The following is a 55,014-nucleotide window of genomic DNA, read 5'->3' as shown; positions in this document are numbered from 1 at the left end:
TCGAAGGAGATCCTGCGGCGCATGTCGGATTCGTACCGGCGCATCCGCAACACCGCGCGCTTCCTGCTCGCCAACCTCAACGGCTTCGACCCGGCCACCGACGCGCTGGCGCCCGCGGCGCTGCTGCCGCTCGACCGCTGGGCGGTCGACCGCGCCGCGCGCCTCGACCGCGACGTCCGCGAGGCCTACGACAAGTACCTGTTCCACGTGATCTACCAGAAGGTGCACAACTTCTGTTCGGTGGATCTCGGCAGCTTCTACCTCGACGTGATCAAGGACCGCCAGTACACCTGCGCGCGCGACAGCCGTGCCCGGCGCTCGGCGCAAACCGCGCTGTACCACGTGCTCGAGGCCCTGGTGCGCTGGATCGCGCCGATCTGCTCGTTCACCGCCGAGGAGATCTGGGGCCACATGCCGGGGACTCGCGCCGACAGCGTGTTCCTCGCCACCTGGTACGACGGGCTGTTCGAGCTCGCCGACGACGACGTCCTCGGGGCGCCGTACTGGGAGCGCCTGCTCGACGTGCGCGAAGTGGTCAGCAAGGAGCTCGAAAAGCTGCGCGTCGCCGGCGGCATCGGGGCGTCGCTCGACGCCGAGGTCGATCTGTACGCGAGCGGCGAACTCCAGGCCGATCTGGCCCGGCTCGACGACGAACTGCGCTTCGTGCTGATCACCTCCGACGCGCACGTCCACCCGCTCGCCGAGCGCCCGCCGCATGCGGTCGAGACCCTGGACGGCGCGCTCGCGATCGCCGTCGCACCCTCGGCATTCACCAAGTGCGTGCGCTGCTGGCACCACCGTGAGGATGTCGGCCGCCATGCGCTGCACCCCGGGCTGTGCGGGCGCTGCGTCGAGAACATCGATGGCGGCGGCGAGCAGCGCCGCTACGCATGAGTGCGTCCCGCATGCTGCGCTGGCTGTGGCTGAGCGCGCTGGTGATCGGCCTCGACCAGGCGAGCAAGCTGGGCATGCAGGACTGGCTGCTCGCGCAGCCGGCGGGGCGCGTGCCGGTGTTGCCCGGGCTGTTCGAGTGGGTGCTCGCCTACAACCGCGGCGCCGCGTTCAGCTTTCTCGGCGACGCCGATGGCTGGCAGCGCTGGCTGTTCCTCGCGCTCGCGGGCGTGGTCAGCGTCGTGCTCACACTCTGGCTCGCCCGCCTCGAGGCGCACGAACGCCGCTTGGCGGCGGCGCTCGCGCTGGTCATCGGTGGGGCGGTCGGCAACCTGATCGACCGCGTCTTCCACGGTCACGTGATCGACTTCATCCAGGTCTACATCGGTACCTGGCCGTTCCCGGTGTTCAATCTGGCCGATTCCGCGATCTCGCTCGGCGCGGCACTGCTGGTGCTCGACAGCCTGCTCGCCGGCAGCTCCCGACATTCCGCAACACCCGAGCGCTAGCGGCCCCGACGGCCGCGAGGGGCATTCCATGAAAATCCGACTCGCCAATCCGCGCGGCTTCTGCGCCGGCGTCGACCGTGCCATCGAGATCGTCGAGCGCGCCCTGCAACTGTTCGGCGCGCCGATCTACGTGCGCCACGAGATCGTCCACAACCGCTACATCTGCGACAAGCTGCGCGGCGAAGGGGCGATCTTCATCGAGGATCTCGCCGACGTCCCTGATGGCGCCACGCTGATCTTCAGCGCCCACGGCGTGTCGCGCGCCATCCACGACGAGGCCGCGCGGCGCGGCCTGACGGTGTTCGACGCCACCTGCCCGCTGGTGACCAAGGTCCACATGGAGGTGGTGCGCCACGCCAAGCAGGGGGTCGACGTGGTGCTGATCGGCCATGCCGGTCACCCCGAGGTCGAAGGCACCATGGGCCACTACGATACGGCGAACGGCGGCACGATCCACCTGGTGGAAACGCCCGAATGCGTCGAGCGGCTGCAGGTGCGCGATCCGGAGCGGCTCGCCTTCGTGACGCAGACGACGCTGTCCGTGGACGACACCCAGAACGTGATCGATGCACTGTGCCGGCGTTTCCCGGCGATTCGCGGACCGCGCAAGGACGACATCTGCTACGCCACCCAGAACCGCCAGGATGCCGTCAAGCAACTCGCCGCCGAGTGTGACGTGGTGCTGGTGGTGGGCTCGCCGAACAGTTCCAACTCGAACCGCCTGCGCGAGATATCGGAAAAGCTCGACGTGCCCGCCTACCTGATCGACGCCGCCGAGGACATCGACCGCGCCTGGATCGAGGGCAAGGCGTGCATCGGCGTCACCGCCGGCGCTTCCGCCCCCGACATCCTGGTCCAACAGGTGCTTGCACGCCTGCGGGAGTGGGGCGCCGAGGTGCTGCCCGAGAGCGGCGGGATCAAGGAGAGCGTGGTGTTCGCGTTACCGCGTGAGCTGCGGGCGGCGCCGTAGCGCTTCGGTTGCCGGAGTAGCGGCGCCGATGGCCTGCAGGAAGCTGTCGACGACCGCATCGGGTTGAAAGCACGGGCGCCGGGAATGCGTCAGTGCCGCGTCCGCAAGCCGCTCCAGCCGCGTGGCGTCACCCCAAACCTGGGCGAAGGTTTCTTTCCAGGCATCGACGTTCGTGTAGTCGTCGATCAGGATCCCGCCATCGCCGACCGCCTCGGACAAGCCGCCGACCCGGCTGGCCAGTGCGGGAATGCCGCTGCATTGCGCTTCGGAGACGACACGGCCCCAGGTCTCCTCGCACTGGGATGGGGCCAGTAGCAAGCGGGCAGTGCCGAGCACGTGCCGGATGCTGGGGCTCACCTTGTGCCAGCGTACGTTCGGCAGGGCACGGGCACGGGCACGGATATCGGCCGGGGTGTAGTGAGGGTCGTAGGAATCGACCAGATCGAACGTCACCTCGCGTCGTGAGGCCGCGAGCTCCAGAACGATGTTCACGCCCTTGGAGGCGCGGGGGCAAATGAAGAGGACATGGCGCCGGGTCGATTGCACCTGATAGGCAGACGGCTGTATCAGCGGCGGGATCACGTCAGCGTGGATGCCGTGATGCCGCCCGATCCAGGCGGCCGTGAAATGCGAATTGGCCAGGAACGGCAGGCCGTCGGGACACGGGGCGCAGGCATCCGCCGGCGTGGCGGAATGCAGATAGCAGTACACGTCGACCCGGTGCTGTCTTGCTCTCTGCGCCAAGGCGAACCTGTCGTCGCGCTGAGTGATGACGACATCGGGCCGAAAATCTTCCAGGACCTCGCTCAAGCCGATGACCGTATCCCAGCCCCGATAAACGCGGTAGCCACCGAAGCGATCGGCGACCACGGCGCGCTGCATGGCCTTGCGTGCCAGTGCGTTGAGCAGGTAACGCAGACCATAGGGCCTGATTCCGGTGATGACCGCCACTTCGATGGAGCGGCATCGCAGGGCCTTGGCGAGAGCATCGGTGTTGACCTCGATGCCGCCCGTGCCTTGAGGCAGGTAGCGTTGGCCTACCGTGAAAAGGATGCGCATTCGGACTCGGTAATCTTGTGCGAGGTGACGCGAATGATGGGTCGGCGCCGCGGACGAGCGCTTGTTCACCGTATCGGCAGTCAAGGTCGTTGCTGTTTTTATGTGTGAATCAGGCCTCGTTTCCCTGCCCGTGTCCCGCGTCAGGCTTTATCGCTAGCGTTGCCAGCAATTGGTGGCGCTCCACCCGGACGCCGCCCCGGTAACGCCGCGGACGCCTTGGCTGTTGAGCGTGAGCGTACCGCAGGGGTCGCTGGCCTGGACACCGGCCCGCGCAGCGTTCAACGTGAACGCGGTGGCCGGAACCGTCGCGCTGCGCCCGGACGACGGGGTCAGGGTTACGGTGAAGGTGTAATAGGTACTCACCGATTGGCTGCTGGGCGTCGGCAAGGTGGGATCTCCACCGTTGGTTTCGTCGTAGCGGAAATTGGTCGAATAGCGACGCTCCATCCAGCCGGCCAGTTCCATCAGCGCTGCTTGCGCATCCGCCCGCCGCGCGCGCTGCACGTAGCCGGTATAGGCCGGATAGGCGATGGCAGCGAGAATGGCAGCGATCGCGACGGTGACCATCAGTTCGACCAGCGTGAAACCGCGCTGGTCTGCCTTGCCGCCTGGGCCGCCACCCTCATCATGCTGCCTTCGACGGTGCGGTTGCCGTGAGGATAACGGTTTCGTGATCGGGGTCACTGGAGTTGTCTCCACGTCAGTCGCCCTTTCTTGCCGCCGCTCAATTCGATCTCTCCTTTGCCCACCGCCTCGGTACCGCCGGGAATCTTGATTTCGCACGCACCACCTTCGCAGCGTGTATCGCCGCTGGACGAGCCCTTGCCCAGGATCGTGATGCCGGTGGGCATGCCGATATCGTCCAGGCGTTTGGCGCTCGGTGCCCGATTCTCGTTGATGCCTGAGACCGTGCCTGCCGTCACGATGTCGGAGGCGTTGATCGTATTGTCGCCGCTGTAGTCAAGGGCACTGTAGGTGAGTGCCTGTCCGCTGAGTGCATTCAACTCCATGAGCCAGCCGTATCCGGATTTCTGGCATGAGCTTTGGGTCGGGATCGACGTGAGCACCACCAGTCGTTCGTAGATGCGCGCCGGTGTTACGACGACACGCTCACCCTGGAAGATGCTGCCACCGCTCAACAGGTCCATGTACCAGCCACGCTTTTGCGTCCAGTCGATGGCGGTGTTGCTGGTGATGCGGATGGCATTGCTGAAACCGCTCGGTGTTCCTTCATAGGTGATGCTTTGTGCCAATAGCGCGCTGCGGCCGGCAATGACCGAACTACCCGTGTCGCGCAGTCCGTAGAGGGAGTTCACAGGATTGAAATCGGTGCCGCCGGTACCGTCGGTCGGGTTCGGATTGAGTACCGGATCGGTATGGTCGCTGGCGGTGAGGTAGCGACCCGTGCCGAAATACACCATGATGCCGCTGTCCGGGTGCTTTTCGACGAGTGGTTGCACCGTGATCGCCTGAGCGCGGCCAGCGCTATCCTTGGCGGAGAACAGCGGCGTGTTCGAGAAGGCGACATTCCAGGAACTCTCATTGCTCGAACTCAGATCGAACTTCCAGAGGTTGCCGAGCAGATCGCCCGCGTAGACGTAGTCCACCTTGCCGTCGTCATTGGCATCGAAAGCCGTCGGTGGTGAAAGGCCGTTGTCGCCAGCGACGGGAGGGGTGGTGACGAGTTCCTTGACGAGGGCCCCCGTCCACAGATCGATCACCAGCAACGTCGGTACGTTCACGCTCGCATTGTTGCCGCTGCCGACGACCGTGTTGTACGCATTGCCGACGATGGCGACCCACGGGTGAGCGGTGCTGTTGGTGCGCGCGATCAAGGGTTGGCGTGCCCCTTCGCCGAGGCGGGCGTTAGTGAATTCCCATAACGCCTGGCTGGAGGTGAACGCCGTGGGGGCGCTGACATCCAGCGCGAACAGGGATTTGCCGCCATTGCCCAGGGTGCCCAGCAGGATCGTCTTCCAGCCGTTGTTGTAGGCATCGCCCACCACGGGTGTTGCGTCGACATAATACTGGTGCGCGTAGTTTGCTTGGGCCAGTTTGTTCAGATTGGCGAAGACGCCGTAAGGGACATAGGCCAGTTTCTCACTGCCGTCCGCCGCTGCGATGCCATGCAGCATGCCGTCATTGGCACCGAAATAGAGCATTGAGGGACGAGAAGCCTTGCTCTGGACGAAACTCTGGTAACTGCTGCCTTCGCTGCCCGGCAGTATCGAGCGGCCTTCATCGCTGGCTGCGACATAGGTGGCTGCCGAGCCGATGACGTCGCCCAGCACGTACTTGCGGGTGCGATAGCCGTTCGTGACCTGGCTGGCCTCCTGCGATTGATTGCCGCGCAGGTAGTCGAGAACGGCTTGGCCATCCTTGGAGTTTTTCGTGCTCTCCAAGAGCTTTTGTTGTGCGTTGGAGATCGATGTCCACGTAAAAGCCACGCCCTTTCCGGTCTGATTCGGATCGGTCACGGTGTAGATGTTGCGTTGGGTGGGGGCAGGAATATGCTCGCGTGCCTGCCAGAGGGGTTGATCGACGAGGACGTTGCCGGATGAATCGAGTGGGTAGGCGATCACGTCTCCCGACCAGTCCGAAGCGTCGTAAGTCGTGCGGTAGACGACGGCGCTGGTCTGGAGTGTGCTCGAATTCGCCGTGAGCGCCGCCCCCGAGCGGGTCGTCGCGATCAGGTCGAAGATTTTGCCGAGCGATGCCGCGAGTTCGTTGGGATTGGCGACCGAGAAGTAGCTTTTGTCTTTCCACTCATCCGGCTGCGGCACGCCGTCCTTGTTGGTATCGATGAAGCCTCCCCATTTCGCGGCGAGTTCCAGCGGCTTCGGCAGGTTGCGCGCACTGGAGGTACCGAGCGGATAGGTTCGGGCCGAAACGTTCAAGGCAGGATTCGAATTCAAGGTGCAACCGCTCTCACAGTCCGGCGTGCCCGTTGGATCTTTGAAGGTATAGCCGTTGAGGCCCGAATGGGCGTGGAATCCATCCTGCGTGGTGCCGGCGATCACATAGCCGAATCCTAGCCTAAAGGTCGCCGAGGAGGCATTGAGCGTGGTGCTCACCTTGGCCGTATTGGCGAGCCAATTGATCTCGTAGTCGATGAAGCCGTCGACGTCGAGTTCGTAGTCGCTGCCCTGCTCGCTGTCGTCCCACGAGACGTAAAGCCGACCGGTCGCCGTCGTCGTCGTTGATTGCTGTGAATCGATGCGGAAATTCAGCAGGCCGCAACTGCCGACGAACGTGCTGCCATTGTAGGACTGGCAGGCTGGAATCAGCGTGACGCGACGCCCGCCGGTGCCCGCTTCGGCTATCGTGACACTGGGGCTGGCAGGCGCCAGCGAAATACCATAGGTATTGATCTTGTGATCACGGCGCGCGATGAGCGCCAGACCCGCCATTTCATAACCGCCCTTGAGGCGCGGTGCTTCCGGGCAGATGCCGTCGACCTGCGACAGGTCGGTTACCGTCTTGGCGGTACAGATTTGGTCGTATTGCCCCGCCGTCAGGCTGCGGCCGACGAAGAATGACCCCGTCAGCCCTTCGGCTGTGCCGATGTTCTTGGTTTCGGTACGCACGGCGCTGACGCCGCCCGATATCACCCCGGTGGACGTGTCGAGATCGGTGGTGATCCCGTCGACGGCATTACCGATGTCGGCGAGATTGGAGTCGAACGAGTTGGCGCTGGAACTGAAGAACACGACGTTCTTGGCCACGCATTGCTTGTCGGTCGAACTGAACGCGGCCTGGGGGTCGGTCCAGGTGACGTTGCCGGGCATGTGCGGAATCTTGTTTGCGTCGCTGGTTCCTGCGGTCGGCAGAAAAGCCGCGGTTGGCCCGGACGACAGCGCCGTGTAGTAACGCACGGCTTCCAGGTAGATCTCGGCTTCGGGGTTGCCGAAGCTGTTGCAGATATCATTGGCAAAATTCGACATGCCGGGTGTACCGCAACCGTCACCCGAGTAGTTGCTGCCGTTGTAGCCCGTCACCTGGAGCAGGTCGAGGGTCCGGATCATGCCGCCGAAGCTTGGGGCCGGATCCCCCCAGAAGCCGCGCGGACCGCTCGACAGCGAATTCTCGGAAGACGGTGGTGAGTTGAAACCGATGAATCGTCCGTCGGTGCTCACGCTGATCTCGTTCGAGTCGACGCCGATATTCTTGCGCAGCACACCGCCGGAGATATTGCGCCGATAACTGCCGGTGAGCAGGCCGAAGCGAATGACGTTGTCGTCGCCGTACTGCTGGATGATGCCGGTGGGCTTCTTGACCTTGCCGGTCGGGTAGGTCTTGCAGTTGTCCTCCTCGTGATTGTTCTGGCAGACCTCGGCGCGGACGATGAATTCGCCGGCCTTGTAACCATTGGCGATCTTGTCGCTGGCCGTCGGCAGGTTGCCGCTGGTGCCGTAGACAGGATCAACAGGGTAGTTTTCGCGCCACTCGCACTGGTAATAGCCATTCGAAGCCCAGCGTGGCCAACTGCCCCTTGCCACGCGCATCAGGGGTACGTACCGGCCGTCGCTTGTATCGGTGTAGCTGACATTGCACAGGCTGATGGTGGCGTCACTCAGCGGTGTCAGCCGGTTCATGTCGCTGCCGGAGTAGACCTTCACCCAGGCATGGCCATCACGCGGTACTGCGGCGCGCTCCAGCACGGTGTAAGCGTCGTCGTCGACGATGCGCATGCCGCCGTAGAGGACGCGGCGAATGATGTCCATGCGCGTCATCGTCGCCCAGTTCAGGAAGTTGCCGCTCCACAGGTTGCCGCCGGTCGGGCAGTAGTAATCGGCATCCGCGTCCTTGCCGATCGACGGGCTGAAGCGCTGGAGACCGGAGATGTATTCGTAACAACGGCCGCTATCGAAATAGCCGAAATAACGCACACCCTTGTTGTAAGTGAGCTCGGGAATGCCATCACCGTCCAGATCGCTGTAATCGTTGAAAGCCTTGTAGAACAGCGTGTGGTCCTTGCCCATCGCGAGCATGGCCAGTACCGGCGCCTGGTAATAGGTGATTGGTGTTTGCGGAAGTGTCAACGCATGGGCGGCCGACATGAAGCACGCGAGCACCAGCGCCACGATCAGCCACGGGCCGCGTGCCGTCTGTGCTCCCCGATGGCGCCGCAGCGTCGCGAGGCTCCAGGATGCGGATGACGCAGAACGGGGTGGGTACATGCGATCGCCTCCGGACTCAGTTGCAGGCGTACGTCGATTCGAGCACAACGACGGTGCTTCCACCGTAGCCGCTGAACTCCATATATTTAAACTTCCGCCGTACTGTTTGTTGTGGCGATTAAGAAGGCGTCCCTCCTCGCCGGAAGGGCAGGCTGAAGGGGGCGACCCAATGACATGTTGGTGAAAAAGGAGGTCAATAAAATTTCTGATCGCCTTTTTCATTAATGGTATCCATATTTTGCTACATGCATGCATATGTCGATTGGAGCATCACTACTGTCTTGCCTCCATCGCCAACGGTTCGTACCGTGATTCGATAGTGGATGGTGTTAGGTTTTGGATAATCGTTTTTGTACAGCCATTCGACGATATATCTGACTTCGCTAACGCCAGTAGGCTTCTTCCAGCCAAAAAGTCTGTTTGGGTTTTCTTTAACGTCCGGTTCTGGGTTGGCCTGCATATCCCACGCAATTGATGAAAGATCCGAATTCGCTGGTGAGTAGTAGCCCTTGTCTAGGCCGAAGGGAAAGGCGGCGCAAGAGTCGGCCTCGTTGAGCCAGTTGGGATCAATCCGCATTTCGATGCTACGCAAAGCAAGTTCAGCGGTCTGAAAGACAATGTTCTGATTGTTGGCGTTCCCGGCCATCCGCTCTTCAAGGATAGTGCCGTTATAGGTGCTGAACGTGACGAGCGCCATCAGCGCCAGTAATAACAATGCGACGATCAATACCACGCCCCTCTGGTTGCGGGCAGGTTGGCCGACACTGCAAGTGCACATCGTAACTGCTCTCAGGGTAGTCGGTTGCGAAGCAGCACTACTGTGCTGAAGGCTTGGTGCAGGCGCTTGTCGCTGGCGGTAAGCTTTTTCAGCTTACCGTCAGAGTCAAACCAGTAGTACGACTGCGGATCGGACACGAGTTTATCATTGCGCGAAAGCACGAGAAGATTTATGCGCACGCTGATCACCCGTGGCCATTCAGATAGGCTCGGTGTTGGCAAGTATTTGATGCGTGTCGTGGCCACCGCTGGAAGCGTTTCGGCCACACCATAAACAACTTCGAGTCGCTCAATATTGTCTAATATTGGTTGCGTCGAGCCAGAACAATTCATGTAGAGCGTCGTTCCGTTCAACCAAAAGCGTGTAACCACAGTTCCGGTTGTAGCGCCACCGTTACAATCCATCATTGTACTGTCGTTGAGATAAGCCGTTCCCACCCCGTCGGCTTTAACAGCAACGCCATTGCTGTCAGTGCCGTTTGATAGGCCATTTACACCGAATATCGAACAAACCGCCGGTACGGTCCAATTGGCGACGGCAGGGCAGTCCTTGACAACTGTCTCATCCGTGTTGCTTGGTCGGTAGCCTGCCAACCGCACTTCACGAGCGATAATTTCAAGTGCAGTTCGTCCGTCTTCTTGCATCCAGGCAATATTACGCTGAAGACGAGCGTTCGTGCTTGCCTGGGCAAAAATTTCTACGAGGAAAAGCATGATCAGTGTGCCGATGGTCAGCGCGACCATCAATTCGACCAAGGTCATGCCTCGCTGTGCGGTATTGGAATAATAGCCGTTCATGGCCGCACACTTACTCGCAGACATGCGAAGAGAGGATGCTCGGGATGAGGGGCGGGGCAATTTGCTTCCGGTTTGTTAGGATCTATACGTTCGTCCCAGTACACGGTAATTGTCCATGTGCGAATTGCCGCTGTAGTGCATTCCGTGGAGTCACCAGTCGCTGGGGCCACACAAGAGGAGATGACAATTTTGCCTTGGCCACTAGGTAGGCGCGAACGCACCGCTTCACGCCACTGCCAGAGGTCGGCTGTCTCTAATTGGTCAGCTGTGCAATATGCGCTTAGACAAAGCAGTGTCGGCTGCGCTAGTGCACTGAACTGCTCAAGTTCGAGTATGTAAGGAAGTGGCGTGGTATTGCCAGACGGAGGAGTGGCACGCACGTAGGGCAGATTGGCACGAATGCGGTCGGCTATGTCTTGGGTAAGGACTGTGGCTTCGCTGCGTAGGTATGCACTGGTGGTGTCACGCATCGCTCGCACGTGTAATGCACCCAATCCGAGCAAGCCTAAAGCGACGATAACGATGGTGATCAGCACTTCCAGCAGCGTGAAGCCGGTATATGATGGGCCGTACGCATAGCCATGCATGTTTGACGGGTGATGCTTCATGGGCATGTGGGCGGCGTCTCCCCAGGGTCGTCATGCGATTCGAGCCGTATCCGTCCAAGTTTTGACACAGCGATCTCGCGACGCAATTCTGTGCCCAGGCAAAGTGAGTATGTTCCGATCGGATTCGCCCGCCCGTTCGCGCGAAAAGTGATGCGGTTCACGATGTTGGTGTTACCTTTTAATATTACGTTGGATAGCGCCGCATGGATGCGGAGCACAGGTTCGGATTCACTGGCGCCATCGCCATCACAATCTGAAGTGTCACGCGTACCGTTTGTGTTGCAATCTCTGAAGACAATCCAACCCATCTCATAACCTCCTGTCCCGGTGCTGCAGTCGTTGCCGTTGGTGCTCTTACAGAGCGTTACGCTTATTTCTTCTGTCGTTATCTTACTCGTGGTACTGCCCTTGATCGCCTCCGAGCGCGCGAAATTGAGATCGCTCAGCAGGTCGAAGGAGGCGCTGCGCACGCGGGTGGTACGGATGAAGTCGGTGAAGCTCGGCACGCCGATGGCCAGCAGGATGCTGACGATCGTGACCGTGACCAGCAGTTCGACCAAGGTGAAGCCGGCCCCGCTGTGGCGGCGCGTGGTGGCGACCGCGGAGGCGGGTATGGTGCGGTACGGTTGGCTTGCCACCCTGGGGTCGACTCCCTATACTGCGCGCCCTGTTGCGCCGGAATAGCTCAGTTGGTAGAGCAACTGATTCGTAATCAGTAGGTCGGTGGTTCGAGTCCACTTTCCGGCACCAGATTCAAAGGCTTGGCTCGTTCGCGCGCCGAGCCTTTTTAGTTTGGGCCGGGGCGGGCGGAGCGGTGACCTGCGAGGATTCTGGCCCCGCCCCTGGGTGGAGTCCAGCGCACCACCGGCGCGCAGACGGGACCTTGAGGCGCTGCGGTACCCCGCTTGACGCTTGTTGACACTTGCCGGGGGGGCGGCGTCAGGTCTTGCGGCGGTTGAGGAAGATCAGGCGTTCGAACAGGTGCACGTCCTGCTCGTTCTTCAGCAGCGCGCCGTGCAGCGGGGGGATAATCTTGCGCTCGTTGCCGCCGCGCAGCATCTCGGGCGGCACGTCCTCGGCCAGGAGCAGCTTGAGCCAGTCGAGCAGTTCGGAGGTCGACGGGCGCTTCTTCAGCCCCGGAATCTCGCGTACCTCGAAGAACACGTTGAGCGCTTCGGCGAGCAGATCCTTCTTCAGGTCCGGGTAATGCACGTGCACGATCTCGCTCATCGTGTCGCGGTCGGGGAAGCGGATGTAGTGGAAGAAGCAGCGGCGCAGGAAGGCATCCGGCAGCTCCTTCTCATTGTTGCTGGTGATGATGATCACCGGTCGCTGCTGCGCCACGATCCGCTGGCGCGTCTCGTAGACGTAGAACTCCATGCGGTCGAGTTCGAGCAGCAGGTCGTTGGGGAATTCGATGTCGGCCTTGTCGATCTCGTCGATCAGCAGCACCGGCCGGGCGTCGCTTTCGAAGGCTTCCCACAGCTTGCCCTTGACGATGTAGTGCGCGATGTCCTGCACGCGCGGATCGCCGAGTTGCGAGTCGCGCAGGCGGGCGACGGCGTCGTACTCGTAGAGCCCCTGGCGCGCCTTGGTGGTGGACTTGATGTGCCACTGGATCAGCGGCGCGCCCAGCGCGCGCGCGACCTCCTCGGCGAGCAGCGTCTTGCCGGTGCCGGGCTCACCCTTGACGAGCAGCGGCCGTCCGAGCGTGACCGCGGCGTTGACGGCCATGGTCAGGTCGGGCGTGGCGACGTAGGTATCGGTGCCGGAGAAGCGGGACGTGCTCATGCGACGAGCCTCGGGGCGGACGCGGGGCGACGAGTGTAGCGTGATGCCGGCCGTCGGTGGCCGGCCGGTGAGGAGGCGGGATGCGAGCGGTGGACGACGCGACCGGGCTGCCGGCGGCGGACGGGCTGCGCGTGGAGTGCGACGGCGACTGGCTCGGGGTGGCGTTCGCCGCGCCCCGGCGCTGCCTGAGCTGGGCGGTGCATCGACCCGGCCTGGTGCAGGCCGGGCGCGTCGCCTGGCTGCAGGTGCGCGATGCCGACCTCGGCCCCGAGGTCGATCCGGCCGCACTGCTCGCGCGGCGCCTGCAGGCGCGCGGCTGGGGCGACGCGGTGGGGCTGCTCACCGCCTGCGACGTCGCCGGCCATCGGCGTGCGCGCGTGACCCACGCCGGCGTCAGCGCCGACTGCGTGCTGACGCTCGGCCTCGGCAACGGCGTGCGCGTCGGCGAACTGCCCGCCGCCGCCCGCGCCTGGCGGCCGGGCACCATCAACCTCGTCTGCCAGGTGTCGGTGCCGCTGGCGCTGCCGGCGCTGCTCGAAGCGCTGTCGATCGCCACCGCGGCGCGCACCGCCGGCGTGCTCGCGCTCGGCTGGTCCGACGATCCGGCGGGCGCGCCGGTCAGTGGCACCGGCACCGACTGCTGCGTGATCGCCTGCCCCGACACCGCGCCCGGTGCCACCTACGCCGGTCTGCACACCGCGGTCGGGCAGGCGCTCGGTGCCGCGGTGCTGCAGGCCACGCGCGCCGCCGGCCACGCCTGGCTCGCGCGCACGCTGTGCCCGCTCACGCCCAGTAATCGCTGAAGGCGAGCGTGTAGCCGGCGGCGTCGAGCGCGAGCTCTGCCGGCGCACCCTGCGGCAGCGTCGCGCGCCGCGCACCGTGGCCGATCGGCAGCCCGGTGAGCACCGGGCAGGGCAGGCGCGCACGCAGTTCGGCGACGACCTCGGCCAGCGAGTAATCGGGTTCGTGCGCCGGGCCGTCGCCGTGGGTGAAGTCGCCGAGCAGCACTGCGCGCGCGCCGGCGAAGGCGCCGGCCTGCAGCAGCTGCAGCAGCAGGCGTTCGATCCGGTAGGGCGGCTCGTTGACGTCCTCGAGGAACACGATCCCGGCGTCCGGCCGCGGCAGCCACGGCGTGCCTGCGAGCGAGGCGACGCAGGCGAGGTTGCCGCCCCACAGCGTGCCGCTCAGCCCCTGGGCGGGGTAGGGGTGGGGGCAGGCGATGGCATCGAGCACGTGGGCGTCGCTCGCCAGCACCTGCGCGAAGCGTTCGCAGGTCCAGGTATCGGGCGCCGCGGCGCCGAAGTCGGCGGCGGCCATCGGCCCGTGCAGGCTGCCGTAGTCCGCCTGCGCGAGCAGCGCGAGCTGCAGCAGTGTGAGGTCGCTGAAGCCGACGATGGGCTTGCCCGCCGCGGCGATGCGGGCGTAGTCGAGTCCGTCGAGCAGGCGCGTGAGGCCGTAGCCGCCGCGCAGAGCGAGCAGCAGGTCGACGCGTGGATCGTCGAGCAGGCGGTACAGGCCGGCGACGCGCTCGGCGTCGGGTGCCGCGAAGCGCCGCCACTGGCCGCGCGCGGTGGCATCGACCACCACGCCCCAGCCGAGCGCTTCGAGCCGGGCGACGGCGCGGTCGAGGCGGGCGGGGTCGCTCAGGTGGCCGCTGGGGGCGAAGAGGCCGACGGTGGGCGTAGCGGGCGGGCGACGGGGCTTGCGACGGGGCATCGGGACGGGCCGGGGTGGCGGAGGCGCCGGCATCCTAGCCGAAACGCCGGGCGGGCTCAGGCGCGTGACGCGAGCGCGGCGCGGAGGGCGGCGCCGAAGGCCGCCGGTTCGCTGCGCGCGAGGTGCACCGTGGGCGTGCCGTGCCAGGCGGCACAGGCGGCGAGGGCGCGGGCGAGCGCGGCGGCGAGCGCCTCGCTGCCGCGCACCCCGGCTTCGAGGTAGAGCGCCTTGACTTCGAACACGCCGGCGCGGCGGTGCGCCTTGGCATCGAGGCGCCCGACCAGCGCGTCGCGGTGCAGGATCGGCAGCACGAAGTAGCCGAAGCGGCGCCGGGCCGCCGGCGTGTAGCACTCGATACGGTAGTCGAAGTCCCACAGCCGGCTCGCGCGCTCGCGGTCCCACACCAGCGGGTCGAACGGCGACAGCAGCGTCGTTTGCGTCGCGCGCAGGCCGCCGCCGGCGGCCTCGGCGAGCAGCCCGGCGTGATCGGGGTGCGCGTACCAGGGCTCGCGCCAGCCTTCGACCGTCACCGGCAGCAGCTCGCCGCGCTCCGCGAGCGCCGCCGGGTCGGGCTGCGGGCGCTTGCCGTGGCTGCGGAAGTAGTCGCCGATCCAGCGCGCCGGCGTCACCCCCAGCGCGCGCACCGCCTTCAGCAGCAGCGCGTGCTCGACCGCGGCGCGCGGCGGCAGGCGGGCATCGTCCCAGTCCGGCACGATGCGCTCGGCGAGGTCGTAATGGCGCTGGAAGCCGCGGCGGCAGGCGATCATCAGCCGGCCCGCCGAGAACAGCATCTCCAGCGCGCGCTTCTCGAAGCTCCAGCTCCACCAGCCGCCGCCGGCCTGGTCGCCGGCGCGCGCGAAATCGGCCGAGCACACCGGACCGTGTGCGCGCACGTGGTCGAGCAGGGCCTCGACGCCGGCGCGGTTCGCCGCCATCCAGTCGTGCGAATACTTCCAGCCGAGCTGCCCCGGCTCGACCATGCGGTGGCGGTACAGCGGGTAGTCGGCCAGCGGCAGGAAACACGCCTCGTGCGCCCAGTACTCGAACACCTGCCGCGTGGCCAGCAGCTCGTCGAGCCAGGCCGGGTCGTAGGCGCCGAGGCGGCTCCACAGCACCAGGTAGGGGCTGCGCGCGACCACGTGGATGGTGTCGATCTGCAGCGCGCCCATGCGTTCGATCGCCGCCAGCAGGTCGGCGCCGCGCGCCGCGCGGCGGGGCGCGCGCAGCAGGCCCTGCGCGGCGAGCTGCACGCGGCGGGCGCCGCGCGGGTCGAGCGCGAACGCCGTGCTCACGCGGCCTGCGGCGTCACGGGGTGACCGCGGTCGCCGGATTGCGCAGCACGCGGATGCCGCGCTCGAGGCCGTCGAGCGTCAGCGGGAACATGCGCCCGCCGAGCACGCCGCGCACCATGCGCACCGAGGTGTAGTACTCCCAGCTCTCCTCGGGCTGCGGATTGAGCCAGATCGCGCGCGGCCACGCCTCGGTGAGGCGGCGCAGCCAGACCACGCCCGACTCCTCGTTGACGTGCTCGACGCTGCCGCCGTGCTGGGTGAGCTCGTAGGGGCTCATCGTGGCGTCGCCGACGAAGATCAGCCGGTAGTCGCGCCCGTAGGTGCGGATCAGTTCGAGCGTGGGCACGCGCTGCTGGTGGCGGCGGCGGTTGTCGCGCCACACGCTCTCGTACACGCAGTTGTGGAAGTAGACGTGCTCCAGGTGCTTGAACTCGCTGCGGCAGGCGCTGAAGAGCTCCTCGCAGATGCGCACGTGGTCGTCCATCGAGCCGCCGACGTCGAGGAACAGCAGCACCTTGACCGCGTTGTGGCGCTCCGGCACCAGCTTGAGGTCGAGCCAGCCGGCGTTGCGGGCGGTGGCGCCGATGGTGTCGTCGAGGTCGAGTTCATCGGGGGCGCCGGTGCGCGCGAACTCGCGCAGCTTGCGCAGCGCGACCTTGATGTTGCGGGTGCCGAGCTCGATGCCGTCGTCGAAATTGCGGTACTCGCGCGCCTCCCACACCTTGACCGCGCTGCGCGTGCGCGAGCGGCCGCCGATGCGCACGCCCTCCGGGTGTTCGCCGGCGTTGCCGAACGGCGAGGTGCCGCCGGTGCCGATCCACTTGTTGCCGCCCGCGTGGCGCCCCTTCTGCTCGGCGAGCCGCTCGCGCAGCGTCTCCATCAGCTTGTCCCAGCCGAGCCTTTCGAGCTGCGCGCGCTCCTCGTCGCTCAGCACCCGCGTGGCGAGCGCGCGCAGCCAGTCCTCCGGCAACTGCTCGTGCCAGTCCGGGAACAGTGCCTCGATGCCCTTGAAGAACTCGCCGAAGGCGCGATCGAAGCGGTCGTAGTGGCGTTCGTCCTTGACCAGCGCGAGCCGTGCGAACCAGTAGAAGTCGTCCACCGAGTAGCCGGCGACGCGCTGCCGCAGCCCTTCGAGCAGGGTCAGGAACTCGGTGATGCCGACCGGGACGCCGGCGTGGCGCAGCGTGAAGAAGAACTCGACGAGCACGCGTCACCCCCGCCGCTTGAGCCAGCCGAGCAGGAACAGGAAAGCCACCGCGCCGAGCGTGGCGGTGATCAGCGAGGCCAGCGTGCCGACCGCGCGAAAGCCCAGCAGTTCGATCAGGAAGCCGCCGAGCAGTGCCCCCATCACGCCGATCACCAGATTGCCCAGCGCCCCGAAGCCGCTGCCCTTGGTGAACTGCCCGGCGAGCCAGCCGGCGATCAGGCCGATCAGCAGGAATCCGATCACGCCCATGGCGAGGCCTCCTCAGGCGATGCGGGTGATGGTGAGTTCGAGCTCGCCGCGGTTGTTCCAGTACATCCACGGCAGGTCGTTGGCGAAGCAGAAGAAGCGCCCGCTCGCCGGCGCCACGTAGGCCGGCAGCTCCCGGCCGATGCGGAAGTAGGTCAGCGGCGACAGGCCGATCGCTCCCATCAGCGCGAACCAGGGCTCCACCGGCGCGCGGCGCAACGCCTGGGTGCTGCGATGCAGCAGGTCGTCGTCGCGGTAGCCGTCGGCGTCGCACTCGATGAACCAGTCGCTCCAGGTGCCGACGGCGTACATCGAATACGTCAGGCCGGCGATCAGGTTCACCGTGGTGTCGTTCCAGTAGCGGTCGGCGTGGATCGTGACCGTGCGGGTGGCCCCGACTTCGAGCATCGCGCTTCTCCCCTTGGGCGGTTTACCGGGGATTATGGGCGATCGCGCCGGCGGGCGTGGTGCCGATGCGCTCAGGGGCGGCGGCGCAGCACCACCAGGCGGTCGTCGACGCGGCCGGTGACCAGCACGCCGCCGTCGGGCAGCACGGCGAGGTCGCGCGCACCGCCGTTGCGCGTACCGGGCCTGAGGCGCACCACGCCCTGTTCGCCGAAGGCCGGGTCGGGCCGCCCGTCGGGCAGGAAGCGCACGATCACGAAGTCGCGCCCGGCCCCCGCGCGCACTTCGCCGGCGGCGACGAGGCGCCCGTCGGGCGCGACCGCGAGCGCGGTGAAGGCGGCGTCGCCGAAGCCTGCGGCGTCCGGGTAGCGCACGCTGCCGCGGTCGCCGAAGCGCGGGTCGGGGCGGGCGTCGCGATCGAAGCGGGCGAGGAAGGGGCGGTCGTCACTGCTGCCGGCGATCAGCACGCTGCCGTCGGCCTGCACCCGCACCGCCTTCGCCTCGCGCCCGGCGTAGTCGCCCGGCGTGCTGCCGAGCGGCCCGAAGCCGATCGGCAGGCCGTCGGTGCCGAAGGCCGCGAGCAGGAAGTCCCATACCCGGTCGCTGCCCTCGATGGCGCCGGCCGCGAACACCTGGCCGGCGGCGTTCAGCGCGAGCGCGTTGCTCCAGCCCTTCCAGCGCGCGATCTCCACGCTGCCGCGCTCGCCGAAGCCGCTGCGCGGCCGGCCCTGCGGATCGAGGGCGAGCACGCCGAAGTGGCCGTCGCGCCCGCCGCCGAGCGTGAGCACCGGCCCGCGCACCGGGTCGAGGGCGAGGCGCGGGCGGCCCAGCGTGCTGGCGAAGGCGCCGCGCAGCACGCGCAGGCCGCCGTCGCCGAAGCTGCGGTCGAGTGTGCCGGCAGCGGTCAGCCGCACCAGCACCAGGCTCGGCGGGTCCGGCGCGTAGCGCACGCCGAGCGCGAGCCAGCGGCCCTCGCCGTCGCGGGCGAGGTCGGTGAACACGTCCGGCCAGTCGCGCCGGCCCTCGGCGCGCACCACGCCGCCGGCGCCGAAGGCCGGATCGGGGCGGCCGTCGGGCAACAGCCGCAGCAGCCCGCCGACGTTGCCGATCAGGCCGGCGACGACGATGCGCCCGTCGGGCTCCAGGCCGAGCGCCTCGCCGCCGCTCGGCCCGGTGGCGTAGCTGGCGATGCCGGCGTCGCCGAACGCCGGCTCGGCCTCGCCGCCGCCGCGCGCGAGCAGCGGTGCCAGCGCGAGCAGCGCAGCGATCAGCAGCCGTCGCAGCGCGGCGTTCATTCGAGGCGCGAGCACTGCAGGATGCGTTCGAGCCTGGCGGCGTAGTCGGCGATCTCGGTCGCCTTGTCATGGCCGCCGTTGATGATGTTGCGCGCGTTGTAGTAGTCGCAGCGCTCGCCGGCGATGTAGTCGGCGAGCCGGTGGCCGCCGACGAAGCCCGCGCCCTGCACGTGTTTGCGCCCCGAGCCGCGGAACGAGCCCATGCGCATGCCGTACGACATGATCCGGTAGGCGATGCCCGGGTCGTCGGCGTCGGCCGCGAGGTCGGGGTTCAGGTGCAGCGCGCCGCGCAGGCCGAGCGCCTCGTCCATCGCGCGGTAGTTGTCCTGCCAGGTGAGCTGCACGTAGCCGCGGCCGTAGAACACCTGCGGGGCCGCCTTCGCCGAGGCCGGCGGCGGCTGGCGTTTGCCCTGCTTGTCGAGCGGCCCCTGCGCCACCTTGTAGTCGGGGCCGAGCGGCCGGCCGGCCCAGTCGGTGATCTCGACCGGCTTGCCGTAGGGCTGGTTGGCGTAGCCCGATTCGTGCTCGGGCTGCCAGCGCAGCTTCCATTTCGGTGCCTTGCGCGACTCGTGCATCAGCGTGGCGAGCAGGTAGGCGACGTGGCGCACGTCGAGCAGCTCGGCGTCGGTTTCGATGAAGTCGAGGACCTGGTTGAGCCCGCCGCGCTGCTCCTCGTCGAGGGTGCCGAACGGCCGCGGCTGCTCGGCCTCGAACTGGCGGATGAACGCCGCACGGTCCAGGCGGATGGGCCGCAGCAGGTACGGCGAGGCGTAGCACTGCTTGGCCGTGCGCAGCGGCGGCACCGGGCTGAAGCCGCCGAGCGGCCCGGGCGCGGGGGCGAGGGTGCGGCACAGCGTGCCGGCATCGGACAGCGGCGTCAGGTAGCTGCCGAGCGGCCCGGGAAAGCGGAAACCGGCCATGGGGCCTCCGTTGCGGCGACCTCGTGCGGTCGTGTCTGCAAGCCTAGACTTGCCGTAGCGCGGCTGGTACCGGCGCGGGGGTGAACGGCGCCCTGCGGTACCGAGCGGTGATCGATTAGCACCGGATCGGGGAGGGCGCACCATGCTGTTGCACCAGAAAGGTGCAGGAAATGGCGGGGCGATCGCCTGGCTCGCCCTGTGGCTCGTCCTGCTCGCGGCGGCGGGATTGGCGCGGGCCGAGGGGCCGGCGACGGCGGTACTCCCGGAGCGCTGCACGGCCGCCTGCGTCGAGCCGTTCGGCGTGCCGCTCGGCACGGCGTCCGGCGGGGTGGCGGCCTACTCGAACTGCAGCGCACGCTGCTTCGTGCCGGTGCCGAACCGCGTCGACGGCACCTACACGGGGATCCGCTGGCAGTGCGTCGAGTACGCGCGCCGCTGGCTGCTGGAGCGCCGTGGCGTGGTGTTCGGCGACGTCGACGTCGCCGCCGACCTGTGGCTCAAGGTCGACAGCGTGACCCGCGTCGGCGACGGGCGGGTGCTGCCGCTGGCGGCCCAGCTGAACGGGGCGCCCGAGCCGCCGCGCGTCGGCGACCTGCTGATCTACGGCCGCGAGTACCTGAACACCGGGCACGTCGCCGTGGTCGTGGCGGTCGACGCCGCAGCCGGCACGGTCGCCGTCGCCGAGCAGAACTACCGGAATGCCCGCTGGGCGGATGGCTATGCGCGGCAGATCGCATGGGTGCGGCACGGCGCGGAGTACTGGCTGCTCGACCCCCATCTGATCGGCTGGAAGCGCGTCGTCGACGACTGAGGCGCGCGTCGCGTGGCGCAGAGTTTGCTCCGCGTCGCCCGGTACGGGCGGCGCGCTGCGGCCGCCGGCCGCACGTTCCATCGCCGCGTGCGCATGCGCACGCGGCGTCCTCGGTACACCGTTTCACCAGGAGACCGCCATGCACCTGCGCCTGATCCGCTCCATCGTCGAGCAGCAGAAGATCGTCACCGCGTCGCCGCAGATCACGGTGAGCGAGGCCGCCCGCCTGATGAAACAGAACCGCGTCGGCGCGGTGATGATCACCGAGGCGGGGTGCCTGATCGGCATCTTCACCGAGCGTGACGCGCTGTTCCGCGTGCTCGCCGAGGGGCGCGACGGACAGGCCACGGTGCTCGCCGAGGTGATGACGCCGAACCCGCACACCATCGGCCCCGACAAGCCGCTCGGCCATGCGCTGCACATGATGTACGAGAGCGGCTTCCGCCACGTGCCGGTGGTCGAGGACGGCAGGCCCCTCGGCATGGTGTCCGCCCGCGATGCGCTCGGCCCCGAACTGCAGCAGTTCGAGGTCGAGCTGCAGCAGCGCGAACACCTGGGCGAGATCCTCTAGCACAACCGCCGCAGCGCCCGCCCCACGCCGGCCTCGGCCGAGGTCGGCGCCCCCTTCCGCAGACCTCACTGTCTTTCCTCTCTCCCCCGGCCTCTCTGCGGGCGCGGGCGACGCCGCCGTCGGCGTCCGCCCGGGCGTCGGCACGTCGTTGCGTCGCGCCGGGGTTCCGGGATCTGCGGCGACTGTCCCGTAGCGGCGTCGGCGGCGCGCCATCAAGCAGAATCCTTGCCAGCTTGACGGCGCCAATTGTCACATCTAAACAATTCAGTGCACGGTGCGCATGATGTGCCGGCAGTTTCGGGGGCGGACGCAAAGCACGTCCGCGGGAGGAGGAACAACCCTCGCAGGGGCCGTTCGTGCGCGCAGCCGGTGACTGCGCGGACCGGAGATGCATCATGGAATTATGGAATGCGTTGCTGGTGCTGCTGTGCCTGTCCTGCGGCGCGAGCCTGGGGTTCACGGGGCTCGCGATGCTGCGTGCCGGCGTCCAGCCGACGACGCCGCCGTCATTCATGTCCATCGGCGGGCTGGTGCTGGCAGGGGGAATCGCGCTCCTGGTCTTCGCGCTGCGGTTCTGGTGACGGTCGCCGGCCTCGTTCATGGCTGTGGCAGGCCGCTGTCGAGCAGCCGGGCGCGTCCGCCGGTGCGACCGTGGACGAGCGCAAGCTGCCCGTGGCGGCGCGCCAGCGCCCGCGCTTCGGCGAGCGGCAGGCCGGCGACCAGCACGCTCGGTTCCGCCGCCCAGTCGGGGCCGTCGGGCACGCCGAAGCCGTCGAGCACGTTGCCGTCGGGCAGGCGCTCGCGCAGTTCCGCCAGCAGCGCAGCGTGCCGGCGCACGTTGAGCGGTGGCGCGAGCGAGCGTGCGCCGGGGTTGCAGGCGCTGACGTAGGCCCAGGCCGCCTGCCCCCGCGCGGCGAGCCAGGCATCGAGCGCCGGGTGGCGCCGCCCGATGCGCAGCGCGAAGCGCTCGCCGGTGGCGGCCGTCGCGGTGTAGGTGGTGGCGTGGAAGGCGCGCAGCAGGCCTCGCGCGAGCGACATGGCGGCTTTGTCTCGGGGCGGTCGGGTCGCTAGTGTAGGGTCACCATCCGAGCGAGGAGCGTCCCATGAGCAGCCACATCGAATGCGAGCGCGAGGGCAGCGTCGCGCTCGTCTTCATCCGCCGTCCGGAGCGCAAGAACGCGCTCACCGCCGCGATGTACGCCGCGCTCGCCACGCTGATCGCGCGCCTCGACGACGACCCCGAGGTGCGCGTGCTGCTGATTGCCGGCACCGACGACTGCTTCACCGCCGGCAACGACCTCACCGACTTCGTCACCCACCCCCCCACCGGCCCCGACAGCCCGGTGTTCCGCTTCCTGGCGACGCTCGCCGCCTGCCGCAAGCCGGTGGTCGCCGCCGTCAACGGCGTCGCCGTCGGCGTCGGCACCACGCTGCTGCTGCACTGCGAACTGATCTACGCCGCCGAGGACGCCCGCTTCCAGATGCCGTTCGTCAACCTCGGCCTGTGCCCCGAAGCGGCGTCGAGCCTGCTGCTGCCACGCCTGGTCGGCTACCCGCGCGCCGCCGAGTGGCTGCTGCTCGGCGAGCCTTTCGACGCCGAGCAGGCGTTCGAGGCCGGGCTGATCAACGCCGTGCTGCCGCGCGAGAGGGTGCTGATCACCGCGCTGGAGCGGGCGCAGACGCTGGCCGAGCGGCCGGCGGCCGCGGTGCGCCTGACCAAGGCGCTGCTGAAGCAGCGCGATGCCGCGGCCGTGCAGGCGGCGCTGGTCGAGGAGGGGCGCGAATTCGTCGCCCGCCTGGGTTCGCCCGAGGCGCGGGAGGCCTTCGCCGCCTTCGCCGAGAAGCGCAAGCCCGACTTCTCGCGCTTCGCCTGAGCGCGCAGCCTGCTCAGACCGCGGCCCGGCGCCGCCAGACCAGCACCAGGTTGTCGCGCGGCATCGGCTCGACGGTGTCGAGGTCGAGCCCGGCCGCCGCGGCGACGCGGGCGAGGTCGACGGTGTCGCGCACGCCCATCGCCGGGTCCTGGCGGCGCAGCGCGGCGTCGAAGCGCGCGTTGCTCGGTGCGGTGTGGCGGCCGTCGCGGGCGAACGGACCGTAGAGGCAGAAGGTGCCGCCGTCGGCCAGCACCCGGCCGAGGCCGTCGAAGAGCGCCGCGAGCTGCGGCCAGCCGAGGATGTGGGCGGTGTTCGCCGAGAACGCGTAGTCGGCCCGCGCGAGCGGCCAGGTGGCCTGGGTGACGTCGAGCGCGAGCGGCGCCGGCAGGGTGGGTGGCGGGGCGTCGGCGAGCCATTGCGCGATGCCGGGCAGGCGCGCCGCGACGTCGGTCGCCTGCCAGCGCAGGTGGCGCAGGCGCGTGGCGAAGTACAGCGCGTGCTGCCCGGTGCCGGCGCCGATTTCCAGCACCGTGCCGGGGGCGCTCCAGTGGCGCGCCAGCACGGCGAGGATCGCGTCGCGGTTCTCGTCGCAGGCCGGGGCGTAGGGGCGATCGGCGGGGATGGGCATGGGCTGGCCTCGCGGGTGGTCGGCATGGCGGTGCATCCGGGCGGCGCTCGCGGCCGTAGCGTCGGCAGCGCCGCCGCCGTGCCGGCGCGGGAGAGGCCGATGTCGCGTTGCGCCCTGCTGTTCGCCGCCCTGCTCGGTGCCGGTCTCGCCGCGCCGGCGCTGGCCGAAACCTACGTGAGCCCGGTCGCCCGCGCCGCGCTGCTCGAACTCTACACCTCGGAAGGCTGCAGCAGCTGTCCGCCGGCCGACCGCTGGCTGTCGTCGCTGCTCGACGACCCGCGCCTGTGGCAGCAACTGGTGCCGGTGGCCTTCCACGTCGACTACTGGGATTCGCTCGGCTGGCCCGACCGCTTCGCCGCCACCGGCTACGCCGCGCGCCAGCACGCGCACGTCGCCGCCGGCGTGCTGCCGCTCGCCTACACGCCGGGGGTGGTGCTCGACGGGCGCGAATGGCGCGGCTGGCGTGCTGCGCGCGTGCCGCTGCCCGATGCCGCATCCGCGGCCGGCGTGCTGCGCCTGGAGCGGCGCGGCGAGCGGGTCGACGCGCGCTTCGTGCCGGCGGTTGCGGCGCCGGCGCTCGAACTCAACCTGGTGCGCCTGGGGTTCGGGCTGGAGAGCGCGGTGGGCGCCGGCGAGAACGCCGGGCGGCGCCTGCGCCACGATTTCGTCGTGCTGGGCTGGACCCGCGTGGCGCTGCAGGCCGACGGCGAGGACTGGCGCGCCACGCTCGCCCTGCCCGGCACGGCACAGGCCGCGGCGCGACAGGCGCTGGCGGCCTGGGTCGCGGCGCCCGGCGACCCGCGTCCGCGCCAGGCGGTCGGTGGCTGGCTCGTGCCCTGACGAGGCGCGGCAGCGCGGCCGCGTGCGGCGGCAATGTTAAAGTACGGCCCCTCGCAGCCACCGACGGGGTCGCGATGAGCCTACACAACAGAGTGCATGCGCCGGGCCGCCGGGCGGCCACGGCGTCGGTTGACGGAAGGGTGTGATGCGTCTGGTCGCGGACATCGGTGCCACCTTCGCGCGCTTCGCCTGCGTCGGCGAAGGCGGCGGGCTGGCACGGACGCTGGCGCTGCGCTGCAGCGAGTTCGGCGACCCGCTGGCGGCGGTCGCCGCCTACCGGGCGCGGCTCGGTGCGGTGGCGGCGTTCTCCGAAGCGGTGTTCGCGGTGGCGAGCCCCGTCCTCGGCACGCAGGTGCGGCTCACCAATCATCCGTGGAGCCTGAGCGGCGACAGCCTGCGCGAGGTGCTCGGGGTGACGCGGTTCGCCTTCCTCAACGACGCGCAGGCGATGGCGCTGGCGCTGCCGCGCCTCGGCCCCGACGAACTGCGCGCGGTCGGCGACGGCGCGCAGGCGGGCGAGGCGCCGCGCGCGGTGATCGCCATCGGCACCGGGCTCGGCATGGCCGGGCTCGTCGCGCACGCCGGCGGCTGGGTGGCGCTCGGCGGGGAGGGCGGGCATGCGACCTTCGCCCCGGTCGATCGGCGCGAACTCGAGATCGCCCGCCTGCTGCGCGACCGCTTCGGCCACGTGTCGCTGGAGCGGGTGCTGTCGGGACCGGGGCTGGTCAGCCTCTACCAGGCGCTGTGCCGCCTGGAGCGCAGCGAGTCCGAGGCGCTGTTCCCGGCCGACGTCAGCGCGCGGGCGCTCGACGGCAGTTGCCGGCGCTGCGCCGAGGCGCTGCGCATCTTCGCCGCGGCGCTCGGCGCTGCCGCCGGCAACCTCGCGCTCACCCTCGGCGCCCGCGGTGGCGTGTACCTGGGGGGCGGCATCGCCGCCCGCATCGCCGGCTACCTCGGTACGAGCGCGTTTCGCACGCGCTTCGAGGCCAAGGGGCGCTTCGCCGACTACCTGGCCGCGATCCCGACCCGGGTGATCCTGCACCCGCAGCCGGCGCTGCTCGGCGCGCTCGCCTACCGCTTCGAGGACGGCGTTTGAGCGGCGGGCGCGGCAGCGGCAGGAGCGCCGCGGCGCTGCGATACTGGCTGCTGTGCGCGCTCGTCCTGCTGTTCGCGTTGCCCGCCGCGGCGGCCGAGCGCGGCGCGTCGGGCCGGCAGGTGCTGCAGGGCGACGTGCTCGCCTACCTCGCCGACGGTTCGCCGCCGTACGACATCACCGAGGCGAGTTCCCCGGCGCTCGCCGGGCGCTACGTGTCGCTCGCCGCCGCGGCGACGCGCATCGCCGGGCCGTTCTGGCTGCGCATCACGCTGCCGGCGGCCGACGGCCCGCGCCTGCTGGAAGTGGCCAACCCGTTCATCGACCGCCTGCGCCTGTACCTGCCGCAGCCCGGCGGGGGCTTCGAAGTGCGCCGCGCGGGCTACCTGTACCCCTTCGAGCAGCGCGAGCTGGCGCTGCGCCACGTGCTGTTCCGGCTCGACGCCCACGCCGGTGCGCCGCGCACGGTGTACCTGTACGTGGAGGGCGTCGACCTCGTCGAGGTGCCGCTGGTGCTGTGGCAGCCCGATGCGCTGCTCGAGGCCACGCAGCTCGACGCGCTGCTGATCGGCGTGTTCTACGGCGTGCTGCTCGCCACGCTGCTGTACAACTTCGCGATCTACCTGTTCCTCGGCGAGGGCGGCTACCTGTCGTTCGTGCTCTACCTGCTGCTGTGGGGCACGCTGCAGCTGTCGCTCGACGGGCTCGCCTTCCAGTACCTGTGGCCGGATTCGCCGTGGCTCGCGCGCCACGCGCCCCTGCTGCTCACCGGCGCCTGCGTCGCCGCGGCGGCGCAGTTCTCGCGCCAGTTCCTGAACCTGCGCGAACTGCTGCCGCTGCTCGACCGGCTGTGGGTGCTGGTCGTCGCCGCCGGCCTGGCGCTCGCGCTGTGGGGGGGCTACGACGATGATTCCGTGGCGCGGCAGGCGGCGACCGTGCTCGGCTTCGTGGTGCTCGGGCTCAACCTGCCGCTCGGCTGGTGGCGCTGGCGGCGTGGTGACGGCCCGGCGCTCTACTTCGTGCTCGGCTGGGCGACCTTCTTCGCCAGCGCCGGCCTGAGCACGCTGGCCTACGGTGGCCGCCCGCTGCCCGGCAGCTTCGGCGAGCACCTGGTGCAGGGCGGCGCCTGCCTGGAGGTGCTGCTGCTGTCGCTCGGGCTGGCGCAACGCATCACCCGGCTCAAGCGCGAGAAGCGCCTGGCCGAGGAGCGTGCCAGCCGCTTCCTCGAGGATCAGGCGCGCTCGCTCGCGCAGCAGGTCGACGAACGCACCCAGGCGCTGCGCGAGGCGGTCGAGCGTGCCGAGGCCGCCACCCGCGAGCTCGAGGCGAAGAACGTGCAGCTCACGCGCCTCGCCGCCTACGACGGCCTCACCGACCTGCTCAACCACCGCAGCTTCATCTCGCGCCTGCAGGTGCTGTTCGCCGACGCCCGCCGCTACCGCTTCCCGCTGTGCGTGGTGATGGTCGACCTCGACTACTTCAAGGCGGTCAACGACGTCCACGGCCACCCGATCGGCGACCTGGCGCTGAAGCGGGTGGCGCAGGCCCTGGCCAGCGGGCTGCGCACCGGCGACCTCGCGGCGCGTTACGGCGGCGAGGAGTTCGCGCTGGTGCTGCCGCACTGCGAGGGTGCCGATGCGCAGGCGATCGCCGAGCGCCTGCGCGAGGCGGTCGCCGCGCAACGCTTCGTCGAGTGCCCGACGCTGCGCCTCACCGCGAGCTTCGGCATCGCCTGCCTGCTGCCGGGCAGCGTCGATGCCGATCCCGACCGCCTGCTCGGCCGCGCCGACGCCGCGCTCTACCAGGCCAAGCGCGACGGCCGTGACCGCGTGGTCCTCGCGCCGGTGCCCGGCGCCGGCGCGCGCACCGCCTGAGGCGCGGCTCAGGCGGACGGCATGCCGCGCCAGCCGTGGAACAGCGTGCTGGTGAGCCGCTCGGCTTCGGCGGCGAGGTCGTAGCGGGCGGGGTTGAACAGCCAGTCGCTGATGATGCCGAGCATGAAGCCGTGCAGCACCCGCGCGAGGGTGTCGGGGGCGAGGCCGATGGCGAGCTGGCCGCGCGCGGCGGCGTGTTCGAGCACCCGGGTGAGCTGCTGCATCAGGCGCTCGCAGTGGCTGTCGACGCGGGTGCACAGCCCGCCGATGTCGTCGACGTACTCGCACTTGTGCAGCATCACGTCGAGCACGCGGCGCTTCTGGTCGTTGCCGGCGAGTTCGACCAGGTCCTGCACGCAGCGCTGGCGCAGGCCTTCGAGCGGGTCGTCGGCCTCGGCGAGGCGCGCGAACTCCTCCTCCAGCGGCAGCAGCACGCGTGCCTGCAGGGCTTCGAGCAGGTCGACCTTGTTGTCGAAGTGCCAGTAGATCGCGCCGCGGGTGAGGCCGGCGGCCTGGGCGATGTCGGCGAGCGTGGTGCGCGACACACCCTTGGCGGCGAACACGCGCTCGGCGGTGTCGAGGATCAGGCTGCGGGTCTGTTCGGCTTCGGCCTTGGTACGCCTGGCCATGCGGTCTCCGGGAGTTCGTTGCGCGGCGCCGACGAGTCTAGCAGCGGGTTTACTTACATTCATGTATGTATGTAAATTGCCGTGTCCCGAGGCCGGCGCAGCGCATGCCGGCCCTTCCGCCGGCCTGCCGCCGCTCACGCAAGGAATCCCGCCATGCCGCCTGCCTCCCGCCCGCCGTTGCCCGCCCGCCCGCTCGCCGCCGCCGCCCTGGTGATCGCGGCGGCGTGGCTGTCCACCGCCTGCGATCGCCCGGCCCAGTCGGCGATGGGCGCGATGCCGCCGCCCGAGGTCGCGCGCCTGGTGGTCGAGGCGCGCGACGTCGAACTGCCGCTCGAATACGTCGCGCAGGTCGCCGGTTCGCGCCACATCGACGTGCGCGCGCGGGTCGAGGGCATCCTGCAGAAGCGCACCTACGTCGAGGGCCACGTGGTCAAGGCCGGCGACACGCTGTTCCTGATCGATCCGGCGCCGTTCCAGGCCGAGCTCGAACGTGCCCGCGGCGAGCTCGCCGAGCAGGAGGCGCGTTTCGCGCAGGCGGAGAAGGAGTTCAAGCGCCTGCAGCCGCTGTTCGTCGAGAAGGCGGTGAGCCAGCGCGACCGTGACGATGCGCTGGCCGAGCGCGACAAGGCGCAGGCGGCGGTGAAGGCCGCCAGGGCGGCGCTGCGCTCGGCCGAGATCAACCTCGGCTACACCCGCGTGACCGCGCCGATCGGCGGCATCACCAGCCAGGAGGCACGCTCCGAGGGCAGCCTGCTGCGCCCCGGCGACGTCTCGGGCCTGCTCACGCGCATCACCCAGGTCGACCCGGTGTACGTCAACTTCGCCTACGCCGACAACGAGGCGCTGGCGCTGCGCAAGGCGGTCGCCGCCGGCAAGGTGGTGCTGCCGCCGGGGCAGGGTCTGCCGGCCGAGGTGGTGCTCGGCGACGGCAGCCTCTACCCGCGCCAGGGGCTGGTGAGCTTCACCGACGCCACCATCGACACCGCGACCGGCACGGTGCGCGCGCGCGCCGAGTTCCCCAACCCCGACGCGGTGCTGATGCCGGGGCAGTTCGTGCGCCTGCGCCTCAAGGGCGTGGTGCGCAAGGCCGCGCTGCTGGTGCCGCAGCGCGCGGTGATGCAGGCGCCGAGCGGCAAGTTCGTGTGGCTGATCGGTGCCGAGGGCAAGGTCGAGATCCGCCCGATCGAGGTCGGCGCGGCGATCGGCAGGGACTGGGTGGTCGAGAGCGGCCTCAGCGGCGGCGAGCAGGTGGTGCTCGACAACCTGCTGAAGCTCGCCCCGGGAGTACCGGTGCGCGTGGTCGAACCCCAGGCGCCGGGTGCGCCCGCCGCGCCGGCGCAGGGCTGAGGGACCGACGATGATCTCGCGCTTCTTCATCCACCGGCCGATCTTCGCCAGCGTCATCAGCATCGTGGTCGTGATCGCGGGGCTCGCGGCGATGCGCGCGCTGCCGGTCGCGCAGTACCCCGACATCGTCCCGCCGAGCGTGCAGATCACCGCGTACTACCCCGGCGCCAGCGCCGAGGTGATCTCGCAGACGGTCGCCGCGCCGCTCGAACAGGCGGTCAACGGTGTCGACAACATGCTCTACATCGGCTCCAGCGCCTCGGCGGGCTCGCTGTCGATCGCCGTCACCTTCGCCATCGGCACCGACCCCGACCAGGCGACGATCAACGTCAACAACCGGGTGCAGTCGGCGCTGCCGCAACTGCCCGAGGAGGTGCGCCGCTGGGGCGTCAACGTCGTCAAGAACAGCGCGAACTTCCTGCAGATCGTCATGCTCGACTCGGCCGACGCGCGCTATGACACGGTGTTCATCAGCAACTACGCGCTGGTCAACGTGCTCGACGAACTGCGCCGCATCCCCGGCGTCGGCAACGCGCAGATCTTCGGTGCGCGCGACTACTCGATGCGCGTCTGGCTGCGCCCCGACCGCCTGGCGCAGTTCGGCCTCACCCCGGCCGACGTCGCCGCGGCGATCCGCGAGCAGAACTCGCAGTTCGCCGCCGGCAAGTTCGGCCAGGCACCGATGCACGAGGCGCAGGAGTTCACCTACACGGTGACCACGCAGGGGCGCCTGGTCGAACCCGAGGAGTTCGCCGCGATCATCCTGCGCGCCGATGCCGACGGCTCGGTGCTGCGCCTCGGCGACGTCGCGCGGGTGGAACTCGGCGCCGCCGACTACGGTATCGTCTCCAAGCGCAACGGCCACGAGACCGTCGCCATCGGCATCTTTCTCGCCCCCGGCGCCAACGCGCTGGCCACCGCCACCGCGGTCAGCGAGCGCATGGCGGCGCTCGCCAAGCGCTTCCCGGCCGGGCTGCAGTACACGCTGCCCTACGACACCACCAAGTTCGTCGAGGTGTCGATCCGCGAGGTGGCGAAGACGCTGGCCGAGGCGATGGGGCTGGTGTTCCTGGTGGTGTACCTGTTCCTGCAGAGCGCGCGCGCGACCATCATCCCCTTCCTCGCGGTGCCGGTGAGCCTGATCGGCACCTTCGCCGGCATGTACCTGCTCGGCTTCTCGGTCAACACGCTGACGCTGTTCGGCATGGTGCTGGCGATCGGCATCGTCGTCGACGACGCCATCGTCGTGCTCGAGAACGTCGAACGCATCATGCGCACCGAGGGCCTGGGCCCGCGCGCGGCCACGCTGAAGGCGATGGAGGAGGTCAGCGGGCCGGTGATCGCGATCGTGCTGGTGCTGTGCGCGGTGTTCGTGCCGGTGGGCTTCGCCGGCGGCCTCGCCGGGCAGATGTACAAGCAGTTCGCGATCACCATCGCGGTGTCGGTGGTGCTGTCGGGGCTGGTCGCGCTCACCCTGACGCCGGCGCTGTGCGCGACGCTGCTGAAGCCCGGCCACCACGAGCCGAACGCCTTCTTCCGCGGCTTCAACCGCTTCTTCGAGCACTGCACCGCCGGCTACGCCGCCGGCGTGCGCTTCTTCCTCAGGCGCGCGCTGCTCGGCGTGGGGCTGTTCGTGGCGATGCTCGTCGCCTGCTGGGGGCTGTTCAGCCGCGTGCCCGGCAGCCTGGTGCCCGACGAGGACCAGGGCTACATCATGACGATGGCGATCCTGCCGCCGGCGGCCTCGGTCGAGCGCACCGTCGCGGTCAGCGACCGCATCGACGCCATCGCGCTGGCCAACCCGGCGATCGAGAACATCATCAGCCTGTCGGGGCTCGACCTGCTGTCGTTCTCCAACAGCTCGTTCTACGCCGCCGCCTTCCTGACGCTGAAGCCCTGGGAGGAGCGCCGCGCGCCGGGGCAGGACGCGCAGTCGCTGGTCGGGCAGATGTTCATGCAGACCGCGGCGATCCGCGACGCGCTGGTGCTGGCGTTCAACCCGCCGCCGATCTCGGGCATGTCCACCACCGGCGGCTTCGAGGCCTACGTGCAGAGCCGCGGCGGCGCCGGCAGCCAGGCGCTCGCCGGCGAGGTCGGCAAGCTGGTCGCCGCGGCGCACCAGCGCCCCGAGCTCGCCGGCGTGCAGACCGTGTTCAACGCCTCGGTGCCGCAGATCAACGTGCGCCTCGACCGCGAGAAGGCACGCACCCTCGGCGTGCCGGTCAGCCAGGTGTTCGACACCATGCAGGCCACCTTCGGCTCGCTCTACGTCAACGACTTCAACAAGCTCGGCCGCACCTTCAAGGTGCAGCTGCAGTCCGAGGCCGAGTTCCGCGCCCGGCCCGACGACCTGCGCAACGTGTTCGTGCGCTCCGCGCGCGGCGAGATGATCCCGCTGACCGCGCTGGTGACGATCGAGCAGACCGTGGGCGCCGAGGTGGTCGAGCGCTACAACGTGTTCCCGTCGGCCAAGGTGGTGGGCGGCCCGGCGCCCGGCTACAGCTCGGGGCAGGCGATCGCCGCGATGGAGGAGATCGCCGCGCAGGTGCTGGGCGAGGACTACGCGCTCGCCTGGACCGCCTCGGCCTACCAGGAGCGCGTGTCGGGCGGCACCTCCTACGCGGTGTTCGGCTTCGGCCTGGTGATGGTGTTCCTGATCCTCGCCGCGCTCTACGAGCGCTGGACGCTGCCGTTCGCCGTCGTGCTCGCGGTGCCGTTCGCGCTGTTCGGCGCGCTGCTGGCGGTGTGGGCGCGCGGGCTCGCCAACGACGTGTACTTCCAGATCGGCCTGGTCACGCTGATCGGCCTGGCGGCGAAGAACGCGATCCTGATCGTCGAGTTCGCGGTGCTCAAGGTGCAGGAGGGCAAGCCGCTGATGGAGGCGGCGATCGAGGCCGCGCGCCTGCGCTTTCGCCCGATCATCATGACCTCGCTCGCCTTCGTGCTCGGCGTGGTGCCGCTCGCCTTCTCGACCGGCGCCGGTGCGGCCAGCCGGCACTCGATCGGCACCGGCGTGATCGGCGGCATGCTCGCCGCGACCTTCATCGCGACCTTCTTCATCCCGCTGTTCTTCCGCCTGATCGTGCGCCACCTGTCGAAGGACGAGGCCGCGCACATGACACGCGTCGAACTCGACCACGTCTGAGGCGGTCGTCGGCGCTCCCGCCGCCGGGGGGCGCCGACGGCTGCGCCGTCGATGGGGTCCACGGCCCCATCGATGCGCTCCGCAAGGGCATCGGCTGCGCGTCGCGCCGCCGGCCGCGGCTGGCGGCGCGGCGGCGTCAGTCGTGCTGCAGGCGCATCGACAGATCGATCGCGCGCACGTCCTTGGTCAGTGCGCCGACCGAGATGAAGTCAACGCCGGTCGCCGCCACTGCGCCGATGCGCTGCAGGTCGACGTTGCCCGAGGCTTCGAGCCTGACGCGACCGGCGGTGCGCTCGACGGCGACGCGCATCGTGGCGAGGTCGAAGTTGTCGAGCATGACGACGTCGGGGCGCGCCGCCAGGGCCTCGTCGAGCTCGGCGAGCGTCTCCACCTCGACCTCGATCATCACCCCCGGGTGCAGCATGCGGGCGCGGTCGATCGCGGCGGTGATCGAGCCGGCGGCCATGATGTGGTTTTCCTTGATCAGGATGGCGTCGTACAGGCCCTTGCGGTGGTTGCGCCCGCCGCCGCAGGTGACCGCGTACTTCTGCGCCAGGCGCAGGCCGGGCAGGGTCTTGCGGGTGTCGAGCACGGCGGCGCGGGTACCGGCGATGGCACGGACGTAGCGGCGCACCTCGGTGGCGGTGGCCGACAGCGTCTGCAGGAAGTTGAGCGCGGTGCGCTCGCCGCTCAGCAGCGCGCGGGTGCGCCCGGCGACCGTGCAGAGCACCTGCCCGGGCGCGACCTCGTCGCCGTCGGCGGCGCTCCAGTCGATGCGCACCGCGGGGTCGAGCGGGCGGAACGCCGCCTCGAACCACGCCGTGCCGCACAGCACCGCCGGCTCGCGGCTGATGACGGTGGCGCGGGCGCGGGCGTCGGCGGGGATCAGGTCCGCGGTGAGGTCGCCGCTGCCGATGTCTTCGGCGAGCGCGGCACGGACCTGGGCGTCGATGTCGGGGGGCAGCATGCGGGGCTCCTCAGTGGGACGGATCAGCGGTCCAGCCGCAGGGCGAGCTCATCGAGCGAGGCGACGCAGAGATCGGCGTGTTCGGGCCAGGCCCAGCTGCCGCTGCGATCGACGTGGACGGTGGCCGCTCCCGCGGCACGGCCGCTCAGCAGATCGTACAGGTAGTCACCGACGACGAGCACCTCGTCGCCGCCGGCGTTCCAGCGGCGCATCAGCTGCTGGACGCCGTCGGGGTGCGGCTTGGGGATGGCCTCGCCGCGCCCGAGCACGTGCTCGGCGTCGAAGTACGCGGCGACGCCGATGCGCCGCAGCACCGCGTGGGCGACGGCGCGGGTGTTGCGGGTGACGATGCCGAGCCGCACGCCGCGGCGCGCGAGCGCCGCGAGCAGGGCGTGGCAGCCGGGCGCGGCGGTGGCCTGCCCGGCGTACGCGTGCTCGATGGCGTCGAGCTGCGCGTGCAGGGCGCGCGCGCGCGCCGGCGGCTGGTGGTCCAGGTAGGCGAGGATGTCGATGCCGGCGGGGATGCCGAGGCGGCGGCGGATCGCGGCGAAGTCGTGTACCGCCTCGGTCAGGGTGCCGTCGAGATCGAAGATCCAGTGGGCGCGGTCGAGCGGGGTGGCGCGCGGCATCGGGCGGGCGTCAGCGGCGGCCGGCGGGCTGCGTCGGCTGGCGGGCAGCGGGCTGCGTCGGCTGCAGCCAGGCGTTCACCGCGGCCAGCTCTTCCTCGGTGAGCTGGCCGCCGGCCTGCTTGAGCTGCAGCCGGCTGAGCACGTAGTCGTAGCGCGCGCGGGCGTAGTCGCGCTCGGCGCGGTACAGCTCGCGCTCGGCATCGAGCACGTCGACGATGGTGCGGGTGCCGACCTCGAGGCCGGCGCGGGTGGCTTCGAGCGAGCTGCGGTTCGACACCAGCGCCTGCTTGAGCGCCTTGACGCGGCTGATCGCCGCCTCCTGGCCGCGGTAGGCGTTGCGCACCTGGCGCACGATGTCGCGCTGCGAGCCTTCGAGCTGCTGCTTGGTTGCCTCGTGCTCGTAGGCGGCCTGGCGCGTGCGCGAGGTCACCGCGCCGCCCTGGTAGAGCGGGATGGTCAGCTGCAGGCTGACCCGGTTGCCGCTGAGGTCGCCGCCGCGCGGCCCCGAGTCGTTGTCGTAGTAGCCGCCGACGAGGTCGAGCGTGGGGTAGTGGCCGGAGCGCTGCAGGTTGACGTTCTCCCGCGCGATCTCCACCGCCTGCGCGCCGCTCTGCAGTTGCGGGTTGTGTTCGAGCGCCTGCTCGATCCAGGTGTCGACGCGCGCCGGCTGCGGCCCGATCAGCGGCATGCGCTCGCTGAGCGGCACCAGATCGTCGTAGGTCTGGCCGGTGATGACGCGCAGCGACTCGCTGGCGTCGGAGAGCAGGTTGTCGGCGGCGATCTCGTCGGCGACCGTGAGGTCGTAGCGCGCCTGCGCCTCCTGGACGTCGACGATCGTCACCAGGCCGACCTCGAAGCGGCGCTTGGCCTGTTCCAGCTCGCGGCCGACAGCGTCCTTCTCGGCGCGTGCGAAGCGCAGGTTGTCGCTCGCGGCGAGCGTGGTGAAGTAGCGTGTGGCGACGGCGATGATCAGGTCCTGCTCGGCCGCACGGTAGTCGGCGTCGGCCTGGCTGACCCGCGAATCGGCCTGGCGCAGTTGCACCAGGTTGGCTTCGTTGTAGATCGGCTGGGTCAGCGTCACGCCGTACTGGTGGCTGTTGTATTCGGAGACGCCGGGGATGCCGTTGACGCCGAAGTCGCGTGCCTGATCGGCCGTCGCCTGGAGGTTCGGCAGCATGTTGGCGAGCGCCTGCGGCTGGCTTTCCTGCGCCGCGAGGCGTGCGGCGCCGGCCGCCTTGAACAGCGGGTTGCCATCGGCAGCGTCACGGTAGGCGCGGAGCAGGTCGGCACCGTGGGCATTCGGGAGGCAGAAACCGAGACCGAGGCAGAGCACGGTCAGCAGTCGGGTGGGGAAGCGCATGTCGGACTACTCTGGTGGCGCAAACGGGCGACCCGCTCTGCCGAGCGCACGGAAGGCGCGCCCATGCCGGTCCGCAGGAGGTCAGTACAGCGGTACCTCCGGGTCGATCTGGCGCGCCCAGGCATCGATACCGCCCTCCAGGTTGGAGACCTCGGCAAAGCCGATTTGCTCCAGGTAGTGGGCGGCGTGCGCGCTGCGGACGCCGTGGTGGCAGATCACCACCACCGGCGCGGCGCGGGTCAGGCGGGGGGCGGCCTCGGGCAGGCGGCCGAGCGGGACGTTGACGGAGCCGTCGATGCGGCAATACGCGAACTCCCAGTCCTCGCGCACGTCGAGCAGCAGCGGCGCCGGGTCGACCGCGGCGAGGAGGGCGTGGAGTTCGACCGGCGTCAGGCGTTGCATGGCGAGGCCGCAGGGGTGCTCAGAACACGAACGCGGGCGGGCGCGCGGCGTTGACCAGGCGCGGGAAGTCAGTCTCGAACAGGCTCTCCTGGGTCCATTCGCGCTCGTCGATCCGGCGCACGACGATCGCCTCCATGATCGGGGCATCGCCGACGATCGCGAACAGCCGCCCGCCGATCGCCAGGCGTTCCTGCCACGCCGTCGCCAGCTCCGGCAGCGAGCCGGTGATTGCGATCGCGTCGTAGCGCTGCGTGCCCCAGCCGTGCGCCGCGTCGCCGGTCTGGAACTGCACGTTCTGGATGCCCTGGCTGCGCAGCTTGCCCTGCGCGGCCTCGGTGAAGTCCGCGTGGATGTCGACGCTGAGGACGCTGCCGCCGAGGCTCGCCAGGCACGCGGTGACGAAGCCCGAACCGGTGCCGATTTCGAGGATGCGGTCCTGCGGGCCGATTTCGAGCGCCTGCAGCAGGCGGCCCTCGAGGTTCGGATTCATCATGAACTCGCCGTGACCGATCGGCAGGCGCACGTCGCTGAAGGCCAGGTTCCGGTAGCGCTCCGGCACGAAGGCTTCGCGGGGCACGCGGCGCAGCACGTCGAGCACCCGCTGGTCGAGCACCTCCCACGTCCGTATCTGCTGTTCGACCATGTTGAAGCGGGCCTGCTCGACATTCATCTCGCTCATCTTGGGCGCTCCTCGGGAATGGGCATGTACGTACGTGCGTGAGCGACGCCGTGGCGGCGCCGGACCCCGGAATTCAGGGCGCGATGGTAACACCCGCACCCGCGGCGACGACAGGCGGCGCGCCGGGTCGCGCGGGAGCGGTGCGGCGTGCACATGCTGGTCGTCGCACCGGATATCGACCGAGGTGCATAAAGTTATCGCCAGTAATTCCTTTTTGTTAGCTCGCGATCGGTTTATGGTTTGCAGCCCTTGGGGTAGCGGTTCACGAGACCGCCCGCCTCGCCGATCCGGGAGATTAGCGATGTCCGCGCAGGCCCATTCCGTGCTCGTCCCGTTCGAGACGCCGCCAACGCTGGCCGAGATCAACCACCGCCTGGAGTCCGCCAGCGCCGAGGAGCGCGTGGCGTGGGCGGTGGAGCGTTTCGACGAGCGGCTGGTGCTGTCGTCCAGCTTCGGCGCGCAGGCGGCGGTGTGTCTGCATCTGGTGACGCGGCAGCGGCCCGACATCCCGGTGATCCTGATCGATACCGGCTATCTGTTCCACGAGACCTACCGCTTCATCGACGCGCTCACCGAGCGGCTCGACCTCAACCTGCACGTCTACCGTTCCGCACAGAGCCCGGCCTGGCAGGAGGCGCGTTATGGCCGGCTCTGGGAGCAGGGGCTCGAAGGGATCGAGCGCTACAACCAGATCAACAAGGTCGAGCCGATGCAGCGGGCGCTGAAGGAACTCGGCGCCGAGGCCTGGATCGCCGGCCTGCGCCGCCAGCAGGCGCGCAGCCGCGCGCACCTCGACGTGGTCGCGCAGCGCAACGGGCGCTACAAGGTCCATCCGATCATCGACTGGACCGATCGTGACGTGTACCGCTACCTGAGCGCCCACGACCTGCCCTACCACCCGCTGTGGGAGCAGGGCTACGTGTCGATCGGCGACGTCCACACCACGCGCCGGCTCGCCGACGGCATGAGCGAAGAGGAAACCCGTTTCTTCGGCCTGAAGCGCGAATGCGGGCTGCACGAGCACGTCTGAGCCGTACCGGCGCGAGCGCGCCGCGGCGCCGGCCCGGTTAGGCCGGCGTCGGCCTCGTGCATGGGCCTGCATCCCGCCACCTTCACCCGCCTGCGCCCGCTGCGCGCGCTCGCGGCGGCCTGCCTGCGCCTGAGCGGCTGGCGGATCGAGGGGCAGTTGCCCGAGCTACCCAGGTACGTCGTGATCGGCGCGCCGCACACGTCGAACTGGGACTTCGCCCTGATGCTGGCGATGGCGCTGCATTTCCGCGTCGAGTTCGTCTGGATGGGCAAGGACTCGCTGTTCGCCAGTCCCCTCGGCGGCCTGTTCCGCTGGCTCGGCGGCGTGCCGGTCGATCGCAGCCGTCCGCACGGGCTCGTCGATGCCGCGGTCGCGGCCTTCGACGCGCGGGAGCGGCTGGTGCTGGTGATCGCCCCCGAGGGCACGCGCAAGCAGGTGCAGCGCTGGCGCACCGGCTTCTACCACATCGCCGCCCAGGCCGGCGTGCCGATCCTGCTCGCCTACGTCGATGCGCGCCGGCGCGTCGGCGGGCTCGGCCCGCTGTTCCATCCGACGGGCGATGCGCAGGCCGACATGGCGGCGATCAGGGCCTTCTACGCTCCTTACGACGCCTGATCGGGGCGTCCGTCGGCCGGTGCCGGGACGGCCACCGGCCCGGCGTCCGCTGCCGACAGCAGAGCCAGGGCTGCCTGCCCGGCGACACGGGCGCGCCAGCCGCGCAGCAGCGGCACGTCGCGCGCGCCGTCGACGAGGCGTTCGAGGTCGCGCCGCGAGGCGAGCAGCGAAGGCGCGATGCCGAGTTCGCCCGCCTGCGCCTGCACCACGCGCTGCAGGGCATCGAGTTGCGCCGCCTGGGCGCCGCCGGGGAGGCGCCGCGGCGTCACGCTGGGCCAGAGCGTGCGCGGTTCGGCGCGCGCGGTGGCGATCAGGTCGAGCAGGTGTTCGCCGTGGCGCTGCAGGAGCCCCGCCTCGACGCCGCCGATGCGCGCCAGCGCGTCGAGGTCCGCGGGGCTGCGCCGCGCGAGTTCGAGCAGGGTGTCATCGGCGACGATCCAGCGGCGCGGCCGATTGGCGGTGTTGGCGCGTTGCTCGCGCCAGGCCGCCAGGGCGCGCAGAACGGCGAGTTGCACGCCGCGCAGGTTCTGGTGGCCCTTGACGCGGTGCCAGGCCTGCTCCGGCTCCTCGGTGTAGCGCGCCGGGTCGACCAGTGCGGCGCAGTCCTCGGTGAGCCAGTCGCTGCGTCCGCGCCGTGCCAGTTCGGCCTGCTGGCGTGCGAAGACCTCGCGCAGGTAGCGGACGTCGTCGGCGGCATAGGCGATCTGCGCGGGATGCAGCGGGCGGCGTGCCCAGTCGGTGCGGCTCTGTGACTTGTCGAGCGTCACGCCGAGCAGATCCTGCACCAGCGCCGCGTAGCCGATCTGTTCGCCGGCACCGAGCAGCGCGGCTGCGACCTGGGTATCGAACACCGGTGCCGGCAGGCGTCCGCAGGCGTGGTGGATGACCTCCAGATCCTGATGCGCCGCGTGCAGCACCTTGACGATGTGCGGATCGAGCAACACCTCGAACAGCGGCTCGAGGCTGTCGAGCCGCAGCGGGTCGATGCAGGCCACGTAGTCCGGGCCGGCCACCTGCAGCAGGCACAGCTGCGGGAAGAACGTCCGCTCGCGCATGAACTCGGTGTCGAGCGCCACCCAGGGCGCGGCCCGCATCCGCGGCAGCAGCGCCAGCAGCTCGGCGGGTGAGTCGATGTAGAGGCTGGTCAAGGCGGCGGCTCGCGGCGCCAGTGCCCGGAGCGCCCGCCCGATTTCTCCAGCAGACCCACGCCGTCGATGCACATGCCGCGGTCGAGCGCCTTGCACATGTCGTAGATCGTCAGCAGCGCGATCTGCACGCCGGTCAGCGCTTCCATCTCCACGCCGGTCGGGCCGACCGTTTCCGTGGTGACCCGGCAGCGCACGGCGCCGTCCGCGACGTCGAGATCGAAGCTGACCTCCACGTGGGTCAGGGCGATAGGGTGACACAGCGGGATCAGGTCCGCGGTGCGCTTGGTCGCCATGATCGCGGCGATCCGCGCGATGCCGAGCACGTCGCCCTTGCGGTGCGTACCCGCGCGGATGCGTTCGAGCGTGTCGGCGTGCATGCGGATGCGGCCTTCGGCCACCGCGACACGGCGGGTGTCGGGCTTGTGCCCGACGTCCACCATGTGCGCCTCGCCCGCGGCGTTGAAATGGGTGAGTTCACTCATGGCGGGAGAGCGCGTGGCCGCTGCGCGCCGGAGCGGGGGCGCAGCGGCCGGGGGGCTTACTTCGAGGCTTCGTAGCGGGTGACGCTGGTGGCGATCTCCGCCTTGGCCTCTTCGAGCGAGGCCCAGCCGTCGACCTTGACCCACTTGCCCTTGTCGAGATCCTTGTAGTGCTCGAAGAAGTGCGAGATCTGCGCGCGCAGCATTTCGGGCAGGTCCTCGATCGACTCGACCTTCTCGTACATCGCGCACTGCTTCTTGATCGGCACCGCGACCAGCTTCGAGTCGCCGCCGGCCTCGTCCGACATCTTCAGCAGGCCCAGCGGCCGGCAGCGCACCACGCAGCCCGACACCAGCGGGAACGGCGTCACGACGAGCACGTCGAGCGGGTCGCCGTCCTCGCACAGCGTGTCGGGGATATAGCCGTAATTGCAGGGGTAGTGCATCGCGGTGTTCATGAAGCGGTCGACAAACAGCGCGCCGGTGTCCTTGTCGACCTCGTACTTCACCGGATCCGCGTTGGCGGGAATCTCGATGATCACGTTGAAGTCATTGGGAAGGTCGCGGCCGGCGTTCACTCGATCCAGGATCATCTGCTACCCCTCGTTAACAGTGTGGGAAACCGCCGCGCAGTGTAGCACCCGCCACCCGCGCTGGGCAGTCAGGCAAGCACGCGAGAGCCGTGGCCGGGTGGGAAAACTGCTCACCGCAGGCCTGTACGACGGGATTGCCGTTTCGAATGGGAAAAAACCACTGGCCGGTCATTTCACCGGTGTCGATGGGTAATTGCAGTGGATTGATTTATAAAGGGCGATGGCGATAAAGGGGGCTTCGGAAGAATTGCCGCTTCGATCGACCAAAGTGGCCCGTCGAGACGCTCGGGCGAATTGACAGCGTCGCGAAAACAAGTGAAGCTTTCAAATAACAAAAAAGATCTCTCCTGTCGCAATTGACGGGAATTTCCAGCGCTGGCGGAGTCCGCTCCCGCCGTCTTGAACCTTCAGTAAGGGAACGTCGATATGAGAACTGTGCTGCTCGGTGCGCCGGGGTCCGGCAAGGGGACCCAGGCCGAAAACATCGTGGCCCGTTACGGGATCACCCACATTTCGACCGGCGACCTGCTGCGGGCAGAAGTCGCGGCTGGCAGCGAACTCGGCAAGAAGGCCCAGGCGATCATGTCGGCGGGCGGACTGGTGTCGGACGACATCGTCCTCGGCATGATCGAGGAACGCCTGGTCAAGGGGATGGCGGCCGGTTTCCTGTTCGATGGATTCCCGCGCACGCTGGCGCAGGCCGAGGCGCTCGACGTGCTGCTCGGGCGTCTCGGGCAGCCGCTCGACGTGGTGGTGTTCTTCGATGTCGACTTCGATGAGATCACCCGCCGCCTGCTGTCGCGCGGGCGCGCCGATGACAACGAGGCGACCATCCGCAAGCGGCTCGCCGTCTACGAGGAGCAGACCGCACCGTTGATCGAGTACTACTCGCGCCAGGGCCGGCTCGACACCGTCAAGGGCGTCGGTGGCATCGACGAGATCAGCGCCCGCATCTTCGCAGTGCTCGACCGCTTCCGATAAGCGCTGCACGACCGGCCGGTCGGCCGTTTTCTGCAAAACCCCCGGGCGTTGGCCACGGGGGTTTTTCATTGGGCGCCGGGAGCCTTGGCGGCGCCGCGCCGAACGGCCGCAGCATCGGGGCAAAAGAAAAGGGCGCCCGGCGGGCGCCCTTTTCTCGATGGCGATACGTTACCGCGCGGACGCTTATCCGCGTTCGCCGAGGCCGGGAACCGTGCGCTTCGCCGCGCCGATGTAGAGCTGGCGCGGCCGGCCGATCTTCTTCGCCGGATCCGAGATCATCTCGACCCAGTGGCTGATCCAGCCCACCGTGCGCGCGATCGCGAACATCGGCGTGAACATCTCCACCGGGATGCCCAGCGCCTTGTAGATGATGCCCGAGTAGAAATCGACGTTCGGGTAGAGCTTGCGCTCGACGAAGTACTCGTCCCGCAGCGCGATCTCCTCGAGCCGCATCGCCAGTTCCATTCGGGGGTCATTGCCGTACTTGGCCAGCACCTGATGGCAGATGCCCTTGATGATCTTGGCACGCGGGTCGAAGTTCTTGTAGACGCGGTGGCCGAAGCCCATCAGCTTGAACGAGTCGTTCTTGTCCTTGGCCTTGGCGATGTACTTCTCGATGTTCGAGACGTCGCCGATCTGGTCCAGCATGCGCAGCACGGCTTCGTTGGCGCCGCCGTGGGCAGGGCCCCACAGGCAGGCGATGCCGGCGGCGATCGCGGCGTAAGGGTTGGCGTCCGACGAGCCGGCGAGCCGCACGGTCGAGGTCGAGGCGTTCTGCTCGTGGTCGGCGTGCAGGATGAACAGCACGTCCATCGCCTTCTCGGCGATCGGGTCGATTTCGTACTCCTCGCACGGCGTCGCGAACATCATGTGCAGCAGGTTCCCGCAGTACGAGAGGTCGTTGCGCGGGTACATGAACGGCTGCTGGATGTTGTGCTTGTAGCAGGCGGCGGCGATGGTCGGCATCTTCGCGATCAGCCGATGTGCGGTGATCTTGCGATGCTCGGGATCGAGGATGTTCAGGTTGTCGTGGTAGAAGCCGGCGAGCGAACCGACGACGCCGGTCATCATCGCCATCGGGTGGGCGTCGTAATTGAAGCCGTCGAAGAACTTGAGCAGCGCGTCCTTGATCAGCGTGTGATGCGAGATGATGTGCTCGAAATCGGTGAGCTGCTGGGCGGTCGGCAGTTCGCCGTTGAGCAGCAGGTAACTGACTTCCAGATGCGAGCACTGTTCGGCGAGTTGCTCGATCGGGTAGCCCCGGTACAGCAGTTCACCCTTGTCGCCGTCGAGGTAGGTGATCGCGCTCTTACAGCTCGAGGTGGAGACGAAGCCCGGGTCATAGGTGAAGTAGCCGAACTCCTTGTGGAGCGAGCCGATATCGACGACGGACTCACCGTGCGTCGGCGTGAGGATCGGCATGTCGACTGTCTTGCCGGACGTGTTGTCCTTGAGGGTGACGGTCGAATTGGACATTCGGCTACCTCCTGAAACGCGATGAAGAAGCAGGTGCGCACGCCGAATCCGCCCGCGCGGGTACGGAATTCCGCTGATGCAACTGTCGGCCTCGAGTGGTACCTGGACGCGCGTACATCGAAACGGCACGACGTCGTCCATGGACTCCGTCCGCAGCGCTCGTGTCGAGCAGCACGCGGCCCCCCCGGAGTAATCGAGTCGGCGCGGATCATAGCCTACGGCCGGAGGCTTTGTCGTGTCCTTTCCATCCCTTGATGCGAAATCCCGATCTTTCGGCTCAAGCCCATGAAATAAATGATAAATTCCGCTTGTTGTAAGGGGCGTTCGCGGGCCGCCTCGGGAACAAAAAAGGCACCCCGAAGGGTGCCTTTCGCGTGCTGCCGGCCGGCCGGGCTCAGGACAGGCCGTACTTGCGGCGGAAGCGGTCGACGCGCCCGGCGGTGTCGACGATCTTCTGCTTGCCGGTGTAGAAGGGGTGGGAGGCGCTCGATACCTCGACCTTCACCAGCGGGTATTCCTTGCCGTCGGTCCAGGTGGTCCGTTCCCTGGTCTTGATCGTCGAACGGGTCAGAAATGCGAAATCCGTCGAAACGTCCTGGAATACCACTGCGCGGTACTCGGGGTGGATGCCTTTCTTCATGGTCGCCAAGCTCTGCGTGCGTGGATCGTGGCGGGGGCGCGGCGGGCGCCACCCGTGAATGCGTGCGCCCCAGGGCGCGGTAAAGGGCGCGTAATGTAAGCAAATCACCCAGCGGGCGCAAGCCGAGCCTGCCTTCGGGGCTTGCGCGGCAGGGGCGGCTCGGGTATAAGCCGCGCCTCCGCGGCGCTGGCGAACCGATCGCTAACCGCTTTATCCGGTAGGAAAAAATGGCCAAGTCCGAACCTACGGTCGGCTTCGTCAGCCTCGGCTGTCCGAAGGCCCTGGTCGACTCCGAGCAGATCCTGACGCGGCTGCGCGCCGAAGGTTACGGGATCGCACCCACCTACGAGAATGCCGATCTCGTGGTCGTCAACACCTGCGGCTTCATCGATGCCGCGGTGGCCGAATCGCTCGACGCCATCGGCGAGGCCCTGGCCGAGAACGGCAAGGTCATCGTCACCGGCTGCCTGGGGGCACGCCCGGAGCGCATCACCGACGTGCACCCGAAGGTGCTCGCCGTCACCGGCCCGCACGCGCTCGAAGACGTGATGGGGGCGGTGCACACCCATCTGCCGCGCCCGCACGACCCCTTCATCGACCTCGTGCCGCCCGCCGGCATCAAGCTCACGCCGCGCCACTATGCGTACCTGAAGATTTCCGAGGGCTGCAACCACCGCTGCAGCTTCTGCATCATCCCGCAGATGCGCGGCGACCTGGTCAGCCGCCCGGTCGGCGAGGTGCTGCGCGAGGCCGAGAACCTGGTCGCGTCGGGGGTGCAGGAACTGCTGGTGATCTCGCAGGACACCAGCGCCTACGGCGTCGACACCCGCTACCGCACCGGCTTCTGGAACGGGCGCCCGCTCAGGACCCGCATGACCGAACTGGTCGAGGCGCTCGGCACGCTCGGCGTGTGGGTGCGCCTGCACTACGTCTACCCGTACCCGCACGTGGACGAGGTCGTGCCGCTGATGGCCGCGGGCAAGGTGCTGCCCTACCTCGACGTGCCGCTGCAGCACGCGAGCCCGCGCATCCTCAAGCTGATGAAGCGCCCCGGCGACATCGACGGCACGCTCGCCCGCATCCGCCGCTGGCGCGGGATCTGCCCCGACATCACCCTGCGCAGCACCTTCATCGTCGGCTTCCCGGGCGAGACCGAGGCGGAGTTCGAGGAGCTGCTGGCCTTCCTGCGGGAGGCGCGGCTCGACCGCGTCGGCTGCTTCGCCTACTCGCCGGTCGAGGGCGCGCCGGCCAATGCCCTGCCCGGTGCGGTGCCCGAGGCGCTCAAGCAGGAGCGCCTGGAGCGCTTCATGGCGGTGCAGGCCGAGATCAGCGCCGAGCGGCTCGCGGGCAAGCTCGGCCGCGAGATCGACGTGCTGGTCGACGGCCATGACGAGGAGGGCTGGGCCTGCGCCCGCTCCGCCGCCGATGCGCCCGAGATCGACGGCACCGTGTGGGTGGAGGAGGGGCTCGAGCTCTCGGTCGGCCAGTTCGCCCGCGTGCGCGTCACCGACGCCGACGAGCACGACCTCTACGCCGAACTGGTCTGAGCCGTCACCCGCCGTGGGTCTGGAACAGGTAGTCCATGGTGGCGATGCGGTTGTAGGCATCGGCGTCGTGGACGTGTTCGGGGCGGAAGAACGCGCGCATCACCGGCAGCGTCGGGTCCATCACCTGGCGTAGCCGCTCGTCGCGCAGGTATGCCGGGCGCTCGCCGCGCCGGTGCGCGTACTGCAGGCGGTAGCTGTAGCGGCGCAGCCAGGTGGGCCGCCACAGGGTCGTCGCCATCTTCAGCCTGTAGGCGAAGGGCGCCGGCGTCGCCGGGGCGAAGCCGTAGCTCGTGGTGTGGCGCGCGAGCGAGGGGCGGATGATCTCGATGATGCGCGCTTCGAGCCGGCCGTAGTTCTTGTACGCGACCGGCACGCCCGGCATGCCGGCGATCACGCCGGCCTCCATGAACGGGAACAGCATGCGCCCGAAGCGCTGGTTGAGGCCGACGTCGCGCGCGGTCCAGTAGCGCCCGCGGTACAGCGGGTACAGCGCCTCCAGCTCGGCACGCGTGACCCGCGGCCCGGTCACGCCGATCGCCGCCTGCATGTCGGCGATCATCGCGTCCTCGAAGGCGCGGACGTCGAAGGCGCCGGTGCACGCCGCCGGGGCGTAGCGCGAGTAGAACGACCACACCAGTTCGCGCAGCGCGTAGCGGCGCTGCGGCAGGTAGAAGAAGTTGCGGAAGATCTCGCCGACCGAGCCGTTGAGCACGATGGTGTCGTCGGTGGCGCGCGCCAGCCGGTCGTGCGCGTCGGCGCCGTTGTCGAACAGGCCGTCGTTCTTCCAGCCGTCGAAGCAGGCATGGCCGTGCGCGACCGCCGCCGGCCAGTCCTCGGCGGCCACGCCGCGGCTGCGCTTGTCGATGTGATCGATCGCCAGGCCCTCACCGGCCGCGACCGTCTTCGCGATCACCACGTCGTCGTCGGCGGCATCGCCGTAGACGAAGAGCTGCGGGTCGAGCCCGGCGTCGAGCAGCAGCGCGAGCAGCAGGCGCGAGTCGTAGCCGCCGGACAGCGCGGTGCGGAAGCGCCCGCCGGCGCCGGCGTATACCGCGAACACCGCGCGCAGCCGCGCCGCGCAGCGCTGGGCGGTGTCCTCGAAGTCCGCCGGCCCTTCCGCGAGCGTCAGTGCCGCCTCGGCGAGCACCCGCGGCGGCGCGTCGAGCGCGAGCAGCTGGCCGCGGCGCAGCATGCGGATCTCGGCGCAGAAGGTCTTGTCGCCGTAGCCGGCGCCGTTCCAGGCGTACTCGTACACCCCCTGCGGATCGGGCGTCACCCGCGGCAGCCGCTGCTGCACCGCGGTGAAGGCGCTGGCGTACACGCGCCCGCCGGCATCGTGGTAGACCTTGTAGGCGCCGAGGGCGTCGTTCGCGAGGTACAGGCGCCCGCCCCGGTACAGCAGCACCGCGTAGTGGCCGATGCAGTCGGCCCACGGGAAGGTCGTGCCGTCGAAGTCGGCGAGCAGTGCCGCCAGGCCCGCGGCGCCGGCCTGCCCGCGGTAGTAGAAGGTGCCGGTCTGCACGGCGAAGCCGCTGCCGTCCGGCGCGTGCACCACCACCGGCGGCAGGCCGTTGAGCTTGCCGTGGACCAGGATGTCGTGGTCGGCGGTGGCGAGGCGGGCGGGGGCGCCGAAGCCGTGGGACGCCAGGGGGTCCGTGGGGACGGGGCGAAGGGGCGGGGAGGCGTCGCGGCGCGACACGATGAACTGGCCCACGGCGGCGCTCCATGGCGGTCGGGATCGGTTCCCGGCGCACCGGGCGCGGGGATGCTAGCAATCGCCGCGGCGCGCGAACAAGGCCGCGGTGGCGCCCTCAGTCGTCCTCGCGGCGCGCTTCCAGCCGCGGCGTGCCGTCGGCGTCCACGCGCAGGCGGAACGCGATCGGCCGGCAGCACACCGGACAGTCCTCGACGTAGTCGGCGTCGCCGGCCGAGGCGTCGGCGAGCGCCTCGAAGGCTTCGCCGCAGTAGGGGCAGTCCACCGTCACCGCGTCGAGCCTCACGCCGGCGGCTCGGCGATGAAGCGCGTCAGCAGGTCGTTGAGGAAGCGCAGGCCGCGCTCGCTCGCCTGCAGGCGCGCCGGGTCGGGGTCGAGCAGGCCCTCGTCGCGGGCACGCGCCACGGTCGCGGCGATCGTCTCGTCGGGCAGCCCGGTGCGCTCGCCGAACAGGCTCGCCGGCACGCCCGCGTTCAGCCGCAGCGCGTTCAGCATGAACTCGAACGGCAGCTCGGCGGTGGGCACCGGGGCATCGCCGCCGCGCACCGCGGGGCTCGCGGCGCGCTCGAGGTAGTCGCGCGGGTGGCGGGTCTTCCACAGGCGCTGGATCTCGCCGCGCGCCGGATCGGTGAGCTTGGCGTGGGCGCCGGCGCCGATGCCGAGGTAGTCGCCGAACTCCCAGTAGTTGAGGTTGTGGCGGCACTGCCGCCCGGCGCGGGCGTACGCCGAGACCTCGTACTGCGCGTAGCCGTGCGCCGCGAGCCGCGCCTGACAGGCTTCCTGCATCGTCCACAGTGCATCGTCGTCGGGCAGCGGCGGTGGATGGCGGTGGAACAGCGTGTTGGGTTCGAGCGTGAGCTGGTAGTGCGACAGGTGCGTCGGTTCGAGGTCGATCGCGGTGGCGACGTCGGCGAGCGCCGCGGCCGGCGTCTGCCGCGGCAGGCCGAACATCAGGTCGAGGTTGAAGTTGTCGAAGCCGCTCGCGTGGGCGGCCTCGGCGGCGCGGATCGCCTCGCGCCGGCCGTGGATGCGCCCGAGCGCGACGAGCGCGTCGTCGGCGAAGCTCTGCACGCCGATCGACAGGCGGTTGATGCCGGCGGCGCGGAACTCGGCGAACTTCGCGGCCTCGACGGTGCCCGGGTTGGCTTCGAGCGTCACCTCCAGCGCACCGTGCAGCGGCAGGCGCGCGCGCAGGCCCGACAGCAGGCGGTCGATCGCCTCGGCCGAGAACAGGCTCGGCGTGCCGCCGCCGATGAACACGCTCTCCAGGCGTCGCCCCCACACCCGCGGCAGGTCCTGTTCGAGATCGGCGAGCAGGGCGTCGACGTAGGTGGCCTCGGGCAGCGCCTCGGGCGCCGCGTGCGAGTTGAAGTCGCAGTACGGACACTTGCGCACGCACCAGGGGATGTGCACGTAGAGCGCGAGCGGGATCGCGGCGGAGAACTGGAGCATCGGCATGACCTGAGGGCGAACGCTTGTGTGCGCGGCGGGTTTTGCACTAAGACACCGCGCACGCAGACCCGACCCTGACCACGCGCCCGGATCGCGGGCACCCGACACGATCGAGGCGAGGCAGCATGGCGCCGACCGACGTCTACATCAAGACCGACAAGGGACTGGCGGAGATCCTCGGACGTACCCACGGGCTCGCGGTGCGCCTGCGCCGCATCCTGATCATGGTCGACGGGCGTGCGTCGGTGGCCGAGATGGTCGCGCGGCTGGCGCGTCTCGGCGACATCGCCGGCGCGCTGCAGGAACTCGCCGCGCGCGGCTTCATCGTGCTGCGCGAGCCGTCGCGCGCGGTGGCGGACACGGCGGCCGGCTTCGACCTCGATCAGGCCAAGGGCTTCGCGCGCTACGTGCTGCTCGGCGCCCTCGGGCCGGTGGCCGCGCGGCGGGTCGAGCGCATCGACGCCGTCGCCAGCGCCGCGGCACTGCAGGCCGAACTCGAGGCTCTGCGCGGGCTGCTGCCGCAGCTCGTCGGCCGGCGCGAGGCCGAACGGGTGTGGCGCCAGCTCGAACCGCTGCTGCTGTCGCTCACCGAGGGGCGCCCGTTCGACGCCGGCGGCTGAGCCGGCGCGTCAGCCGCCGGCGAGGAGCGCGCGCAGGCACGCCATCGCCCGCGCGCGGTGACTCAGGCGGTTCTTGGTGGCGGCGTCGAGCTCGGCGGCGGTCAGGCCGAGGCCGGCGACCTCGAACACCGGGTCGTAGCCGAAGCCGCCACTGCCGCGCGCCGCCGTGGTGATCGAGCCCTCCCAGGTGCCCTGGGCGATCACCGGGGTGGCGTCCTCGGCGTGGCGCATCCACACCAGCACGCAGCGGAAGCGCGCGCTGCGCTGCTCGGCCGGCACCGTGCGCAGCACCTCGAGCAGTTTCTCCAGGTTGGCGGCGTCGCCGGCGCCGACGCCGGCGTAGCGGGCCGAGTAGATGCCGGGCGCGCCGTTCAGCGCGTCGACCTCGATGCCGGAATCGTCGGCGAGCGCGGCGAGCCCGGTGTGGCGCGCGGCGTTGCGGGCCTTGAGGATCGCGTTCTCGACGAAGGACAGCCCGGTCTCCGCCGCCTCGGGCACGCCGAAGGCGCTCTGCGGCAGCACCTCGATGCCGAGGTCGGCGAGCAGCGCGGCGAACTCGCGGGCCTTGCCCGGGTTGCCGGTGGCGAGCACGGCGCGGTGCGGCAGCGCGATCATCGGCGGGGCTCCGGCTCAGCGCCCGAGACCGAGCGCTTCGCGCTGCTTGTCGAGCAGGCTGGCGATGCCGCCGCGCGCCAGCGCGAGCAGCGCGTCGAGTTCGTCCTGGCGGAAGGCGTGCCCCTCGGCGGTGCCCTGGATCTCGATGAAAGCGCCGGCGTCGTTCATCACCACGTTCATGTCGGTTTCGGCGTCGGCGTCCTCGGCGTAGTCGAGGTCGAGCACCGGCACGCCCTTGCAGATGCCCACCGACACCGAGGCGACCTGGCCGTGCAGCGGGTTCTTCTTCAGCGCGCGGCGTTCGAGCAGGGTGCGCACGGCGTCGGCGAGCGCGACGAAGCTGCCGGTGATCGCCGCGGTGCGGGTGCCGCCGTCGGCCTGCAGCACGTCGCAGTCGAGGGTGATGCTGCGTTCGCCGAGGGCTTCGAGGTCGACCGTGGCGCGCAGCGCGCGGCCGATCAGGCGCTGGATCTCCATCGAGCGCCCGCTCTGCTTGCCCTTGGCCGCCTCGCGCGGGCTGCGCGTGTGGGTGGCGCGCGGCAGCATGCCGTACTCGGCGGTGATCCAGCCCTGGCCCTTGCCCTTCAGGAAGGGCGGCACGCGCTCCTCCACGCTCGCGGTGCACAGCACGCGGGTGTCGCCGAACTCCACCAGCACCGAGCCCTCGGCGTGCTTGGTGAACTGGCGCGTGATGCGGATGGTGCGGAGTTCGTCGGGCGCGCGGCCGCTGGGACGCATGGCGATACCTGTCGGGGCTGGAGGGCCGCGCAGTATAGCAAGGCCGTTCCGCGGTTCCGCGTGCCGGCGCGAGCGGCTACCATGCCGCTCCCCCTGCCGTCGCCACGGGAGTTGCCGATGATCCGCAGCATGACCGCCTTCGCCCGCTGTGAGCGGCGCACGCCCGCCGGGGTCATCGCCTGGGAGCTGCGCACCGTCAACCACCGCTACCTTGAAGTGACGATGCGCATGCCCGAGAGCCTGCGCGCGCTCGAGCTCGCCGCGCGCGAGAAGATCGGCGGCTACCTGTCACGCGGCAAGGTCGACTGCGGGCTGCGCTTCCAGCCGGCGACGGTGCAGGCGTCCGCCCTCAGCCTCAACCGTCCGCTGGCCGAGCGGCTGCTGGAGCTGGCCGGCGAGCTCGAAGGGCTGATGGGGCCGGGCACCGGCCTGCGGCTCGCCGACGTGATGCGCTTCCCCGGCGTGATCGCCGAGCCCGAGCAGGACATGGAGCCGATCGCGCGCGACATCCTCGAGGTGCTCGACGCCACGCTGCGCGAACTGATCGCGACCCGCGAGCGCGAGGGCGCACGCACCGCCGAGATGATCCGCACCCGGCTCGACGCCGTCGCCGTGCAGGTGCGGCTGGTGCGGGCGCGCCGCCCCGAGGTGCTGGCACGGCTGCGCGACAAGCTGGTCGCGCGGCTCGCCGAGCTGGCCACCGGCGCCGACCCCGGGCGCATCGAGCAGGAGATGGTGATCGCCGCGCAGCGCCTCGACGTCGACGAGGAGCTCGACCGGCTCGACGCGCACCTCGCCGAGATCGCCGCGGTGCTGGAGCGCAAGGAACCGGTCGGCCGCCGGCTCGACTTCCTGATGCAGGAGCTCAACCGCGAGTCCAACACGCTGTCGTCGAAATCGCTCGACACCGAGACCACGCGCGCCGCGGTGGAACTGAAGGTGCTGATCGAACAGATGCGCGAGCAGATCCAGAACATCGAGTGATGCCGACCATGCACGCCCACGGCTGCCTCTACATCGTCGCCGCGCCCTCCGGGGCGGGCAAGACCAGCCTGGTGCGCGCGCTGATCGAGTCCACGCCGGGGGTCGAGGTGTCGGTGTCGCACACCACGCGCGCACCGCGCCCGGGCGAGGTCGACGGCGTGCACTACCACTTCGTCGACGTGGCGCGGTTCGAGGCGCTGATCGCCGCGGGGCGCTTCCTCGAACACGCGCGGGTGTTCGACCACTACTACGGCACCACCCGCGAGGCCGTCGCCGCGCGGCTGGCCGCCGGCTGCGACGTGATCCTGGAGATCGACTGGCAGGGCGCGCGACAGGTGCGCGCGGCGCTGCCGGGCAGCGAGGGCGTGTTCATCCTGCCGCCCTCGGTCGAGGCCCTGCGCACGCGCCTGACCGGGCGCGGGCAGGATGCGCCGGCGCTGGTCGAGCGGCGCATGCGCGACGCCGTCGCCGAGATGTCGCACCACGCCGAGTTCGACTACCTGGTGATCAACGACGATTTCGCCACCGCGCTCGGCGAACTGCGGGCGATCCTGATCGCCCACCGCCAGCGCCACGCCGCACAGCGTGTGCGCCATGCGGCATTGCTCGAGGCGCTGTTGTCGGGTGGCGGCGCGGGCGGCTAGACTGGCTCCCTTTGCGCGGCGCTCGCCGGCGCCCGAAGTTTCGAGGTGATGTTCCGAAATGGCTCGTGTAACGGTTGAAGACTGCCTGGACAAAGTGGAGAACCGCTTCCAGCTCGTGCTGGTGGCCTCGCGTCGGGCGCGGCAGATCGCGCTCGGGCAGATGCCCCTGGTGCCCGAGGAGAACGACAAGCCCACGGTGATCGCGCTGCGCGAGATCGCCGCCGACCTGGTCGACCCGATCGCCCTGCTGCGCGAGCCGCTGAACTTCCGCCCCGCGCCCGAGCCCGAGCGCGTGGCGATGGAATCGATCGACCTGCGGCTCGATGCGGACGCCGAAGGCGATCTCTGATCCCGCCGGAAACCTTCGCCGCGCGGTAGACTCCGAGGCAGGGGGGATGTGGCGCGCCCCCGTCCACCGAGGCACCGCATGACCCCCGCGAGCCCGCTGCCGATCGAACCCGACTGGTCGGAAGACCTCGTCCTGCGCATCGACGATCTGTGTTCGGTGCTCGCGGCGTATCTCGACGCGTCCCAGATCGAGGCGGTGCGCCAGGCCTGCTGGTTCTCCGCCGAGGCCCACCGCGGGCAGTCGCGCAAGAGCGGCGAGCCCTACGTCTTCCACCCGATCGCGGTCACGCGCATCCTCGCCGAGGTGCGTTTCGACCACGAGACGCTGATGGCGGCGGTGCTGCACGACGTCATCGAAGACACCAAGATCAGCAAGGAGCAGATCGCCGAGCGCTTCGGCACGGAGGTCGCCGAGCTCGTCGACGGCGTCAGCAAGCTCACGCAGATCCAGTTCAGCTCCAAGGTCGAGGCGCAGGCCGAGAACTTCCGCAAGATGTTCCTGGCGATGGCCAAGGACATCCGCGTGATCATGGTCAAGCTCGCCGACCGCCTGCACAACATGCGCACCCTCGGCGCGATGCCGCCGCAGAAGCGGCGCCGCATCGCCCGCGAGACGCTCGACATCTACGCCCCGATCTCCGGGCGCCTGGGCATGAACCACCTGCGCCTCGAACTCGAGAGCCTGGGTTTCGCCTACCTCTACCCGCTGCGCCACCGCGTGCTCGCCGACGCCGTGCGCAAGATGCGCGGCAACCGCCGCGAGATCATGGGCCAGCTCGAAACCCGCGTGCGCAACCGCCTGCTCGAAGAGGGCGTGAAGGCGCGCGTGGTCGGGCGCGAGAAGCACCTCTGGGGCATCTACAAGAAGATGAAGGCCAAGCGCCTGCCCCTGAAGGAGGTCTACGACGTCTACGCGCTGCGCATCATCGTCGACAGCGTCGACACCTGCTACCGCGTGCTCGGGCTGGTGCACGGGCTGTACAAGCCGCTGATGGGCAAGTTCAAGGACTACATCGCGATCCCCAAGGCGAACGGCTACCAGTCGCTGCACACGGTGCTGTTCGGTCCGCACGGGGTGCCGATCGAGGTGCAGATCCGCACCTACGACATGCACGTGATGGCCGAGGCCGGCGTTGCCGCGCACTGGCTGTACAAGTCGCCGGGTGCGCAGGGCAACCCGGCGCAGGTGCGCGCGCGCGAGTGGCTGCAGAAGCTGCTCGACATGCAGCGGCGCGCCGGCAACTCGGTCGAGTTCCTCGAAAGCGTGAAGATGGACCTCTTCCCCGACGAGGTGTACGTGTTCACGCCGCGCGGCGAAATCATCGAACTGCCGCGCGGCGCCACCGCGGTCGACTTCGCCTACGCGATCCACTCCGACGTCGGCAACACCTGCGTCGCCGCCAAGGTCGACCGCCGCCTGGTGCCGCTGCGCACGCCGCTCGAGAACGGCCAGACCGTCGAGGTGATCATCACGCCGACCGCGCGCCCCAACCCGGCCTGGCTGTCCTTCGTCGTCACCGCCAAGGCGCGTTCGAGCATCCGCCATTACCTGAAGAACCTGCAGCGCGAGGAGGCGATCCTGCTCGGCAAGCGCCTGCTGGAGAAATCCCTGCTCGGCTATGTGTCGAGCCTGTCCGAGCTGCCGCCCGAGCGCGTGCAGGCGCTGGTGAAGGAGCTCAACGTCGCAGGCTTCGACGACCTGCTCGCCGACATCGGTCTCGGCCTGCGCGTCGCCCCGCTGCTCGCCAAGCGCCTGCTGCCGGGCGCCGAGACCGTCCACGAGGCCGCCGCGCGCAGCGGCACCGGGCAGCCGCTGCTGATCCGCGGCACCGAGGGCACGGTGGTGAGCTTCGGGCGCTGCTGCCGGCCGCTGCCGGGCGACGCCATCATCGGCTACCTGACCGCCGGGCGCGGCGTGGTGATCCACCGCGACACCTGCCGCAACGTCGCCGACTACAAGAAGAATCCCGAGAAGTGGATCGAGGTCGAGTGGGCGCACGGCGTCAGCGGCGACTTCCCGGTCGACCTGCGCCTCGACGTCAGCAACAAGCGCGGCGTGTTCGCGACCGTCGCCGCGGCGATCGCCGAGAGCGACACCAACATCGAGACCATCCAGACCTCGGAGCGCGACGGCGTCGTCGGCACCATCCTGCTCACCCTCAACGTGCGCGATCGCACCCAGCTCGCGCGCGTGATGAAGCGCCTGCGCCAGCTCCCCGAGGTGCTGCGCCTGACCCGGCGCTCGTCCTGAACGCCTGGCAGCGTCCAGAGGCGTTTACAGCCGTGGCTTGACGCTCCCTGCGACTGCGCATTCCATAGGCGCCCCGCCCATCCAGCAGGAGCGACCCATGCCCCGCAAGATCATCGTCACCGAGCACGCCCCGGCCGCCATCGGCACCTATTCCCAGGCCGTCAAGTGCGGCGACACCGTCTACCTGTCCGGGCAGATTCCGCTCGACCCGGCGACGATGCAGATCGTCGAGGGCATCGAGGCGCAGGTGCGGCGTGTGTTCGACAACCTGCAGGCGGTGTGCGAGGCCGCCGGCGGCTCCTTCGCGCAGGTCGCCCGCATCACCGTGTTCCTGACCGACCTCGGCCACTTCGCCAAGGTCAACGAGATCATGGCCGAGTATTTCCGCGAGCCCTACCCGGCGCGCGCCGCGATCGGCGTCGCCGCGCTGCCGCGCGGGTCGCTGGTCGAGATCGACGCGGTGATGGTGCTCGACTGAGGAAAAGGCCGGCGGCGAGGCCGCCGCCGGTAGCACTGTCGTCCTGATGCGGTCTCAGTAGACGAGTTTGGTGAAGGGTGGCACGTAGGCCATCAGCGTCACCAGCACGCCGACCAGCGCGGCGAGCGCGAGGGAGTGGAAGAACACG

Annotated in this window: 56 protein-coding genes and 1 tRNA gene (1 of these 57 only partly in view); 24 read left to right on the top strand and 33 right to left on the bottom strand. The window is 69.4% G+C overall.

What is annotated here, in order from left to right; translation table 11 throughout:
- The 3 genes in view from ileS to ispH are tightly spaced (at most 28 nt apart) and all read left to right on the top strand, a layout consistent with a single transcriptional unit that may run on beyond the window.
- On the top strand, window positions 1–894 hold the end of the coding sequence (ileS, locus tag EV699_RS14135; RefSeq protein ID WP_132543859.1) for an isoleucine--tRNA ligase. 1,935 nt of this gene lie to the left of the window's left edge; the window shows 894 of its 2,829 coding nt (coding positions 1,936–2,829); its start codon lies beyond the left edge, outside the window; the stop codon is at window positions 892–894.
- On the top strand, window positions 891–1,400 hold the full coding sequence (lspA, locus tag EV699_RS14130) for a signal peptidase II (RefSeq protein ID WP_207923014.1): 510 nt from the start codon (window positions 891–893) through the stop codon (window positions 1,398–1,400). The genes ileS and lspA overlap by 4 nt, the downstream gene beginning before the upstream one ends.
- A gap of 28 nt (window positions 1,401–1,428) precedes the next feature.
- Complete coding sequence (gene ispH / locus EV699_RS14125) at window positions 1,429–2,370, top strand: 4-hydroxy-3-methylbut-2-enyl diphosphate reductase (protein WP_132543857.1); 942 nt, start codon at window positions 1,429–1,431, stop codon at window positions 2,368–2,370.
- On the opposite strand, the gene EV699_RS14120 is transcribed toward ispH, so the two are convergent.
- From EV699_RS14120 to EV699_RS14090, 7 genes are all read right to left on the bottom strand, one after another.
- Complete coding sequence (locus tag EV699_RS14120) at window positions 2,341–3,429, bottom strand: glycosyltransferase (RefSeq protein ID WP_132543855.1); 1,089 nt, start codon at window positions 3,427–3,429, stop codon at window positions 2,341–2,343. The genes ispH and EV699_RS14120 overlap by 30 nt on opposite strands.
- A gap of 153 nt (window positions 3,430–3,582) precedes the next feature.
- A complete protein-coding gene (locus EV699_RS20445; protein WP_279389411.1) occupies window positions 3,583–4,113 on the bottom strand; it encodes a type IV pilin protein in 531 nt (176 codons plus the stop codon).
- Window positions 4,110–8,609 (bottom strand): pilus assembly protein, encoded by a 4,500-nt coding sequence (locus EV699_RS14110; protein ID WP_165904151.1) that lies wholly within the window; start codon window positions 8,607–8,609, stop codon window positions 4,110–4,112. Before EV699_RS14110 ends, EV699_RS20445 begins: the two co-directional genes overlap by 4 nt.
- 241 nt (window positions 8,610–8,850) lie before the next feature.
- The gene (locus tag EV699_RS14105; protein WP_165904150.1) at window positions 8,851–9,342 is read right to left on the bottom strand and encodes a pilus assembly PilX family protein; all 492 of its coding nucleotides are present in this window, start codon (window positions 9,340–9,342) and stop codon (window positions 8,851–8,853) included.
- A 56-nt stretch (window positions 9,343–9,398) separates the two neighbouring features.
- Complete coding sequence (locus EV699_RS14100; protein WP_165904149.1) at window positions 9,399–10,184, bottom strand: PilW family protein; 786 nt, start codon at window positions 10,182–10,184, stop codon at window positions 9,399–9,401.
- Window positions 10,181–10,771, bottom strand: a complete 591-nt coding sequence (gene pilV / locus EV699_RS20535) for a type IV pilus modification protein PilV (protein ID WP_424450039.1) — start codon at window positions 10,769–10,771, stop codon at window positions 10,181–10,183. Before pilV ends, EV699_RS14100 begins: the two co-directional genes overlap by 4 nt.
- A gap of 17 nt (window positions 10,772–10,788) precedes the next feature.
- Window positions 10,789–11,430 (bottom strand): GspH/FimT family pseudopilin, encoded by a 642-nt coding sequence (locus EV699_RS14090; RefSeq protein WP_132543847.1) that lies wholly within the window; start codon window positions 11,428–11,430, stop codon window positions 10,789–10,791.
- Between the two features lie 36 nt (window positions 11,431–11,466).
- On the opposite strand from EV699_RS14090, the gene EV699_RS14085 reads away from it, so the two are divergent.
- A tRNA-Thr gene (locus EV699_RS14085) sits at window positions 11,467–11,542 on the top strand.
- Window positions 11,543–11,731: 189 nt separating this feature from the next.
- On the opposite strand, the gene EV699_RS14080 is transcribed toward EV699_RS14085, so the two are convergent.
- A complete protein-coding gene (locus EV699_RS14080) occupies window positions 11,732–12,583 on the bottom strand; it encodes an AAA family ATPase (protein ID WP_132543845.1) in 852 nt (283 codons plus the stop codon).
- A gap of 89 nt (window positions 12,584–12,672) precedes the next feature.
- Between EV699_RS14080 and EV699_RS14075 the strand changes: the two genes are divergently transcribed.
- Window positions 12,673–13,386, top strand: a complete 714-nt coding sequence (locus tag EV699_RS14075) for an adenosylcobinamide amidohydrolase (protein ID WP_243662681.1) — start codon at window positions 12,673–12,675, stop codon at window positions 13,384–13,386.
- On the opposite strand, the gene EV699_RS14070 is transcribed toward EV699_RS14075, so the two are convergent.
- The 7 genes from EV699_RS14070 to EV699_RS14040 form a co-directional block, all read right to left on the bottom strand.
- Entirely contained in the window at window positions 13,367–14,299 is a 933-nt protein-coding gene (locus EV699_RS14070; protein WP_132543841.1) for a S66 peptidase family protein, read from the bottom strand. The two genes, EV699_RS14075 and EV699_RS14070, sit on opposite strands and share 20 nt — an antisense overlap.
- Before the next feature lie 56 nt (window positions 14,300–14,355).
- Entirely contained in the window at window positions 14,356–15,591 is a 1,236-nt protein-coding gene (locus EV699_RS14065) for a winged helix-turn-helix domain-containing protein (protein WP_243662680.1), read from the bottom strand.
- 13 nt (window positions 15,592–15,604) lie between these two features.
- Window positions 15,605–16,798, bottom strand: coding sequence for a vWA domain-containing protein (locus tag EV699_RS14060; protein WP_132543839.1), 1,194 nt, complete (start codon window positions 16,796–16,798; stop codon window positions 15,605–15,607).
- Window positions 16,799–16,801: 3 nt separating this feature from the next.
- Entirely contained in the window at window positions 16,802–17,047 is a 246-nt protein-coding gene (locus tag EV699_RS14055; protein WP_132543837.1) for a GlsB/YeaQ/YmgE family stress response membrane protein, read from the bottom strand.
- A 12-nt stretch (window positions 17,048–17,059) separates the two neighbouring features.
- The gene (locus EV699_RS14050) at window positions 17,060–17,452 is read right to left on the bottom strand and encodes a hypothetical protein (protein WP_132543806.1); all 393 of its coding nucleotides are present in this window, start codon (window positions 17,450–17,452) and stop codon (window positions 17,060–17,062) included.
- 71 nt (window positions 17,453–17,523) lie between these two features.
- Window positions 17,524–18,744, bottom strand: coding sequence for a hypothetical protein (locus EV699_RS14045; protein WP_132543804.1), 1,221 nt, complete (start codon window positions 18,742–18,744; stop codon window positions 17,524–17,526).
- Complete coding sequence (locus tag EV699_RS14040; protein ID WP_165904148.1) at window positions 18,741–19,664, bottom strand: glycoside hydrolase family 19 protein; 924 nt, start codon at window positions 19,662–19,664, stop codon at window positions 18,741–18,743. The genes EV699_RS14045 and EV699_RS14040 overlap by 4 nt, the downstream gene beginning before the upstream one ends.
- A gap of 142 nt (window positions 19,665–19,806) precedes the next feature.
- Here EV699_RS14040 and EV699_RS14035 point away from each other — a divergent pair, with 142 nt between their 5' ends.
- From EV699_RS14035 to EV699_RS14025, 3 genes are all read left to right on the top strand, one after another.
- Window positions 19,807–20,475 (top strand): CHAP domain-containing protein, encoded by a 669-nt coding sequence (locus tag EV699_RS14035; RefSeq protein ID WP_132543800.1) that lies wholly within the window; start codon window positions 19,807–19,809, stop codon window positions 20,473–20,475.
- Between the two features lie 139 nt (window positions 20,476–20,614).
- Complete coding sequence (locus EV699_RS14030; protein WP_132543798.1) at window positions 20,615–21,046, top strand: CBS domain-containing protein; 432 nt, start codon at window positions 20,615–20,617, stop codon at window positions 21,044–21,046.
- Between the two features lie 395 nt (window positions 21,047–21,441).
- Window positions 21,442–21,627 carry a hypothetical protein gene (locus EV699_RS14025; protein WP_132543796.1) on the top strand — a complete coding sequence of 62 codons (186 nt, stop codon included), beginning with the start codon at window positions 21,442–21,444 and terminating at the stop codon, window positions 21,625–21,627.
- 16 nt (window positions 21,628–21,643) lie between these two features.
- On the opposite strand, the gene EV699_RS14020 is transcribed toward EV699_RS14025, so the two are convergent.
- Complete coding sequence (locus EV699_RS14020; RefSeq protein ID WP_132543794.1) at window positions 21,644–22,084, bottom strand: DUF3293 domain-containing protein; 441 nt, start codon at window positions 22,082–22,084, stop codon at window positions 21,644–21,646.
- 65 nt (window positions 22,085–22,149) lie between these two features.
- Between EV699_RS14020 and EV699_RS14015 the strand changes: the two genes are divergently transcribed.
- A complete protein-coding gene (locus tag EV699_RS14015) occupies window positions 22,150–22,920 on the top strand; it encodes an enoyl-CoA hydratase-related protein (protein WP_132543792.1) in 771 nt (256 codons plus the stop codon).
- A 13-nt stretch (window positions 22,921–22,933) separates the two neighbouring features.
- On the opposite strand, the gene EV699_RS14010 is transcribed toward EV699_RS14015, so the two are convergent.
- Window positions 22,934–23,542 carry a DUF938 domain-containing protein gene (locus EV699_RS14010; protein WP_132544019.1) on the bottom strand — a complete coding sequence of 203 codons (609 nt, stop codon included), beginning with the start codon at window positions 23,540–23,542 and terminating at the stop codon, window positions 22,934–22,936.
- A 105-nt stretch (window positions 23,543–23,647) separates the two neighbouring features.
- On the opposite strand from EV699_RS14010, the gene EV699_RS14005 reads away from it, so the two are divergent.
- The 3 genes from EV699_RS14005 to EV699_RS13995 all read left to right on the top strand — a co-directional run bounded on the left by EV699_RS14005 (window position 23,648) and on the right by EV699_RS13995 (window position 27,355).
- Complete coding sequence (locus tag EV699_RS14005; RefSeq protein ID WP_165904147.1) at window positions 23,648–24,388, top strand: DUF1223 domain-containing protein; 741 nt, start codon at window positions 23,648–23,650, stop codon at window positions 24,386–24,388.
- Window positions 24,389–24,533: 145 nt separating this feature from the next.
- Window positions 24,534–25,484, top strand: a complete 951-nt coding sequence (glk, locus tag EV699_RS14000) for a glucokinase (protein ID WP_132543788.1) — start codon at window positions 24,534–24,536, stop codon at window positions 25,482–25,484.
- A complete protein-coding gene (locus EV699_RS13995; protein ID WP_132543786.1) occupies window positions 25,481–27,355 on the top strand; it encodes a diguanylate cyclase in 1,875 nt (624 codons plus the stop codon). The genes glk and EV699_RS13995 overlap by 4 nt, the downstream gene beginning before the upstream one ends.
- Window positions 27,356–27,363: 8 nt before the next feature.
- Here EV699_RS13995 and EV699_RS13990 read toward each other — a convergent pair whose 3' ends face one another.
- The gene (locus EV699_RS13990) at window positions 27,364–27,984 is read right to left on the bottom strand and encodes a TetR family transcriptional regulator (protein ID WP_165904146.1); all 621 of its coding nucleotides are present in this window, start codon (window positions 27,982–27,984) and stop codon (window positions 27,364–27,366) included.
- Window positions 27,985–28,137: 153 nt separating this feature from the next.
- Here EV699_RS13990 and EV699_RS13985 point away from each other — a divergent pair, with 153 nt between their 5' ends.
- Window positions 28,138–29,331: an efflux RND transporter periplasmic adaptor subunit gene (locus EV699_RS13985; RefSeq protein WP_132543782.1), complete on the top strand. Its 1,194-nt coding sequence runs from the start codon at window positions 28,138–28,140 to the stop codon at window positions 29,329–29,331.
- A 10-nt stretch (window positions 29,332–29,341) separates the two neighbouring features.
- The gene (locus tag EV699_RS13980; RefSeq protein ID WP_165904145.1) at window positions 29,342–32,476 is read left to right on the top strand and encodes an efflux RND transporter permease subunit; all 3,135 of its coding nucleotides are present in this window, start codon (window positions 29,342–29,344) and stop codon (window positions 32,474–32,476) included.
- Between the two features lie 136 nt (window positions 32,477–32,612).
- On the opposite strand, the gene nadC is transcribed toward EV699_RS13980, so the two are convergent.
- The 5 genes from nadC to EV699_RS13955 all read right to left on the bottom strand — a co-directional run bounded on the left by nadC (window position 32,613) and on the right by EV699_RS13955 (window position 36,513).
- Window positions 32,613–33,443 carry a carboxylating nicotinate-nucleotide diphosphorylase gene (gene nadC, locus EV699_RS13975; protein ID WP_132543780.1) on the bottom strand — a complete coding sequence of 277 codons (831 nt, stop codon included), beginning with the start codon at window positions 33,441–33,443 and terminating at the stop codon, window positions 32,613–32,615.
- A gap of 23 nt (window positions 33,444–33,466) precedes the next feature.
- On the bottom strand, window positions 33,467–34,072 hold the full coding sequence (locus tag EV699_RS13970) for an HAD family hydrolase (RefSeq protein ID WP_132543778.1): 606 nt from the start codon (window positions 34,070–34,072) through the stop codon (window positions 33,467–33,469).
- A gap of 10 nt (window positions 34,073–34,082) precedes the next feature.
- Window positions 34,083–35,432, bottom strand: a complete 1,350-nt coding sequence (locus EV699_RS13965) for a TolC family outer membrane protein (protein WP_132543776.1) — start codon at window positions 35,430–35,432, stop codon at window positions 34,083–34,085.
- An 81-nt stretch (window positions 35,433–35,513) separates the two neighbouring features.
- Window positions 35,514–35,834, bottom strand: coding sequence for a rhodanese-like domain-containing protein (locus EV699_RS13960; RefSeq protein WP_132543774.1), 321 nt, complete (start codon window positions 35,832–35,834; stop codon window positions 35,514–35,516).
- A gap of 19 nt (window positions 35,835–35,853) precedes the next feature.
- Window positions 35,854–36,513, bottom strand: a complete 660-nt coding sequence (locus EV699_RS13955; RefSeq protein WP_132543772.1) for a protein-L-isoaspartate O-methyltransferase family protein — start codon at window positions 36,511–36,513, stop codon at window positions 35,854–35,856.
- A 301-nt stretch (window positions 36,514–36,814) separates the two neighbouring features.
- On the opposite strand from EV699_RS13955, the gene EV699_RS13950 reads away from it, so the two are divergent.
- Both EV699_RS13950 and EV699_RS13945 read left to right on the top strand, forming a co-directional pair.
- Window positions 36,815–37,543, top strand: coding sequence for a phosphoadenylyl-sulfate reductase (locus EV699_RS13950; protein ID WP_132543770.1), 729 nt, complete (start codon window positions 36,815–36,817; stop codon window positions 37,541–37,543).
- 60 nt (window positions 37,544–37,603) lie between these two features.
- Window positions 37,604–38,158 carry a lysophospholipid acyltransferase family protein gene (locus EV699_RS13945; protein WP_132543768.1) on the top strand — a complete coding sequence of 185 codons (555 nt, stop codon included), beginning with the start codon at window positions 37,604–37,606 and terminating at the stop codon, window positions 38,156–38,158.
- Here EV699_RS13945 and rnd read toward each other — a convergent pair.
- Genes rnd through ppa form a run of 3 tightly spaced genes read right to left on the bottom strand, consistent with a single transcriptional unit; the run spans window position 38,146 to window position 40,378 of the window.
- Complete coding sequence (rnd, locus tag EV699_RS13940; protein WP_132543766.1) at window positions 38,146–39,306, bottom strand: ribonuclease D; 1,161 nt, start codon at window positions 39,304–39,306, stop codon at window positions 38,146–38,148. The two genes, EV699_RS13945 and rnd, sit on opposite strands and share 13 nt — an antisense overlap.
- Entirely contained in the window at window positions 39,303–39,788 is a 486-nt protein-coding gene (gene moaC, locus EV699_RS13935; RefSeq protein ID WP_132543764.1) for a cyclic pyranopterin monophosphate synthase MoaC, read from the bottom strand. The genes rnd and moaC overlap by 4 nt, the downstream gene beginning before the upstream one ends.
- Before the next feature lie 56 nt (window positions 39,789–39,844).
- Entirely contained in the window at window positions 39,845–40,378 is a 534-nt protein-coding gene (ppa, locus tag EV699_RS13930) for an inorganic diphosphatase (RefSeq protein WP_132543762.1), read from the bottom strand.
- Window positions 40,379–40,804: 426 nt separating this feature from the next.
- Between ppa and EV699_RS13925 the strand changes: the two genes are divergently transcribed.
- Complete coding sequence (locus EV699_RS13925; protein WP_132543760.1) at window positions 40,805–41,359, top strand: adenylate kinase; 555 nt, start codon at window positions 40,805–40,807, stop codon at window positions 41,357–41,359.
- 183 nt (window positions 41,360–41,542) lie between these two features.
- On the opposite strand, the gene EV699_RS13920 is transcribed toward EV699_RS13925, so the two are convergent.
- Both EV699_RS13920 and EV699_RS13915 read right to left on the bottom strand, forming a co-directional pair.
- Complete coding sequence (locus tag EV699_RS13920; RefSeq protein WP_132543758.1) at window positions 41,543–42,835, bottom strand: citrate synthase; 1,293 nt, start codon at window positions 42,833–42,835, stop codon at window positions 41,543–41,545.
- A 394-nt stretch (window positions 42,836–43,229) separates the two neighbouring features.
- The gene (locus EV699_RS13915; RefSeq protein ID WP_132543756.1) at window positions 43,230–43,475 is read right to left on the bottom strand and encodes a type B 50S ribosomal protein L31; all 246 of its coding nucleotides are present in this window, start codon (window positions 43,473–43,475) and stop codon (window positions 43,230–43,232) included.
- Between the two features lie 227 nt (window positions 43,476–43,702).
- On the opposite strand from EV699_RS13915, the gene rimO reads away from it, so the two are divergent.
- Window positions 43,703–45,022, top strand: coding sequence for a 30S ribosomal protein S12 methylthiotransferase RimO (rimO, locus tag EV699_RS13910; RefSeq protein WP_132543754.1), 1,320 nt, complete (start codon window positions 43,703–43,705; stop codon window positions 45,020–45,022).
- 4 nt (window positions 45,023–45,026) lie between these two features.
- Here the strand turns inward: rimO and EV699_RS13905 are convergent, their stop codons facing one another.
- From EV699_RS13905 to hemW, 3 genes are all read right to left on the bottom strand, one after another.
- Window positions 45,027–46,736: an asparagine synthetase B family protein gene (locus EV699_RS13905; protein ID WP_132543752.1), complete on the bottom strand. Its 1,710-nt coding sequence runs from the start codon at window positions 46,734–46,736 to the stop codon at window positions 45,027–45,029.
- Between the two features lie 97 nt (window positions 46,737–46,833).
- Window positions 46,834–47,022: a CPXCG motif-containing cysteine-rich protein gene (locus EV699_RS13900; RefSeq protein ID WP_165904144.1), complete on the bottom strand. Its 189-nt coding sequence runs from the start codon at window positions 47,020–47,022 to the stop codon at window positions 46,834–46,836.
- Complete coding sequence (gene hemW, locus EV699_RS13895; protein ID WP_132543750.1) at window positions 47,019–48,188, bottom strand: radical SAM family heme chaperone HemW; 1,170 nt, start codon at window positions 48,186–48,188, stop codon at window positions 47,019–47,021. Before hemW ends, EV699_RS13900 begins: the two co-directional genes overlap by 4 nt.
- 125 nt (window positions 48,189–48,313) lie before the next feature.
- Here hemW and EV699_RS13890 point away from each other — a divergent pair, with 125 nt between their 5' ends.
- Entirely contained in the window at window positions 48,314–48,808 is a 495-nt protein-coding gene (locus EV699_RS13890) for a hypothetical protein (RefSeq protein WP_132543748.1), read from the top strand.
- A gap of 9 nt (window positions 48,809–48,817) precedes the next feature.
- Here EV699_RS13890 and rdgB read toward each other — a convergent pair whose 3' ends face one another.
- Both rdgB and rph read right to left on the bottom strand, forming a co-directional pair.
- Window positions 48,818–49,423, bottom strand: coding sequence for an RdgB/HAM1 family non-canonical purine NTP pyrophosphatase (rdgB, locus tag EV699_RS13885; RefSeq protein WP_132543746.1), 606 nt, complete (start codon window positions 49,421–49,423; stop codon window positions 48,818–48,820).
- Between the two features lie 15 nt (window positions 49,424–49,438).
- Entirely contained in the window at window positions 49,439–50,161 is a 723-nt protein-coding gene (gene rph / locus EV699_RS13880; protein WP_132543744.1) for a ribonuclease PH, read from the bottom strand.
- Window positions 50,162–50,278: 117 nt separating this feature from the next.
- Here rph and EV699_RS13875 point away from each other — a divergent pair, with 117 nt between their 5' ends.
- From EV699_RS13875 to EV699_RS13855, 5 genes are all read left to right on the top strand, one after another.
- Window positions 50,279–51,145 (top strand): YicC/YloC family endoribonuclease, encoded by an 867-nt coding sequence (locus tag EV699_RS13875; RefSeq protein ID WP_132543742.1) that lies wholly within the window; start codon window positions 50,279–50,281, stop codon window positions 51,143–51,145.
- A gap of 8 nt (window positions 51,146–51,153) precedes the next feature.
- Complete coding sequence (gene gmk / locus EV699_RS13870) at window positions 51,154–51,789, top strand: guanylate kinase (RefSeq protein ID WP_132544013.1); 636 nt, start codon at window positions 51,154–51,156, stop codon at window positions 51,787–51,789.
- Between the two features lie 58 nt (window positions 51,790–51,847).
- On the top strand, window positions 51,848–52,138 hold the full coding sequence (gene rpoZ, locus EV699_RS13865) for a DNA-directed RNA polymerase subunit omega (protein WP_132543740.1): 291 nt from the start codon (window positions 51,848–51,850) through the stop codon (window positions 52,136–52,138).
- Between the two features lie 78 nt (window positions 52,139–52,216).
- Window positions 52,217–54,388: a bifunctional GTP diphosphokinase/guanosine-3',5'-bis pyrophosphate 3'-pyrophosphohydrolase gene (gene spoT / locus EV699_RS13860; protein ID WP_132543738.1), complete on the top strand. Its 2,172-nt coding sequence runs from the start codon at window positions 52,217–52,219 to the stop codon at window positions 54,386–54,388.
- A gap of 97 nt (window positions 54,389–54,485) precedes the next feature.
- Window positions 54,486–54,866 (top strand): RidA family protein, encoded by a 381-nt coding sequence (locus tag EV699_RS13855; protein WP_132543736.1) that lies wholly within the window; start codon window positions 54,486–54,488, stop codon window positions 54,864–54,866.
- The last annotated feature ends 148 nt before the right edge of the window (window positions 54,867–55,014 follow it).

This window comes from Plasticicumulans lactativorans (assembly GCF_004341245.1).
Lineage (GTDB): Bacteria > Pseudomonadota > Gammaproteobacteria > Competibacterales > Competibacteraceae > Plasticicumulans_A > Plasticicumulans_A lactativorans.
The sequence above is the reverse complement of the archived record's forward strand: the minus strand, read 5'-3'. Positions and strand labels throughout refer to the sequence as shown.

Coding starts and splice junctions, on each gene's coding strand:
- EV699_RS13990 (WP_165904146.1), bottom strand. CDS start 27,984: ATGGCCAGGCGTACCAAGGCCGAAGCCGAACAGACCCGCAGCCTGATC.
- EV699_RS14110 (WP_165904151.1), bottom strand. CDS start 8,609: ATGTACCCACCCCGTTCTGCGTCATCCGCATCCTGGAGCCTCGCGACG.
- pilV (WP_424450039.1), bottom strand. CDS start 10,771: ATGCATGGCTATGCGTACGGCCCATCATATACCGGCTTCACGCTGCTG.
- rpoZ (WP_132543740.1), top strand. CDS start 51,848: ATGGCTCGTGTAACGGTTGAAGACTGCCTGGACAAAGTGGAGAACCGC.
- EV699_RS14050 (WP_132543806.1), bottom strand. CDS start 17,452: ATGCTCGAAGTCGGGGCCACCCGCACGGTCACGATCCACGCCGACCGC.
- EV699_RS14025 (WP_132543796.1), top strand. CDS start 21,442: ATGGAATTATGGAATGCGTTGCTGGTGCTGCTGTGCCTGTCCTGCGGC.
- EV699_RS13980 (WP_165904145.1), top strand. CDS start 29,342: ATGATCTCGCGCTTCTTCATCCACCGGCCGATCTTCGCCAGCGTCATC.
- EV699_RS13855 (WP_132543736.1), top strand. CDS start 54,486: ATGCCCCGCAAGATCATCGTCACCGAGCACGCCCCGGCCGCCATCGGC.
- gmk (WP_132544013.1), top strand. CDS start 51,154: ATGCACGCCCACGGCTGCCTCTACATCGTCGCCGCGCCCTCCGGGGCG.
- EV699_RS13985 (WP_132543782.1), top strand. CDS start 28,138: ATGCCGCCTGCCTCCCGCCCGCCGTTGCCCGCCCGCCCGCTCGCCGCC.
- rimO (WP_132543754.1), top strand. CDS start 43,703: ATGGCCAAGTCCGAACCTACGGTCGGCTTCGTCAGCCTCGGCTGTCCG.
- EV699_RS13920 (WP_132543758.1), bottom strand. CDS start 42,835: ATGTCCAATTCGACCGTCACCCTCAAGGACAACACGTCCGGCAAGACA.
- moaC (WP_132543764.1), bottom strand. CDS start 39,788: ATGAGTGAACTCACCCATTTCAACGCCGCGGGCGAGGCGCACATGGTG.
- ppa (WP_132543762.1), bottom strand. CDS start 40,378: ATGATCCTGGATCGAGTGAACGCCGGCCGCGACCTTCCCAATGACTTC.
- rdgB (WP_132543746.1), bottom strand. CDS start 49,423: ATGATCGCGCTGCCGCACCGCGCCGTGCTCGCCACCGGCAACCCGGGC.
- EV699_RS14080 (WP_132543845.1), bottom strand. CDS start 12,583: ATGAGCACGTCCCGCTTCTCCGGCACCGATACCTACGTCGCCACGCCC.
- EV699_RS13915 (WP_132543756.1), bottom strand. CDS start 43,475: ATGAAGAAAGGCATCCACCCCGAGTACCGCGCAGTGGTATTCCAGGAC.
- EV699_RS14030 (WP_132543798.1), top strand. CDS start 20,615: ATGCACCTGCGCCTGATCCGCTCCATCGTCGAGCAGCAGAAGATCGTC.
- nadC (WP_132543780.1), bottom strand. CDS start 33,443: ATGCTGCCCCCCGACATCGACGCCCAGGTCCGTGCCGCGCTCGCCGAA.
- EV699_RS14100 (WP_165904149.1), bottom strand. CDS start 10,184: ATGAACGGCTATTATTCCAATACCGCACAGCGAGGCATGACCTTGGTC.
- lspA (WP_207923014.1), top strand. CDS start 891: ATGAGTGCGTCCCGCATGCTGCGCTGGCTGTGGCTGAGCGCGCTGGTG.
- EV699_RS14035 (WP_132543800.1), top strand. CDS start 19,807: ATGCTGTTGCACCAGAAAGGTGCAGGAAATGGCGGGGCGATCGCCTGG.
- EV699_RS14005 (WP_165904147.1), top strand. CDS start 23,648: ATGTCGCGTTGCGCCCTGCTGTTCGCCGCCCTGCTCGGTGCCGGTCTC.
- EV699_RS13965 (WP_132543776.1), bottom strand. CDS start 35,432: ATGCGCTTCCCCACCCGACTGCTGACCGTGCTCTGCCTCGGTCTCGGT.
- EV699_RS14120 (WP_132543855.1), bottom strand. CDS start 3,429: ATGCGCATCCTTTTCACGGTAGGCCAACGCTACCTGCCTCAAGGCACG.
- EV699_RS14070 (WP_132543841.1), bottom strand. CDS start 14,299: ATGCCCCGTCGCAAGCCCCGTCGCCCGCCCGCTACGCCCACCGTCGGC.
- glk (WP_132543788.1), top strand. CDS start 24,534: ATGCGTCTGGTCGCGGACATCGGTGCCACCTTCGCGCGCTTCGCCTGC.
- EV699_RS14045 (WP_132543804.1), bottom strand. CDS start 18,744: ATGAACGCCGCGCTGCGACGGCTGCTGATCGCTGCGCTGCTCGCGCTG.
- ispH (WP_132543857.1), top strand. CDS start 1,429: ATGAAAATCCGACTCGCCAATCCGCGCGGCTTCTGCGCCGGCGTCGAC.
- EV699_RS13970 (WP_132543778.1), bottom strand. CDS start 34,072: ATGCCGCGCGCCACCCCGCTCGACCGCGCCCACTGGATCTTCGATCTC.
- EV699_RS13960 (WP_132543774.1), bottom strand. CDS start 35,834: ATGCAACGCCTGACGCCGGTCGAACTCCACGCCCTCCTCGCCGCGGTC.
- spoT (WP_132543738.1), top strand. CDS start 52,217: ATGACCCCCGCGAGCCCGCTGCCGATCGAACCCGACTGGTCGGAAGAC.
- EV699_RS13955 (WP_132543772.1), bottom strand. CDS start 36,513: ATGAGCGAGATGAATGTCGAGCAGGCCCGCTTCAACATGGTCGAACAG.
- EV699_RS14055 (WP_132543837.1), bottom strand. CDS start 17,047: ATGGGCGTGATCGGATTCCTGCTGATCGGCCTGATCGCCGGCTGGCTC.
- EV699_RS13875 (WP_132543742.1), top strand. CDS start 50,279: ATGATCCGCAGCATGACCGCCTTCGCCCGCTGTGAGCGGCGCACGCCC.
- EV699_RS13890 (WP_132543748.1), top strand. CDS start 48,314: ATGGCGCCGACCGACGTCTACATCAAGACCGACAAGGGACTGGCGGAG.
- rph (WP_132543744.1), bottom strand. CDS start 50,161: ATGCGTCCCAGCGGCCGCGCGCCCGACGAACTCCGCACCATCCGCATC.
- EV699_RS13945 (WP_132543768.1), top strand. CDS start 37,604: ATGGGCCTGCATCCCGCCACCTTCACCCGCCTGCGCCCGCTGCGCGCG.
- EV699_RS14040 (WP_165904148.1), bottom strand. CDS start 19,664: ATGGCCGGTTTCCGCTTTCCCGGGCCGCTCGGCAGCTACCTGACGCCG.
- EV699_RS13925 (WP_132543760.1), top strand. CDS start 40,805: ATGAGAACTGTGCTGCTCGGTGCGCCGGGGTCCGGCAAGGGGACCCAG.
- EV699_RS14015 (WP_132543792.1), top strand. CDS start 22,150: ATGAGCAGCCACATCGAATGCGAGCGCGAGGGCAGCGTCGCGCTCGTC.
- EV699_RS14020 (WP_132543794.1), bottom strand. CDS start 22,084: ATGTCGCTCGCGCGAGGCCTGCTGCGCGCCTTCCACGCCACCACCTAC.
- EV699_RS13950 (WP_132543770.1), top strand. CDS start 36,815: ATGTCCGCGCAGGCCCATTCCGTGCTCGTCCCGTTCGAGACGCCGCCA.
- hemW (WP_132543750.1), bottom strand. CDS start 48,188: ATGCTCCAGTTCTCCGCCGCGATCCCGCTCGCGCTCTACGTGCACATC.